Here is a 57,671-nt window from a genome sequence, read left to right as displayed (position 1 = left end):
CCGATCGTCGGCGGGCTGATCCTCACCGCTCTCCCGATCATCCGGCTGACCTCCGCCCTCAGGTTCTTCCGCACTTTCGGAGTGACGACATGAGCAACCGTCCGACGCGCCGCACCATCCTCATCACGGCAGGCGCGACAGGCGCGGCGGCACTCGTCGCGGCCTGCGGCGATTCCGACGACAAAGGCAGCTCGGCCCCGAGCCTCTCCCCCGGCGAGGAGCTGACCACCACGGCCGACGTCCCGGTGGGCGGCGGCACGATCCTCAAGGACGAGAAGGTGGTGGTGACCCAGCCGAAGTCCGGCGAGTTCAAGGCGTTCTCCGCGATCTGCACGCATCAGCGGTGCACGGTCGGCAGTGTCTCTGACGGCACGATCAACTGCCCCTGCCACGGCAGCAAGTTCAACATCACGGACGGCTCGGTGGCCAACCCTCCGGCGACGAAGCCGCTGCCCGAGAAGAAGATCACCGTGGAGGGAAATTCGATCCGCCTGGTGTGATCCGCCCCGTACGCTCCGGGGCATGCACCCCGAGACCCTGGTACGCGACCACACGATCTACGCCTGCGTCATGGGCTCGCGCGCCTTCGGTCTGGCGACGGACGGAAGCGACACCGACCGCCGGGGCGTGTTCCTCGCGCCCACCCCGCTCTTCTGGCGCTTCGACAAGCCGCCGACGCATGTAGAAGGCCCGCTGGAGGAGCAGTTCAGCTGGGAGTTGGAACGCTTCTGCGAGCTGGCCCTGCGCGCCAACCCGAACATCCTGGAGTGCCTGCACTCCCCGCTCGTGGAGTACGCCGACGACATCGGCCGCGAGCTGCTGGCCCTGCGCGAGGCGTTCCTGTCCCGCCATGCCTTCGAGACGTTCACGCGCTACGCGCTGGGTCAGCGCAAGAAGCTGGAGGCGGACGTCCGCGCACACGGTGCCCCGCGCTGGAAGCACGCGATGCACCTGACCCGCCTCCTGATCAGCGCCCGCGACCTGCTCCGCACCGGCCACCTCACGATCGACGTGGGCGACCGGCGCGAGCCGCTGCTCGCGGTCAAGCGCGGCGAGGTCCCCTGGCCGGAGGTCGAGTCCTGGATGACCCGACTGGCGAGCGAGGCCGAGGCGGCCTCCCACCGCAGCCCGCTCCCGACCGAGCCGGACCACCGCCGGGTGGAGGACTTCCTGATACGGGTCCGCCGCACCTCAGCCCTCCAGCCGGCTCCGTACGACGAAGGCGTGCAGGGCGTCGTAGGCGCTCGGGGCGTCGGGCAGCGCTGAGGCGGTCTGCGCCTCGTCCAGCACACTGTGCAGCCGCTCGATGTCGGCCGCCACGCGCGCGTGGTCGACATCGGCGGCCCCGTGCTCCTGCTCGGCCTTCGCCGCGATCAGCTCCGGCAGATAGGCGGGTGCGTCGACCTCCCCGATCAACGTGGGCAGATGCGCCTGCACCTCACCGCTGCGCATCAGATGAACGCCGGTGAGCAGCACCCTGAAGGTGTAGAGCAGCGGCTTGAGTTCGTCGGTCTTCTCGAACAGCCGCCACTGCGTGTTGGCGAACCCCCGGTAGTGATGGGCATGGTGACTGGTGAGGACACCGGGCACGAGTTCGGCCAGCTCCCGGTGAGTGTCCGTGGTGTGTACGACGAGCGGCGAGAGCAGCTGCTCCAGGACATAGCCGTTGCGGCGCAGCATCAGCCGTACGAACTTGCGCAGGTCGTGCGTGACCAGGTCCATCTCGACGCCGTCCCGCACCCACATCCGTGTCCGCGTCTCGTCCGGCTCGCGCAGCCCGACGAGGTCGGCGGTCGGCAGCAGGTGCACACCGCGCAGGTCGACGTCCGAGTCGCGCGACGGGAAGCCGTAGAGATGCGCGCCGGAGACCGTCGCGAACAGCACCGGATCGGGCTGTTCGGCGACGACGGGCGCGAGGTCGATGTCGATGTCCAGGGCGTCGATCATCCGTCAAGCGTCCCAGAGCGCTCCGAGGGTCAGCAGATCCCCCCGGTACTCGATCCGGTCCGCCCACTCCGTCGGCCAGGCGTCGGCCCCGAGCCAGGCGCCCGCGAACGCGCCCGTCAGGCACGCGATCGAGTCCGAGTCCCCGGACGTGCAGGCGGCCCGGCGCAGGGCCGTCAGCGGCTCGTCGACGAACATCAGGAAGCACAACAACCCGGTCGCGAAGGCCTCTTCGGCGATCCAGCCCGCGCCGGTGGCCAGGCACGGGTCGGTCTCGGGCGAGGCCGTGCGTACCGCGTCCTGGAGGCGGCCCAGTATCTCCAGGCACTCGTCCCAGCCGCGCGCGATGAAGTGCTCGGGGGTGGGGTCCTGGCTGCGGGCCCACAGGTCGCCGAGCCAGCGCTGGTGGTAGCGGGAGCGGTTCTCGTAGGCGTACGACCGCAGCAGCCCGACCAGCCCGGTCGGCTCGGCGCCCTGCGCGAGGAGCCGTACGGCGTGTGCGGTCAGGTCGGACGCGGCGAGCGCGGTCGGATGTCCGTGAGTGAGCGCGGACTGCAACTGGGCGGCGCCCGCACGCTGTTCGTCACTCAGGCCGGGGACGAGGCCGATCGGCGCGACGCGCATGTTGGCGCCGCAGCCCTTGGAGTTGATCTGGCTGGCGTCCTGCCAGGGCCGGTCCGGGCGCTCCAGCAGGTCGCAGGCCCTGAGGCAGGTGTTGCCCGGGGCACGGTTGTTCTCGGGTGAGCGATTCCACGCGACGAACTCCGCGCGCACCGGCTCCACCATCGCCTCGGGCCCGAGCACACCCAGATCCGTCGCCGCGCGCAGCCCCTTCCCCAACGCCAGTGTCATCTGGGTGTCGTCGGTGACGATCGCCGGCGTCGGCAGCTCCATCTCGCGCCAGGGCCCGCACTTGGCGAGGATCGACGGGACGTCGTGGAACTCGGTCGGGAAGCCGAGCGCGTCCCCGAGGGCGAGGCCGAGCAGAGAGCCGGTGGCGGCGCGCTTGCGGACGGTGGTCGTGGTCATGTGGGGCGTCCTTCCGGGGTGGGCCGCAGCAGGGGTGGGTGGAGCGCGGTTGCGGTGCCCGCGCGGTAAAGGGCGGCCGGTTTGCCGCGGCCGCCGGTGAGCCGGGCGGCGCCGGGGACGGGTTCGACGAAGCCCGGCGTGGCGAGCACCTTGCGGCGGAAGTTGGGCCGGTCGAGGGCGGTGCCCCACACCGTCTCGTAGACCTGTTGCAGCTCGCCGAGCGTGAACTCGGGAGGGCAGAAGGCGGTGGCGAGACAGGTGTACTCGAGCTTGGCGCCGACGCGTTCATGGGCGTCGGCCAGGATCCGGTCGTGGTCGAAGGCGAGCGGCCCCGCCGTGTCGTACGGCACCCAGCGCGCCTGCGCCGCGTCGCTGCCGCCGTGCGGTTCGGGCGGGTGGGGCAGCAGCGCGGTGAAGGCGACCGTCACGACCCTCATCCGGGGGTCGCGGTCGGGCTCGCTGTAGGTGCGCAGCTGCTCCAGATGCAGCCCGGAGACGTCCGACAGGCCGGTCTCCTCGGCGAGTTCACGCCGGGCGGCCGTCTCCGCCGACTCGTCCGGCTGCACGAAGCCGCCGGGCAGCGCCCAGTGCCCCTTGTACGGCTCCTGCCCGCGCTCGACGAGCAGGACGTGCAGGACACCGTCGCGGAGGGTGAGGACGGCGAGGTCGGCGGTGACGGCGAAGGGTTCGTGCGCGTACTTGTCGTAGTCCATGCGAACCCACCCCCTCAGCAGCCTCAGAAGTCTTAATAGTCATTACGACTATAATGCGGACGGGAGCGCCGCCGCAACCCTCGGCCAAAACACAGCGGCCGGCCCCGGGAGAACCCGGAACCGGCCTGCACGCACGCGTACGGAACTCGCGACTACAGATCGACTTCCTTCATCAGCATCCCGACCTCGGTGTTCGACAGCCGCCGCAGCCAGCCCGACTTCTGGTCGCCGAGGGTGATCGGCCCGAAGGAGGTGCGCACCAGCTTCTCGACGGGGAAGCCCGCCTCCGCCAGCATGCGGCGCACGATGTGCTTGCGGCCCTCGTGCAGGGTGACCTCGACCAGGTAGTTCTTGCCGGTCTGCTCGACGACCCGGAAGTGGTCCGCGCGCGCGTAACCGTCCTCCAGCTGGATGCCGTCCTTGAGCTTCTTGCCCAGGTCGCGCGGGATCGGGCCGACGATGGCCGCGAGGTAGGTCTTCTGGACCCCGTACTTGGGGTGGGTGAGGCGGTGGGCCAGCTCGCCGTGGTTGGTGAGCAGGATGACGCCCTCGGTCTCGGTGTCGAGCCGGCCGACGTGGAAGAGCCGGGTCTCGCGGTTGGTGACGTAGTCGCCGAGGCACTGCCGGCCCTCGGGGTCCTCCATCGTCGAGACGACGCCGGCGGGCTTGTTGAGCGAGAAGAACTGGTACGACTGCGTCGCGACCGTCAGTCCGTCGACCTTGATCTCGTCCTTCTCCGGGTCGACGCGCTTGCCCTGCTCCAGCACGATCTCGCCGTTGACCTCGACCCGCGCCTGCTCGACGAGCTCCTCACAGGCACGCCGAGAGCCGTAACCGGCCCGCGCGAGCACCTTCTGGAGGCGCTCGCCCTCCTGCTCGGCGCCCGGGAAGGTCTTGGGCAGCTTGACGTCCTTCTTGCCCGCGTACCGCTCCCGGTTGCGCTCCTCGGCGCGCGCGTCGTACTCGCGGGAACTCGCCGGTGCCGAACGGCCCCGGCCGGTGCCGCGCTGCTGGCCCTGCTTGGGCCCGCCCTTGGCGCCGCCGCGCGCGGAGGCACCGCGCCCCGACTTCGGGCCGTCCTGGGTGGCGCCGGGGCCTACGTCGTAGCGCCGCTCCTCCGGGCGCGGCTTCTTCGGCCGGCCGCCCGGCTTGTCGTCGCGGTTGTTACCGGCGCCACGGTAGTTACCGCGGCCACCGCTGCTCCCGCCGCGGCCGCCGCTGTTGCCACCACGGCTCCCGCCGTTGTTTCCGCTGCTGTTCCTGCCGCTGCTGCTTCGCATCAAAGTTCCGTCTTGTCGTCTGCGTCCTCGGAATCCGGAGCGTCCGGATCGAACGACGGGACTCCTTCCAGTGTCTCGGCCTCGATCGCCTCCGCCTCCGGGAGGAAGGGCGCGAGCTCCGGGAGCTCGTCCAGGCCGCGCAGGCCCATCCGCTCCAGGAAGTAGTTCGTCGTCCTGTACAGGATCGCACCTGTTTCGGGTTCCGTGCCCGCCTCCTCGACCAGCCCGCGCTGAAGGAGGGTGCGCATGACACCGTCGCAGTTCACTCCGCGCACCGCCGAGACGCGGCTGCGGCTGACCGGCTGGCGGTACGCGACGACCGCGAGCGTCTCCAGGGCGGCCTGCGTGAGGCGGGCCGTCTGCCCGTCCAGCACCAGCCGCTCGACGGCGGCCGCGTACTCGGGACGGGTGTAGAAACGCCAGCCGCCCGCGACGAACCGCAGCTCGAAGCCGCGCCCCTGCACCGCGTACTCGTCGGCCAGCTCCCGCAGGGCGTCGGCGATCTGCCGGCGCGGCCGCTCCAGGAGCTTCGCGAGGCGCTCCTCGGTCGCGGGCTCGTCCACGACCATGAGCATCGCCTCCAGGGCGGGCTTGAGGTCGAGGTCGGCGACCGTGCGCAGCCCGGCCGGAAGTTCGCTGGTGTCCTCACTCACGCCTTCTCCTCCTCCTTGGGCGGCTCGGGCGGCCGGTCGAACTCGTCGGTCACCATCGGCGTCTCGTCCCCGTCCCCACCGGTCCACCGCACGGTGAGTTCCCCGAGGGCGGTCTCCTGGTCGAGGGCCACGGCCTTCTCCCGGTACAGCTCCAGCAGCGCCAGGAACCGGGCTACGACGGTGAGGGTGTCGTCGGTGTCCTCGACGAGGGCGCGGAAGCTGGCCTCGCCGAGCTCCTTCAGCCGCGCGACGACGATCCCGGCCTGCTCCTGCACGCTCACCAGCGGCGCGTGAATGTGATCGACGTAGACCTGCGGCTTGGGCTTGGGCTGCATGGCCTTGACCGCGAGCTTGGCGAATCCTTCCGCCCCGATGCTGATGACGACCTCGGGCAACAGCTCGGCGTGGTGCGGCTCCAGCCCGACGGTCCGCGGATAGCGCCGCGCCTCGTCGTCGAGCCGTCGGCTGAAGATGTCGGCGATCTGCTTGTACGCCCGGTACTGCAGCAGCCGCGCGAACAGCAGGTCCCTGGCCTCCAGCAGCGCGAGGTCGGCCTCGTCCTCCACCTCGGCGGACGGCAGCAGCCGAGCCGCCTTGAGGTCGAGCAGGGTGGCCGCGACCACGAGAAACTCGGTCGTCTCGTCGAGATCCCAGTCCGAGCCCAACGCCCGGATGTGCGCCATGAACTCGTCGGTCACCTTGGACAGAGCGACCTCGGTGACATCGAGCTTGTGCTTGGAGATCAGCTGGAGGAGGAGATCGAAGGGGCCCTCGAAGTTGGAGAGGCGGACCTTGAAGACTCCGTCGTCGGGCTCACCGGGATGCTGGGTTCCGTCTGAATCCTGGGCTTCGCCGGCGTCCTGGGTTCCGCCGGCGTCCTGGGCTTCGCCGGGCGCGGGGTCTTCCGGTTCGACAGCTTGCGGCTCGATCTCGGGCCGGCCGCCGCCGTTGTGGGCAGGCGTTCCGCTGGGGGTCCCCCCAGGCCCTTCAGGCACTGGGTGAGGAACGGGTGGGCACAACGGCCCACCGGCGGAGGTCGAAGTCTCAACCTCAGGCGACGACTCGCTCTCCGCCTCCGCAGGAGGCGAAAGAACCGGCGGAGCGACAGGCGCCGCACCCGGCCCTCGCCCCAACGCACGCCGACGCCCGCCGGAGGCACCGGCGCCGGGGGCGGGAAGGTCGTTCGAGGTCATGGCCCCCGCAGGCTACCGCTACCGCCCGCGAAGCCGTCGTACGAGGATGCTGGCGTCCCCGCGGGTCTCCAGATCGGCGAGGACCACGGCCACCGCCTCGCGGACGATCCGCCCCCGGTCGACGGCCAGCCCGTGCTCACCGCGGAGCACCAGACGCGCGTGCTCCAGATCCATGAGCTCCTCGGCGGAGACGTACACGGTGATCTTCTCGTCGTGCCGCTCGCGACCACTGGGCCGGCGCGAGGCCGTCCGCCCACGCTTGCGCGGCGCTGCGGCAGAGGCGGCGGCACCGGATGCGGCAGACCCGCCGGCGGCGGCAGAACCTTCCTGCACCTCTTGGCGTCGCGCGGAGCGCTCCGCGGCCGCGGCCCGGCTGCGGGACTCACCCGCGTCGACGGACTCCGCGTCGGCCGCCACATGCTCCGCCCCGTCGCCGTCACCGCCCTGCACGGGCACCGACTGCGGCGCGTCCTCGGCCGCGGCGGCGTCGCTCTCCCCCGCGGGGGCCGGCACCCGGGCCTCGCCGTTGGCCGGGCGCCGGGGAGTGGACGGCTGGAGCGCCATACCCCCTGTCGTGCGGAACAGTTCGTCGGCCCCCGGCAGACTCACTCGGCGTGACACCGGGCGAGCACCTCCCTGGCGAGCTGGCGATAGGCGGCGGCACCGACGGAGTTGGAGGCGTACGTGGTGATCGGCTCACCGGCGACCGTGGTCTCCGGGAAGCGGACCGTGCGCCCGATGACCGTGTGGTAGACGTGGTCGTCGAACGCCTCGACGACACGCGCGAGCACCTCACGGCTGTGCACGGTGCGCGAGTCGTACATCGTGGCGAGGATCCCGTCGAGCTCCAGCTCCGGGTTGAGCCGCTCCTGGACCTTCTCGATGGTCTCCGTCAGCAGCGCGACACCTCGCAGGGCGAAGAACTCGCACTCCAGGGGCACGATCACCTTGTGGGCGGCCGTCAGCGCGTTCACCGTGAGCAGACCCAGCGAGGGCTGGCAGTCGATCACGATGAAGTCGTAGTCCGGCAGCAGCGGCTTCAGGGCGCGCTGCAGCGTGGACTCGCGCGCGACCTCGCTCACCAGCTGGACCTCGGCGGCCGACAGGTCGATGTTGCTCGGCAGCAGGTCCATGTTGGGGACCGCCGTCTTCAGGAGCACCTCGTCCGCCGACATGCCCCGCTCCATGAGCAGGTTGTAGACGGTGAGGTCGAGCTCCATCGGATTGACGCCGAGGCCGACCGACAGCGCGCCCTGCGGGTCGAAGTCGACGAGCAGGACCCGGCGTCCGTACTCCGCGAGCGCGGCACCCAGGTTGATGGTCGACGTCGTCTTGCCGACGCCGCCCTTCTGGTTGCACATCGCGATGATCTTCGCGGGACCGTGATCGGTCAGCGGGCCCGGGATCGGGAAGTACGGCAGCGGGCGCCCGGTCGGGCCGATGCGCTCGCGGCGCTGGCGTGCCGCGTCGGGCGCGAGCGTGGCCGCGTACTCGGGATCGGGCTCGTACTCCGCGTCGGGGTCGTAGAAGTGCCCCTCGGGCAGTTCGTCGTAGTCGGCGAAGTGGTTGTGGGGCGCGCCACTTCCGTCGCCGGCCATGGCGTTCACGTGATGGCCATCCATGCTCATGTTTGCTGGCTGAGTCACCCCTGAGGTCAGGTGACCCTGGTGGGCTGCGAAGGTGCGCACCGCGACGGAGCCGACAGCCTCGAATCCCGCGGGACCCTGGCCCCGTACCGGCATTCCTGGTTGACCACCCCCGGGAGAAAATGTCGACTCATTCACAAGTCGTCTTACCTCCTTAGGGACCAGGAAACTTCTAGACAGGTCAGCGTGGCACCATGCCGACGGTTGGCGACTCTATGGCGTGTCGGCGGTTCGCAGCAACACAATCCGCCGGACCGGGCAGATGTGTCGACAATGAAACATCCCGCTGTCAAGGGCGTACGGCCGTCGCACGGCAGGTTTCACCGGTGTACGAATCGGTCGAAGGGTTGCGTTCGAGGCGAGTTGACCGAGAGTCGCAAAGTGACCATACACACATCCGGCCGGACCTTTTCGGGCAAGGTCCGGCCGGGTGCGTTCGGTTGACGACTCGTGTTGACGTATCGCCTTTACCAGAAAGTGACTTAACCGATCGGCTCAGCCGAGCAGCGTTTCGAGCTCCACGTGCTCCAGGTCGTGCGCCTCCGCGACCTCCCGGTAAACCACCTTGCCGTCATGCGTGTTGAGGCCCTTGGCCAGCGCGGCGTCGCGGCGCAGGGCCTCCACCCAGCCGCGGTTGGCCAGTTCGACGATGTACGGCAGCGTGGCGTTGGTCAGCGCGTAGGTGGAGGTGTTGGGCACCGCGCCGGGCATGTTGGCGACGCAGTAGAAGACCGAGTCGTGGACCCGGAAGGTCGGCTCGGCGTGCGTCGTCGGGCGGGAGTCCTCGAAGCAGCCGCCCTGGTCGATCGCGATGTCGACAAGGACACTTCCCGGCTTCATGCGCGAGACCAGCTCGTTGGTGACCAGCTTCGGGGCCTTGGCGCCCGGGATCAGGACGGCGCCGATGACGAGGTCGGCTTCCAGGACGGCCTTCTCGAGCTCGAAGGCGTTGGACATGATCGCCCGCACCTTGGTGCCGAAGACCTTGTCCGCCTCGCGCAGCTTGTTGATGTCGCGGTCGAGCAGCGTGACGTGGAAGCCCATGCCGACGGCGATCTGCGTCGCGTTCCAGCCGGAGACACCGCCTCCGATGACGACGGCCTTCGCGGGCTGGGTGCCGGGGACGCCACCGGGGAGCACGCCACGGCCGCCGGCCGAGCGCATCAGGTGATAGGCGCCGACCTGCGGGGCGAGGCGGCCCGCCACCTCGGACATGGGGGCGAGCAGCGGGAGCGCGCGGCTGGGCAGCTCGACGGTCTCGTAGGCGATCGCCGTGGTGCCGGACTCGATGAGCGCGTCCGTGCACTCCTTGGAGGCGGCCAGGTGCAGGTAGGTGAAGAGCGTCTGGTCCTTGCGGAGGCGGTGGTACTCCTCGGCGATGGGCTCCTTGACCTTCAGCAGCAGGTCGGCGGTGGCCCACACCTCGTCGGCGGTCTGCAGGATGCGGGCGCCTGCGGCGACGTACTCGCTGTCCGGGATCGACGAGCCGACACCGGCGCCCTGCTCGATGACGACCTGGTGGCCGTGGCGCACCAGCTCGTGCACGCCGGCGGGGGTGATGGCCACCCGGAACTCGTTGTTCTTGACCTCGCGGGGGATGCCGACCTTCACGTCGATCACGGTCCTTGGCTCAGAGGGTGTGGGGGCATTGCAAGACATACCCAGGCATGCAGGGCACACCGGGAGACACCGCAGGAGAAGGTGCGGCAGAGCCAGTCTAATGAAGGCGTTCCCGCTGTCTAGCCTTTCATTGCATCAATCTTCGACGGATGTACTGCGGATTTCGCAGGCGTTAGCGTCGTGTTCCGGCTCGAAAGCGTCTTGCCGGGGCTCAGGCTCGGCCGCATCGGACTCCTGAGGCTCCTCCCCCAGCATCCGCTGGGCGGCGCCCCGGTGCAGCTGCGCCGCCGCGGGATCGCCCAGATGCTCCAGGGTGTCGGCGAGCCGCAGGAACAGCGCCGCCTGCAACCGCGTGTCCTCGGCACGCCGCGCCAGCTCCACCGCCTCCCGGCAGGTGCGCAGCGACTCCTCGGGCCGCCCCGCGTACTCCTGGACCCGCGCCAGCTCGCTCAACGCCCGTGCCTGGCCCGCGCCATCGCCGTTCTTGCGGTGCCCGGCGACCGCGGCCCGCCAGTTGCGCAGCGCCTCGCCGTACCGGCCCGCAAAGGTGTGGGCGGCGCCGATACGGCCGTACAGCCGGGCGGCGTCGGCGCGCTCGCCCCGGGCCAGCCGCTGGGCCAGCGCCCGGCCGAACCAGTCGGCGGCCCGGTCGTAGTCCCCGAGCTCCAGGTGGGCGCCGCCTACGGATTCCATCGCGCGGCCGGTCGCATACGGGTCGTTCGCCTCCCGTCCGGCGTCCAGCGCGGCCCGATAGCTCACCAGCGCCGCCTTCGTCCGCCCCGTCCGGGCGTCGAGGTCGCCGAGGTTCAGCAGGGCCGCGGCCTTCTCGCGGGGCAGGTTCCGGCGCTCGGCCACGTCGAGGACCAGGCGGTGGATGCCGTACAGGTCGCCGGCGGCCGCCTGCGTGCCGAAGTGCGCGACCATGGCCCTGACCAGCTGGGACATCAGGCGCCGGGCCAGGGTGTCCAACTCCCCGTCGGCGACCGCGGCGCGGGCCGAGGCCAGCAGGGCGGGCCTGCGGAGCTCGATCCAGTCCGCGGCCGCCCGGGGGTTGGGAAAGCGCAGGGCGCGGGGTGTGTCGAGGAGCTTCTGCCGGGCCTCGGGGTCGTCGGTCTCGGTGATCGCCCGGCAGGACTGCAGCAGCCGTACGGTCCGCTCCAGCATGCGGGCGCGAGCCAGCTGGATCTCGCCGGGGCGGTCCTGGGTCTCGGTGAGGGCCTTGAGGAGGGGGTGCAGGCAGGCCGGGACCTCGTACTGCGGCAGCGGCGAGTCGACGGTGTGCAGCAGGCCGAGGGCGACGAAGTCGTCCAGGGTGGCGCAGGCGCCGTCGACCGAGCAGCCGGCCAGGGCGGAGGCGGTGTGCGGGTCGACCAGGCCGCCCGGCGCGAGGGAGAGCAGCCGCAGTATGCGGGCGGCGGGGCCCGGGAGGGAGGCGTAGACGAGCCGGAAGACCCGGCTGAGCGGTGTGCCCTCCTCGCCCTCGGCGTGCACCTGCTTGGCGAGGTCGGCGACGGCCACCTTGGGGCGGGCGGCGAGCCAGCCACCCGCCAGCAGCAGCGCGGCCGGCTGCCCCTGCAGGACCTCGACGAGGTCCTCGGCGGCCCGTGGGTCCACGGTGATGCGGACCGAGCCGGCGTGCCGGGCCAGCAGCTCCACCGCCGACTTGGTGTCCAGGCCGCCCAGCGTGCAGGGCCGCACACCCGAGATCCCGGTCAGCGGGCCGTGGGAGACGGCCACGACCAGGCACTGCGGGGTGTCCGGCAGCAGGGCGTCGACCTGCTCCGCCTCGGCCGCGTCGTCGAGCAGGAGCAGGACCCGGCGCTCCGCCAGCGCCTCGCGGAGGGTTGCCGTGAGGTCGTCCTCGGCGGCGCCGGGCGGGGTCGGCCGGTCCAGGGCGGTGAGCAGTTCACGGGCGGTGCGCTCGACGGGGACGGGGGCGCCGTCGGGCTCGCTCAGGCGGGCGCGCAGCACGCCGTCGGCGTAACGGTCCGCCACCTGCCGTACCAGTTCCTCGGCGAGCGCGGTGCGGCCCGAGCCGGGGCGGCCTGCGATGAGCAGCACGCGCGCGCGTGGCGCCTTGCGGCCGGAGAGGGTGTCCAGGCCCGCACGCTCGATGTCGGCGCGGAGCTCCTTCAACTCGCGTGTGCGGCCCAGGAATTGGCGCGGACGGGAAGCCTGTGCCGACGCCCGCACGCCGCCTGTGTCCACCGCCTGATCCGTCACGGGCCACGCTCCCGTCCCACCACACGCGCAAGCCCGCCGGGAATCCGGCCAGGGCGTCTCCAGAGCCTAGTTCACGCTCCGCGACGATCCGTGAGCAGCACGGCGGACACATCCCCCGACCGGATCAGCAGATCGTAGGACCGGCACCATCAAACGAGCGTGAGGGCCGCGCCCCTCAAGGGGCGCGGGGCTGTGCCGATATGCGGCTCCGCCGCGTGGGCGCGACCAGCCACAACGAAGCCGCAGCCCGCAGATCACCGCACCCCTACGGCGCATCCGCCCGGCCCTCCCAGCGGAGCGCTCACGCCTCGAACGGCCGCGCCGGCCACTCCGCATCCGCCGACCGCAACCCGTCAAGCCCGCCGGAGGCCCTCGCGGCGACCAGCGACAGCGCGCCCACGACCAGGCAGTTGTTGTGCAACTCGCCCGCGAGCACGGCCCGGACGAGCTCGTCGACCGGCACGCGCGCGTACTCCATGTCGGCCTCCTCGTCCTCCACCTCGAAGCGCTCCCCGTCGGCCTCGGACAGGTTGCGGGCGAGGAAGATCCGTACGGCCTCGTCGCAGCCGCCGGGCGTGGTGTAGACGTCGGTCAGCACCCGCCAGTCCTCGGCCTTGACGTGGGCCTCCTCGTAGAGCTCGCGCTGGGCGGCGTGCAGCGGGTTCTCGCCGGGGACGTCGAGCAGGCCGGCCGGGATCTCCCACAGCTTCTGCCGCACCGGGTGGCGGTACTGCTTGATGACCAGGACGCGGTCCTCGTCGTCGAGGGCGAGGACGGCCACCGAGCCGGGGTGGACCTGGTAGTCGCGGCGTACCACCGAGCCGTCGGGCATGACCACGTCGTCCGTGCGGACGGAGGTCTTGTTGCCCACGAAGGGGGTGTCCGTGGCCCGGATCTCCCACTCCTGCGCGGTGTCCTTGATCGTCATGCCCTGCCCTTCCACACGCTTTCAAAAAGAACCCGCCAAAGAAAACCGGGGTGCGCACCTTTGAAGGTTTGCACCCCGGCCACCGTACAACTGTCGTGCTACTTCGAATTCTTGCCGGCGCCCTCGCCCTGCTGGCGCTCGACGGCTGCCTTCACCAGCCCGGCGAACAGCGGGTGCGGGCGCGTCGGGCGCGAGCGCAGCTCGGGGTGGGCCTGCGTGGCCACCAGGTAGGGGTGGACCTCGCGCGGGTACTCCACGTACTCCACGAGCTTGCCGTCGGGCGACGTGCCGGAGAACAGGATGCCCGCCTTCTTCTCCAGCTCGGCCCGGTAGGCGTTGTTCACCTCGTAGCGGTGACGGTGGCGCTCCTCGACGTACTCCTTGCCGTCGTACACCTCGCGCACGATCGAGCCCTCGGCCAGCTTGGCCGGGTACATGCCGAGGCGCATGGTGCCGCCCATGTCGCCCTCGCCGGCGACGATGTCGAGCTGCTCGGCCATGGTGGAGATGACCGGGTGGGAGGTGGCCGGGTCGAACTCGGTGGAGTTCGCGTCGCCGATGTCGGCGAGGTTGCGGGCCGCCTCGATCACGATGCACTGCAGGCCGAGGCACAGGCCCAGCAGCGGGATCCTGTTCTCGCGGGCGTACTTGATCGCGCCGACCTTGCCGAGCACACCGCGGTCGCCGAAGCCGCCCGGGATGCAGATGCCGTCGACGTCGGCGAGCTGCTGCTTGGCGCCGGCCGGGGTCTTGCAGTCGTCGGACGTGACCCACTTGATCTTCACGCGGGCCTTGTTGGCGAAGCCGCCCGCGCGCAGCGCCTCGGTGACCGAGAGGTAGGCGTCGGGCAGGTCGATGTACTTGCCGACCAGGGCGAGGGTGATCTCGTGGTCGGGGTTGTGGACGCGGTCGAGCAGGTCGTCCCAGGTCGTCCAGTCCACGTCACGGAACGGCAGGTCCAGCTTGCGGACGACGTAGGCGTCCAGGCCCTCGCCGTGCACGGTCTTCGGGATGTCGTAGATCGAGCGGGCGTCGGGGCAGGCGACCACGGCAGCCTCGTCGACGTCGCACATCAGGCTGATCTTCCGCTTGATCGCGGTCGGCACCTCGCGGTCGCAGCGCAGCACGATCGCATCTGGCTGAATACCGATGTTGCGCAGAGCCGCAACCGAGTGCTGGGTCGGCTTCGTCTTCAGCTCTCCCGAGGGGCCGATGTACGGCAGGAGCGAGATGTGGACGACGAAGACGTTGTCACGACCGACCTCGTGCCGGACCTGGCGGACGGTCTCCAGGAACGGCAGCGACTCGATGTCGCCGACCGTGCCGCCGACCTCCGTGATCACCACGTCGACCTCGTCGGTCGCCATGCGGCGGATGCGGTGCTTGATCTCGTTGGTGATGTGCGGGATGACCTGCACGGTGTCGCCCAGGTACTCGCCGCGCCGCTCCTTGGCGATCACGGTGTTGTACACCTGGCCGGTGGTGACGTTCGCCGAGCCGTCCAGGTCGCGGTCGAGGAAGCGCTCGTAGTGGCCGATGTCCAGGTCGGTCTCGGCGCCGTCGTTGGTGACGAACACCTCACCGTGCTGGAAGGGGTTCATCGTGCCAGGGTCGACATTGAGGTACGGGTCCAGCTTCTGCATCACGACGCGCAGGCCCCGCGCCTTGAGCAGCATGCCGAGGCTGGAGGCCGTCAGGCCCTTGCCGAGCGAGGAGGCGACACCCCCGGTGACGAAGATGTGCTTGGTCGTCGTGGCTGCGCTGGATCGAAAAGCAGCGGGCGGCATGGCCAAAGGGGGGCTCCCGTGGTCGCGGTCTGGGGTGCGGTACGGCTGCCTGACCGGAGAGTTCTCCGGGGTCGCCGTCGCTGCGGTTCGGGGGTTTTTCTCCCACCGGTCCACGGGCTACCAGGGTATCAGCGACCGAGAGCGATGGCTTCCGGCCACGCTCCGCACACGAGTCACCACGAACCTGCACAGGCGACTCGGTTTCTCACCCGTTGCTCACCCGTTCGGCCGACCCGGGTTGCCCGGAGCGGCACGCAGATCATCTACGTGCGTCGTATCCTGCTCGGACATTCGCTGCCGAGCCCGGCCGGCAAACACGGCACCACCCCCGCCCGTCACACCCGGAACAACGAGAGCTCGTCAGTTCGTTGAGCAGAGATTGTTGAGAAGAGACTGTCGTTTTGCCTCACGGCCGAGACGACTGCTTTGCTTCACCGCTCAACGACGCATTACAAAACCCACCCCTTGACCGCACTAGCGAGAGCCCCCTTGCCAGAAGGGGGTGACGTGGCCGTTCGACTGGAGATGCACGTGGCCGGGCGCATCGAAGACTACGCACTCATCGGAGACATGCAGACCGCCGCACTGGTCTGCCGGGACGGCACAGTCGACTGGCTGTGCCTGCCCCGCTTCGACTCGCATGCCATCTTCGCCGGCCTGCTGGGCACCGAGGAGCACGGCTTCTGGCGGCTCGGCCCCGCGCACGCCTCCGACGCCGAACCGCCCACCGCGGCCCGGCGCAGCTACCGCGGCGACTCCCTGATCCTGGAGTCCGAGTGGGACACGCCGCGCGGCACGGTCCGGGTGATCGACTTCATGCCCCCGCGTGACGGCGCGCCCCAGCTGATCCGGATCGTGGAGGGCGTGTCGGGACGGGTTCCGATGCGCTCGGCGCTCAGGATGCGCTTCTCGTACGGCCGGATCGTGCCGTGGGTGCACAAGCACGAGGGGCGCACGGTGGCCGTCGCGGGCCCGGACTCGGTGTGGTTCGACACCGACCGCGAGACGTACGGCAAGTCGCTGACGACGTACTCCGACTTCACGGTCGGACCGGGCGACCGCTTCGCGTTCACGATCTCCTGGCAGGCCTCGCACAAGGAGCCGCCGCCGCTGCCGGAGCCGGAGCAGTCGCTGGAGGCGACGGAGGACTTCTGGCGGGAGTGGGTCGAGCACTGCACGTACCACGGGCCCTACCGCGAGGCCGTGGTCCGCTCGCTGATCACGCTGAAGGCGCTGACGTACGCCCCGACCGGCGGCATCGTCGCCGCGCCCACCACCTCCCTGCCGGAGGAGATCGGCGGCGTCCGCAACTGGGACTACCGGTACACCTGGCTGCGGGACGCGGCGATCACCCTGTCCTCGCTGCTGCGCACCGGCTACCGCGACGAGGCCCGTGCCTGGCGCGAGTGGCTGCTGCGGGCAGTCGCGGGCGACCCGGAGAACCTGCAGATCATGTACGGCATCGCGGGCGAGCGTGAGCTCGGCGAGGCCGAGCTGGACTGGCTGCCCGGCTACGAGAACTCCGCCCCGGTCCGGGTCGGCAACGGCGCCGCGCACCAGCTCCAGCTGGACGTGTACGGCGAGGTCACCGAGGCCCTGCACCTGGCCCACATGACCGGCCTGGCCCGCAGCGACTACGCCTCGCTGCTCCAGCTCAAGCTGATCCGCTACCTCGAGGACCACTGGGACCAGCCGGACGAGGGCATCTGGGAGGTGCGCGGTCCGCGCCGGCACTTCGTGCACTCCAAGGTGATGGCCTGGGTCGCCGTCGACCGCACGATCAAGCTCATCGAGTCCGGCGACGCGGACGGCCCGCTGGAGCGCTGGCGCGAGCTGCGCGACGACATCCACCGGGACGTGTGTGAGAAGGGTTACGACAAGGAGCGCAACACCTTCACGCAGTCGTACGGCTCGAAGGAGCTGGACGCCTCCCTGCTGCTGATCCCGCAGATGGGCTTCCTGCCGCCGGACGACAAGCGCGTCATCGGCACCATCGAGGCGATCCAGCGCGAGCTGTCCACGCCGGACGGCTTCATCCTGCGCTATCCGACGCAGGGCGAGGACGAGGGCGTCGACGGCCTGCCCGGTGACGAGGGCGCCTTCCTGGCCTGCTCGTTCTGGATGGCCGACGACCTGGCGATGATCGGCCGCGTCGACGAGGCCCGCAAGCTGTTCGAGAAGCTGCTGTCGCTGCGCAACGACCTCGGTCTGCTGGCCGAGGAGTGGGACCCGCGCCTGCAGCGCCAGGTCGGCAACTTCCCGCAGGCCTTCAGCCACGTCCCGCTGATCGACACCGCCCTGCGGCTGACGGCGTCCGGGGCGTACGGCGGCTGAAGCCCGCCCCTGCGGCTGAACAGGACCGGCGCGGCGCGCCCGCCTAGGCTGGAAGCAAGCGATTGCCCCTTTCAGGAAGGGGGCGGCCATGGCTTCCTCCTCGAAGGCGGGCGCGGCCCTCGTCGCGCTGCGTGAGGATCTCGCCGGGGATGTGTTCGCGCCGGGGGACTTCGGCTACGACGACGCCCGGGGCGTCTTCAACACCATGATCGACCGGCGGCCCGCGGTGATCGCGCAGTGCGTGGACGAGGACGACGTCGTGCGGGCCGTGCGGTTCGGGCGGGAGCTGGACCTCAACATCGCGGTGCGCGGCGGCGGGCACAGCGTCGCGGGCATGGCGCTCAACGACAACGGCCTGGTCGTCGACCTGCGCCACATGCGCGCCGTCACCGTGCACCCGGGGGCCGAGGCGGTACGGGTCGCGGGCGGGGCCACGATGAGCGACCTGGACCGCGCCACCCAGGTGTACGGCCTCGCCACGACCGGCGGCCGGGCGTCGACCACCGGCGTCGGCGGCTTCGTCCTGGGCGGCGGCACCGGCTGGCTGGACCGCTGGTGCGGGCTGGCCGTGGACAATCTGCTCGGTGTGGAACTCGTCACCGCCGACGGCAGCCGGGTCCACGCCAACGCGGACGAGAACCCGGACCTCTTCTGGGCGCTGCACGGCGGCGGCGGCAACTTCGGCATCGCCACTGCGATCACGCTGAAGCTGCACGAGCTGCCCGACTTCGCCATCGCGCTGCTGCTGTACCGGCCGGAGTCGGCACCGGACGCCGTCCGCACCTTCCGCGACGTGATCGAGTCCGGCCCCGACGAGGTGGGCGGCGGCGTCCTGTGGTTCACCGGCCCGCCCGAGGAGTTCGTACCGCCGTCCCTGGTCGGCAGCCTGGTGTGCGCCGCGCTGCTGACGTACGCCGGTGCCGAGCAGGACATGCGCAAGTACGCCGAACCGCTGCTGGCGCTGCCGCACGAGACGGAGATCGTCGGCGCGATGCCGTACGCCGACGTGCAGTGCATGATCGACGATCCGCCCGGTATGCGGCACTACTGGTCGGCGGAGTATCTGACGGGCGCGCCGGACGACTTCGTCGACGTCTACTGCGCGGCCGGGCGGTCCATGCCCGTGCCGACCGGCACCCAGCACGCGCTCCTCCCGCAGGGCGGCGCGATCGCCGCCGGGCCGCACGAGTACCCGGTGCCCTACCGGGACGCGCCCTGGGCGGTGCATCCCTACGGCATGTGGCAGGACCCGGCGGACGACGAGCGGTGCAGGCAGTGGGTCCGGGACGTCCGCGCGGAGGTGCGGCCGTGGAGCACCGGCGCGGTGTACCTGAACTTCATCGGCGACGAGGGCGCGGAGCGTGTGGTGGCCGGTCTGGGCGCCGGGAACACCCGGCGGCTGGCGGAGCTGAAGCGGCGGTGGGACCCGGACAACGTCTTCCGGTTCAACCACAACATCAGGCCGGCCTGAGCGCGGTCACCAGGCTTGCTCGAATGCCGTCAGCGTCCGCTCCCCGCCCGGATCACCCGCCGTCGCCGGGACGAGGGCGATCTCGTCGAGGCCCGCCTCGGCGTACTCCTCGGCACGCGCGCGTACGGCGTCCCAGTCGCCCACAAGACCGACCACGTCCGCCGCCGCGGCGGGCAGCGCCCGGACCAGCGTGCCGGGGTCGGCTCCGGTCCGGGCCAGCTCGACCGCCTCCCCGAACCCTGCCGCCTCGAACATGTCGCTGTAGCCCGGCACCGTCAGATACCCGGCGATGCTCCGCAGGACCTGCGCTAGGGATTCCGGGCCGGGATCGACGGCGGCCGGCAACCAGGCGGCCAGGGTCGGCGGCGACGTACGGCCCGCGCGGTCGGCGGCCGCCTGGAGTTTCGCCCGCAGCACACGGACCTGTTCCGGCGAGACCAGGTCGAGCAGCATCCGGTCGGAGTGGACCGCCGCCGTGGCGATCGCGCGGTCGCCGAAGGCCGCCACGGTGAGCGGGCCGCCGGGAGGCGGGAGGCGGCGCGGGAAGGCGCTGCCGGGGACGATCGGCTCACCGGGCCTGCCGTGCAGGAAGCCGCGCAGGGCTGCCGCCGAGGCCTCCATCGCCGCCGCGGGCCGCACCCGCGGCACCCCGTGCACGCCCTCGACCACCCGCTTGCTGGACGTCCCCAGCGCCACCCCGACCGCCCGCCCGGTGACGGCGGCGACCGAGGCGGCACCCCGCGCGATGCCGAACGGCTCGCGCACCGACACCGCCACGGGACCGGCCGTCAGCGCGACCCGCTCGGTGGCCCGCCCGATCGCCGCGGCGAGGACGAAGGAGTCCCAGGTCGGCCCCTCCCCCGCCCACACCTCGCGGTACCCGGGCCGATCGGCGGACACCGCCACCCGCAACGGCTCCTCGACCGGACTGTCGTCCTCCCGTGCCACGGCAACCACGCTGAAGTCCATGCAGGCGCCGCTACCCCGCCGAGGGCACCCCAACCGGGGTTTCCGTCCGCTCGGCCGAGTCCTCCAGCACGATCCGGCCGATGATGTCGTACCGCTGCGGCCGACGGAGCTTCAGATACCAGCCGAGCCCGAGACGCCGAAGAAGACCAGCCCGACGATCCACGGGATGGCCTTGAAGAACAGCGAGTCGGCCGCCGTACCGGCCGCGGTGTCCAGATTGGTCACCAGCAGCCCCACGACGGCGATCATGCCGATGCCGCCGAGCAGGGGGGCGGTGAGTGTGCGGAACCAGTGGCGGTCCTCGGGGTGGTTTTTGCGGAAGTAGCCGATGACCGCGAAGGAGCACAGGGTCTGCACGATGAGGATCGCCATCGTGCCGAGGATCGCGAGCAGGGTGTACAGGTGGATGTACGGGTCCTGCCCGGTCAGCCAGAAGGCGCCGACGAGCCCGACCGCATGACCGACTGCACGAAGGAGGCGATGTACGGCGACCCGTGCCGGGGGTGCGTGCGGCCGAGCGCGGGATGCGGGAAGCCCTCGCGGCCGATGGCGTACAGATAGCGGGCCGCGCACTGGTGGAAGGCCATCCCACAGGCGAACGACCCGGTGATCAGCAGCCACTGGAAGGCGTCGACCGCCCAGGCGCCGAGGTAGGAGTGCGCCGGGTCGAAGAACAGGTCGAGCGGGCTGGTGCCGGAGGAGATCTCCACGGAGCGCTCGAGTCCGTTGCCCGCGATGGTCATCCAGGACACGTAGATGTAGAAGATCCCGACACCGATCACCGAGATCAGCGTCGCGCGCGGGATGACGCGCTTCGGGTCGCGGGACTCCTCGCCGTACATCGCCGTCGACTCGAAGCCGACCCACGACCAGAAGGCGAAGAACAGACCGAGACCGGCGGAGGCTCCGGTGAAGGCGTTCTCGGGGTTGATGGGCTCCATGGGGATGCCGTCGGGGCCGCCGCCGTTCAGGAGCACGGCCGTGGCGACCACGAACAGCACCGCGATCTCGGCGACCAGCATCACGCCGAGGGCCTTCGCGGTGAGGTTGATGTCGAAGTAGGCCAGGACCGCGGTCACGAGCAGCATGGCGGCGGCGTACAGGATCCAGGGCAGGTCGACGCCGAGCTGGTCGTGGACCGTCGTCTGCGCGAAGTACGAGAAGACTCCGACGATGGACGCCTCGAAGACGATGTACGCCAGCACGGCGAGCATCCCGGACGCCATGCCGGTGATCCGGCCGAGCCCGTGGGAGATGTAGCCGTAGAAGGCGCCGGCGGCGGTGATACGGCGGGCCATGGCGACGTATCCGACGGAGAACACCGTCAGCACGAGCGTCGCGAAGAGGTAGCCGGCGGGCGCGCCCGTACCGTTGCCGAAGCCGACCGCGATGGGCAGGTTGCCGGTCATCGCGGTGATCGGCGCGGCGGTGGCGACCGCCATGAAGACGACGCCCACCAGGCCGACGGAATTCGCCTTGAGCCGGTGAACCTCTCGCTGGGGTGTCTCCGTCATTCCATCCCTCTCAAGGTGCTTCCACAACGAAATCCGAAGCCGACGGCGTCGCTTCCCTTCGGATGCGCCAGTCTGGCGGCGCAGTGATGTACGCCACAACCGACATGGGGTCCCGCAATTCGGCGTGCGGCGCGACGCATTGTCGGGCGCCGGGGGCCGGTGATCGTCTCCGTAACCGTCCGGAGATGTCGTGGAAGCATCCCCGCGGGTAGCGTCCGGCCCATGGACAGCGGTGCGGGCATCGGTACGGGCGGTACGGACAGCGGATTCGACACCCACGGTGCCGGGATCACCGTGCGACGGGCGCTGGAGCTGCCCGGGCTGCGCAGCGGGCTGCCCGAGGTCATCGCGGGCGCCGACCGGCTGGGGCGGACCGTGCGCTGGGTGCACGCGGGCGAGGTGCCCCACATCGCCTCCCTGCTGAAGGGCGGGGAGCTGCTGCTGACCACGGGCTACGGCCTCGGCACCCGTCCGGCCGACCAGCGCGCGTTCGTGCGGACCCTCGCCGAGCGCGGCATCGCGGCCCTCGTCATCGAGCTGGGCCCGCGCTTCCCGCGTCTGCCCGCCGCGCTGGTCGACACGGCACGTACGGCCGGTCTGCCGCTCGTCCAGCTGCACCGCGAGGTGGCTTTCGTGACGGTCACCGAGGAGATCCACACCGAGATCGTCAACGGCCACTACGCGCTGCTGCAACGGGCGGAGGAAGTGCACCGCCGGTGCACGGAAGCACTGCTCGGCGGGGGCGGTGTGCCCCAGGTGCTCGGCATCCTGGCGGACTTCGGCGGCAACCCGGTCTTCCTGGAGACGACGGACGGCCGACTGCTGTACGCCGCCGGGGCCGGCCCCGAGGGCGCGGATCCGTTGCAGGTGTGGGAGGGGCTGCGGGGGCAGCACAAGGACGCGCCGCCGCCCGCCGGGTCGGTGCTGGTGGATGTGCCGGGGGGCGGCCCGGGGACGGGTTCGGTCCGGGCCCGTCTCGCGCTCCTGCCCGTCCGGGGCCCGCTCGCGCCCGTGCACCGGATCGCCGCCGAACGGGCCGCGGGCATCCTGGCCGTGGTGCTGATGCAGGCGCGCCAGGAGGAGGAGCTGGCGGCACGCGGTCGCGGCGACTTCCTGACCGACCTCGCGGAGGGCCGTGTCGCCGCCGAGGACGCCCCGGCACAGGCGCGTGTGCTGGGCTTCAAGCCGGGTGACGGCCCGCTGCTGCCGGTCGTGATGCGGCTGGGGGACGCGCTCTCCCCCGGCGGCGGCTGGGCGGTGCTGGCGCGTGCGGTCGGGGAGGAGCTGGCGTCGGTCGGAGTTCCGGTCCTGCTGGGTGTACGCCCGGTCGAGGGCCGCGTTCCCCTGTTGCTGGGCCTGCGTGCGGAGTCGGAGCGGTCGGCGGTCGCGGACCGGGTCGCGGCGGCGCTGCGGGCGGGCGTGGAGCGGGCCGGGTTCCAGCGGCCGGGCGCGCAGCCCCCGGTCGTGGTCGTCGGGGTCGCGGGCGGCTGGGCGGCGGCCTCGGCGAGCCTGAGGCACGCGGCAGAGACGGCGACGGCGGCGCAGGGCCTGTCCGACCGCCCCTGGTACGACGCCCGGCGCCTGGACATCGACCTGCTGCTGTGGCGGCTGCGCGACCACCCGGACCTCGCGGCCTTCGTGGAGCGCGCGATCGGCCCCCTCCGCGACCACGACAACCGCTCCCGCCCGCCCCTGCTGCCCACCCTGGAGACGTACCTGGCACACGCCGGCCGCAAGGCGGAGACGGCCCGCGAACTGCACCTGAACCGGCAGACGCTCTACAACCGCCTCGCCCGCATCGGCGAGTTGCTCGGCACCGACCTCGACGACCCGCAGACGGTACTGGCGTTGAGCCTGGCGCTGCGGGCGCGAAGGCATGCGGGGTAGAGGGAGGAGAGGGGTAGTGACGCTCCCGGCGCTAGATCATGGGCTGCGGCTGCGTCAACTCGTCGTACACGCTGAGCACTTGGGCGACCGTCTCGTCCTCCGTCGGCCAGGTCGCCGCCTGCCGCATGCCCCGCTCCCTGAGCAGCTCGCGGCGCTCGGGATCACCGAGCAGCCGTACGACGGCGTCGGCGAGTGCCTCCGGGTCGCCGTACGGGACGAGTTCGGCCGCGTCCCCGACGAGCTCCGGCACGCCGCCGACCTCGGTGGCGACGAGCGGCACGCGCGCGTGAAGGGCCTCCTGGGCGAGGACGGACCGTGACTCCCAACTGCTCGGCAGGAGCGCGACGTCGGCGGCGGCGAGCAGCTCGGAGACGTCGTCACGCCGCCCGATGAGCCGTACGGGCAGCGCCTCGTCCTCGATCCGGCGCTGCAGCGCGGCCCGCAGCGCCCCCTCCCCCGCGATCACGACCAACGGCACGGGATCGAGCCGCAGCCACGCGCGCGAGGCGTCCAGCAGGACGTCGTACCCGCGATGCCGCTCCAGCGAGCCGACGGCGATCAGCAACGGGCGCCCGGTGGCCCCGAGTTCGGCCCGGACTTTGGGCCGCAGCCGGTCGGGGTCGTCGTGCTCCGCGGCACGGCCCGGCCCGGGCATCGCGACGGCGGCGAGGCGGGCGTCCCGGGCACCCGTACGGCGGGCGCGGTCCACCAGCGCCGAGGTGGTCCCGAGCACGACGGAGGCGGCCTTGACGACCCGCCGCTCCAGCAGCCGTACGAGATGGGCGCGGGCGCCCTCGGCATGCGCCCGGTCGTGCCAGGTGACGACGAGCGGAGTACGCCGCCCGCTGAGCGCGAGGACGGCACGGAAGGAGGCGTGCAGCCCGTGCGCGTGCACCAGGTCGGCGTCGGCGCACGCGGCCCGCAGGGCGGCCACGGAGGCGGGATCGCTGCTGCGTGGCACGTGTACGTGTTCGGCGCCGGCCCCGGCGAAGTCGTAGGCGTGATCGGCCTCGACGGGGGCGCACACGGTGACCCGCACGCCCCGCGCGACCAGCCCCGAGGCCAGCGATCGCACATGCGCGCTGCTGCCGGCGTTGCCGCCGCCCAGCACCTGCACGGTACGCAGCGACGACTGGCCGTGCGGTGAGTGGCTGCTCACGGGGGTCACGTGGCCGGGGCTCCTGGTTCGGGTCGGGCGGTCACGAAGAAAGTACAGAAGGATCGGGCGGAGGGGGTGTACCGCGAGGATCCCTACGCGTACGACGTGTTTACGCCAAGGATGCCAGGACGTACGGGTGTTCCGGGAACGGCGGGAGGGCGAAGACGGCGCGGACGCCGGGCAACACGGCGGGCCGAGTCACCTGCACGAGTGAGGCGGGGTGGGGGGTGTGGCCGAACATGCGCACGTGGAGCATGCCTCGGCGGCCGGCGTGAAGGCCATCGCACCGAGGCCCCGGACGTCGCCGACGGGCCTCGCTGACGGAGGAGTTGCACAAGGTCCTGGACGCGGCCGTGCGCCACGACAGCGCACGGCCCGCTCCGCCACCGCTCTCGCTACACGTCCGCCCGAGCCGTCGCCAGCAACTCCTCCGCGTGCGCCCGCGCGGTCTCCGAGTCCTCCTGCCCGGCGAGCATCCGGGACAGCTCCCGGACCCGCTCCTCGCCCTCCAGCACCTTCACCCCGGAGCGGGTGACCGACCCGTCGTTGGTCTTCTCGACGAGCAACTGGCGGTCGGCGAAGGCGGCGACCTGCGGCAGGTGGGTCACCACCACGACCTGCGCGGTCTTGGCCAGCCGGGCCAGCCGCCGCCCGATCTCCACGGCCGCCTTGCCACCGACACCGGCGTCGACCTCGTCGAAGAGGTACGTCGGCACGGGATCGGTCCCCGCGAACACGACCTCGACGGCGAGCATCACGCGCGAGAGCTCACCGCCGGACGCGCCCTTGGCGATGGGCCGGGGCGGCGCTCCCGGGTGCGGCGCGAGCAGCAGCTCGACCTCGTCCACACCCGAAGGACCGTAGGCGACCGCACGCCCGCCGACCTCCACACCCTCCGGATCCTCGGTCTGCCGGATGTCGAAGGACACACGCGCGTGCGGCATGGCGAGCGAGGCCAGCTCCGCCGTCACCGCGGCGGCGAACCGCTCGGCGGCGTCCGTGCGCGCATCGGTCAACGCCTGCGCCAGCCCGCCCAGCTCGGCCCGCAGCGCGTCCCGCTCGGCGGTCAGTTCCTCGATCCGCTCGTCGTCGCTGTCCAGCTCGGTCAGCCGCGCCGCGCTCTCCTCGGCCCAGGCGAGCACGGAGGCGACGTTCTCGCCGTACTTCCGCGTGAGCGCGTTCAGCGCGGCCCGCCGCTCCTCGACGGCCGCGAGCCGCAGGGGGTCGGCGTCCAGGTCATCGGCGTACCCCGCCAACTCGCCGGCGACATCGCCCAGCAGGATCCCGATCTCCCCGATCCGCTCCGCCAGCGCGGCCAGCGCGGGATCGTGCGCCCGCACGGCGTCCAGGGCCCGCTGCGCACCGGCCACAAGCGTCGCCGCGTCGATGCCCTCGGGGTCCTCCGGATTACCGGCGAGCGCGGCGTGCGCGGCCGTGGCGGCCGACGACAGCGCCTCCGCGTGACCCAGCCGCTCCGCCTCCTCGGCGAGCTCCACGTCCTCCCCGGCCCGCGGCTCGACACCGGCGATCTCGTCGAGCCCGAACCGCAGCAGGTCGGCTTCCTGAGCCCGCTCACGCGCGCGCGTGACGATCTCGTCGAGCTCGACGGAGACGGCCCGCAGCCGCCGGTACGCCTCGGTGTACTTGGCGAGCGGCACAGCGACGGAATCCCCCGCGTACCGATCGAGCGCCTGCCGCTGCCGGGCCAGCTTCAGCAACCCCTGCTGGTCGGTCTGCCCATGCACGGCCACCAACTCGTCGGCGAGCTCGGCCAGCATCCCCACGGGCACACTGCGCCCACCCAGATGCGCCCGCGACCGCCCCTCGGCGGAAACGGTACGGCTGATCAGCAACGCCCCGTCGTCGAGCTCCGCCCCGGCCTCCTCGACCCGTACGACGACCGGCGCACCCGAAGGCACGGCGATCCGCCCCTCCACGACCGCCTTCTCCGCCCCGATCCGCACGAGCGCCGGGTCCGCCCGCCCACCGAGCAACAGCCCCAGGCTGGTGACCACCATGGTCTTGCCCGCACCCGTCTCACCCGTGACAGCGGTGAACCCCGGCGACAGCTCGACGACAGCGTCGTCGATGACTCCGAGCGACCGTATCCGCATCTCCTCCAACACGGACACGACCTTACGAGGTCGGAGGCGGGGAGTGCGACGGCCCCCGGGTCCGTGATGTGAAGGTGCAGGTGACGAATGGGTATCGGCAGCACATTGTCACCCAGGGGAGTGGATGCCGCTAAGGGGCGCGGGGCTGTATCGATTTGCGGCTCCGCCGCGTGGGCGCGACCAGCCACATACGACCCGCGGCCGCCCGCGAATCCGCAACCACCCCCACAGATGGCTAGTGAGGTGCCCCCCGCCACCCGGACACCGGCAACGCAAACTTCGCCACCAACCGATCAGTGAACGACGCGTGATGCAGCCGAGCCAGCCGCACCGGCACAGCCCCCCGCCGCACCTCGACCCGCGCCCCCGGCGGCAACTCCACAGTCCGCCGCCCGTCACACCACAACACGCCCGGCGGGATATGCGGCAGAACCTCCACCGCCAGCACAGAATCCGGCGACGTCACCAACGGCTTCGCGAACAACGCATGCGCACTGATCGGCACCATCAACAACGCCTCGACCTCAGGCCACACCACAGGCCCACCGGCGGAGAAGGCATACGCCGTCGACCCGGTCGGCGTGGACAGCACAATCCCGTCGCACCCGAACCCCGTCACCGGCCGCCCATCGATCTCCAGCACGACCTCGAGCAGCTTCTCGGCACCGGCCTTCTGCACGGCCGCCTCATTGAGCGCCCAGTCCGTGTGCACGATGTCGCCGTTCTGATGCACGACGACGTCGACGGTCATCCGCTCCTCGACCTCGTACGCCTTGGTCACCACCCGGTCGACAACCTTGTCGAGATCGTCCCGCTCGGCCTCCGCGAGGAACCCGACCCGCCCGAGGTTGACGCCCAGCATCGGCACCCCGGACGCCCGCGCGAACTCGGCGCCCCGCAGCAGCGTCCCGTCACCGCCCAGCACTATCAGCAGCTCGCACCCGTCGAGGCACTGCGCAGTGGCCTCCTTGACCAGCTCCACCTGGTCCGGCAGCGGCAGATCCTCCGCCTCCGCCTCCAGCACCCGCACGCCGATCCCCGACCGCAGCAGTCCCTTGACCACCAGCTCGGCGCTGCGAATGGCCGCGGGCCGCCCCGTGTGGGCGAGCAGAAAGACAGTACGAGCTCGGTTCTGTGTCAACGCGGCCCCTCCGCAACTGCACGGTCAACGTCGGCCGGGTCCAGGGCGGGCGCCCCGGAACGCAGCCACAGAAAGTACTCGACATTCCCGGAGGGACCGGGCAACGGACTGGCCGTGACCCCCTTCACCCCGAGGCCGAGTTCCCACGCCTTCTCGGCCACGCCGCGCACGGCCTCGGCCCGCAGCTGAGGACTGCGGACAACCCCGCCGCTCCCCAGCCGTTCCTTCCCCACCTCGAACTGCGGCTTGACCATCATGACCAGGTCCGCGTCCGGTTTCACGCACCGCACCAGAGCGGGCAGCACCAGTCCGAGCGGGATGAAGGACAGATCCCCCACGACAAGATCCACTGGCTCCCCATCGATCGCTTCGAGCGTCAACTCGCGTACGTTCGTACGGTCCTTGACGGTGACGCGTTCATCACTTTGGAGAGTCCAGGCAAGTTGTCCGTATCCGACGTCGACGGCGACCACATGGGCGGCCCCCGACCGCAGCAGGACGTCGGTGAAACCCCCGGTGGACGCGCCGGCGTCCAGCGCCCGCCGTCCTTCCACCACGAGCCCCTGGGGTACGAAGGCCTCCAGCGCGCCCGCGAGCTTGTGCCCGCCCCGCGACACGTACTCGGGATCGCTGCCGTCGGACGTCACGACGATCGCCGCCGCGGTCTCCACCTGCGTGGCCGGCTTGGTCGCGACGGTCTTGCCGACGGAGACCCGCCCCGCGGCGATCAGCTGGCTGGCGTGCTCGCGCGAGCGCGCCAGCTTCCGGCGGACCAGCTCCGCGTCCAGACGGCGACGTGCGACTCCTGCCACTTTCGGTTCAGCTCCTACTGCCATACGTCGACGGGGGCACCGGAGGTCCCGGGCGGGCGTCGAGCGCGGTGAGCGCGTCGCGCAGCCCCCGGTGTACATCCTCGTACACCTCGATGTGCCCGTCCGTGGCGAGGTGGTCGGTATCGCCCAACCGCTCCAGCTGGGCGTCGACGTCTGAGTTGCCGGTGGGGGTGCGGAGGACGTTCAGCGGGGCGGGGGCGGCGGGGTCGTACTCGGCTTCGCCCGCGAGCTCGGCCGACGCCTCGGCCTCCTCCTCCGGGATCTCCGTCTCCGGAACCGTGTCGCTCATGCCCAGACGCTACCCCGAACCGCTGGGGTACCGTCGATCGCGATGGCCACGATTGAGGAGTGCCGCGCCGCACTCGAAAAGCTCTCGGACAACATGCAGCGCGCCGAGGGGGACGTCCGCACGGCCGCGACCCTGGACCGCTCGGTCAGCTGCCACATCACCGACCTGGACGTCACGTTCGCCGGCCGCATGGCGGGCGGCCGGATCCATGTCCAGGACACACTCCAGGGCCCACCCCGCGAGAAGGCCCAGATCAGACTCAGCATGACCGGCGACGACCTGGTCGCCCTGGTCGACGGCGAACTGCACTTCGCCAAGGCCTGGGGTTCGGGCCGGGTGAAGCTGCACGCGGGCGTACGCGACCTGCTGGTGCTCAGGAAGCTTCTGTAGCCGCGACCTTCTTGGCCTGGTCCTCCTCGACCTGGTCCTTCTTGTCCTGGTCCTTCTTGACCTGCTCCTTCTTGACCTGTTCGCGCGCCTTCCGAGCCGCCGGCACCACCAACGGCGTCCCCGTCTCCGGGTCGTCGATGACCTGGCACCGCAGCCCGAAGGCCTCCTCGACCAGCTCGGCCGTGACGATGTCGTTCGGCGCGCCCTCGGCGATGATCTGCCCGCCGCGCAGGGCGATGAGGTGTGTGGCGTACCGGGCGGCGTGATTGAGGTCGTGCAGCACGGCGACCAGCGTGCGCCCCTGCTCCTCGTGCAGTTCCGCGCACAGGTCGAGGACGTCGATCTGGTGCTGGATGTCGAGGTAGGTCGTCGGCTCGTCGAGCAGCAGCAGCGGCGTCTGCTGCGCGAGCGCCATCGCGATCCACACCCGCTGGCGCTGACCGCCGGACAGTTCGTCGACATAGCGATCCGCGAGTTCGGCGACCCCGGTCTGCTCCATCGACTCCTGGACGACGCGCTCGTCCTCGGTCGACCACTGGCGCAGGATCCCCTGGTGCGGGTACCGGCCGCGGCCCACCAGATCGGCGACGGTGATCCCGTCGGGCGCGATCGACGACTGCGGCAGCAGACCCAGCGTGCGCGCGACCTTCTTCGCCGGCATCGACTGGATGACCTGCCCGTCGAGGAGGACCCGGCCCTGGCTGGGCTTGAGCATCCGCGACAGCGCCCGCAGCAGCGTGGACTTGCCGCACGCGTTCGGGCCGACGATCACGGTGAAGGAGTTGTCGGGTATCTCCACCGACAGCTGCTCGGCGATGACCCGCTGGTCGTAGGCGAGGGTGACGTTGTCGGCGGACAGGCGGTTCACAGTGCTCCTTCGTTGTTCAGCCCGTTGCTCGGCCCGCTGCTGAGGCTCTCTTCGCTGAGGCCCTCTTTGCTGAGGCTCTCTGTGCTGAGGCTGCTGCCGGCGCTCATATACGGCCCGCCTTGCGCTCGGTGACCAGCAGCCAGAGCAGGTACACACCGCCGAGCACGCCCGTGACCACGCCCACGGGCATCTGGTCGGCTCCGAAGACCCGCTGGGAGACCCAGTCGGCGGTGACCAGGAGGGCGGCGCCCATGCACACGGAGGGCAGCAGGTTCGGCCCGGGCGAGCGGGTCAGGCGCCGGGCGAGCTGCGGGGCGGTGAGTGCCACGAAGCTGACGGGTCCGGCGGCGGCGGTGGCGGCCGCCGTGAGCAGCACGGCGGCCAGCATCAGCAGCAGCCGTACGCGTTCGACACGCACTCCCAGGGCGTACGACACGTCGTCGCCCATCTCCATCATCCGCAGCCCGGGCGCGTTGGCGAGGACGAGCGGTACGAGGACGGCGCACAGCGCGAGCAGCGGCCAGACCTGGGCCCAGTCCCGGCCGCTGAGGGAGCCGGTCATCCACACCACCGCGCGGGCCGCGTCGACCAGGTCGGCCTTGGTCAGCAGATAGCCGTTGACCGCCGTCATGATCGCGGACATACCGATACCGACCAGCACCAGTCGATAACCGTGCACGCCCCGCTTCCAGGCGAGCAGATAGATGGCGAACCCGGTCGCGAGTCCGCCCGCCAGTGCGCCGACCGTGACCTGCACGGCGTCCCCGGAGAGCAGGACGATCACCACGAGCGCCCCGGCCGTGGCCCCCTGCCCGAGACCCAGGATGTCCGGGCTGCCCAGCGGATTGCGGGACAGCGCCTGGAACAGCGCACCACCCAGGCCGAGCGAGGCACCGACCAGGAGCCCGACCAGGACCCTGGGCAGCCGCAGCTCGTTGACGATGAACTCCTGCCCCGCGTTCCCGTCGCCGAGCAGCGTCTTGAGCACGTCGCCGGCCGCGATCGGGAAGTCTCCGGTGCCGATCAGCACGACGCTCGCGGCGAGCGCGGCGAGCAGCAACAGGACGACGACGGCCAGCGCCCGGACGTCCAGCCGGACGGAAAGCCCGCCCGGGATCCGCACGGCGCGGTTGGCACGGCTGGTCCGGCTCGCGGACTTCGCTTCGCTCTTCACTGCGCTCTGCGATGCGCTCTTGGCGTCGCTCTTCACTGCGGTCTTCACAGCTGGGCCGTCCTCCGCCGTCGTACGAGAAAGATGAAGACCGGCCCGCCGAGGATCGCGGTGACGATGCCGACCTGAAGCTCCGAGGGCCGGGCGACGATCCGGCCGAGGACGTCGGCGCCGAGCAGCAGCACGGGCGACAGGACGGCCGCGTACGGCAGGATCCAGCGCAGGTCGGGCCCGGTGAAGGACCGTACGATGTGCGGCACCATCAGGCCGACGAACACGATCGGTCCGCAGGCGGCGGTCGCGGCCCCGCACAGCACGGTCGCGGCGAGCATCGACAGCACCCGGGTGCGGTTCAGGTTCGCGCCGAGGGCCTTGGCGGTGTCGTCGCCCATCTCCATGGCGTTCAGCGGCCGGGCGAGGGCGAGCGCGAGGACGGTGCCCGCGAGGAGGAACGGCAGCACCTGGGTGATGGTCGAGTCGGTCGCCGAGGACAGCGAACCGACCGTCCAGAAGCGCATCTTGTTCAGCGCCACGTCATCCGTGATCATCACGGCCTGGAGATAGCCGTAGAGCGCGGCGCTGATCGCCGTACCGGCGAGCGCGAGCCGTACGGGCGTCGCGCCCCGGCTGCCGCCGAGGAACCAGACCATCGCCCCGACCGCGGCCGCGCCGAGGAAGGCGAACCAGACGTAGCCGCTCAGACTCGTGACGCCGAAGAAGGTGATGGCGGTGACGACCGCGGCGGACGCGCCCGCGTTGATGCCGAGCAGACCGGGGTCGGCGAGCGGGTTGCGGGTGAGCGCCTGGAGTACGGCACCGGCGAGACCGAGGGCGGCGCCCGCGAGCAGGCCGAGCACGGTGCGCGAGATCCGGTCCTCGACCACGACGTCGCCGTAGGTCCCCGAGCCCTCGAACAAGCCGTGCCAGACCTCCCCCATGGACAACTGTTTCGCCCCGATCGCGATGCTCGCCATCGCGACGACCACCAGGATCAGGACAGAGACGAGCAGCCCAACGGCACGTAGCGCCCGTCGGGTTGGCGGCGCGGACACGGAGTCCGCGCGCTGTTCGGGAGGACTGTCGACCAACACGCAGTTAGGTTAGCCTACCCTGCTATTCAGCCACGATCCCGCTGCGTACCCGCGCCCGCCTTCTCTCCGACACGGCGCGGCGACTCACACCCCCAGCCGCGCCAACGCCTTCCCCGCTTCCAGCTCGCACACACCTTCACCAGCCGCCGTCCAGGCCGCCGCGCACAACGCCCGCAGCCCGTCCAAGCCCTCACCGTCACCGTCGAGTTCCAGCCGCTCCGCACCGGCGGTGGCCATCCAGCCACCACACCGGAACCCGCCCCCGTCCGCCACGATCTCCGGCTGCCCGGTGAGCAACCCCCGCAGATCCGCGTCGACATAAGTCGGCCGGTGCTGCGGCGGCGCGGCCAGCAACTGCGCGCCGTCGGTCACCCCGGTCAGGACGAGCAGCGAGTCGACGTCCCCGTTGAACGCGCCCTCGATGTCCGTGTCCAGCCGGTCCCCGACCACCAGCGGCCGCTCGGCACCCGTCCGCAGGATCGTCTCCCGGTGCATGGGAGGCAACGGCTTGCCCGCCACCTGCGGCTCGGCACCGGTCGCTATCCGTACGACCTCCACCGCCGCCCCGTTGCCCGGCGCGATCCCCCGCCCGCTCGGAATCGTCAGATCGGTGTTGGACGCGAACCAGGGCACCCCGCGCGCTACGGCGTAAGAGGCCTCCGCGAACCTCCCCCACGGCAACTCGGGCCCGCCGTACCCCTGCACGACCGCCGCCGGATCGTCGTCCGCCGACTCCACCGGCTCCAGCCCGCGCTCCCGCAGCGCCACCCGCAGCCCCTCCCCACCGATCACCAGCACCCGGGCGCCGGCAGGCACCTGCTCACTGATCAGCCGCGCGACCGCCTGCGCCGAGGTGATGACGTCACCCGCGCTCGTGGGTATCCCCAGCTCCGTCAGATGCGCGGCCACGGTGTCCGGCGTCCGCAGGGCGTTGTTCGTGACGTACGCGAGATGCATCCCGCCCGCACGGGCCGTGGCGAGCGACTCCACGGCATGCACGATCGCATGGCCCCCCGCGTACACCACACCGTCGAGGTCGAGCAGCGCCGTGTCGTACGCCTCGCTCAGGGCCTGGCCACTGCCCTCGGGCCTCGTCCTGACGCTCTGGCTCATTCCGCATCGCTCCTCGTTCGACGGCCTTCCCCCCGATCATCCCCCATGCCACTGACACCCGTACGATGCCGGGATGAACTCAGCAGGTCACCCGGAAGCAACGGCGCGCCGAGGCCTCGAACTCACCCCGTTCCGGGGCCTTCGCTACGACCCCGACCGGGTCGGCGGCCTGGCCGCCGTGACATCCCCTCCGTACGACGTCGTCGTCCGCCCCGACGGCCTGCACCACCTCCAGGACGCGGACCCGTACAACATCGTCCGCCTGATCCTCCCCCAGGCCGACACGGCCGACGCCCGCAACGAACAGGCGGCCAAGACCCTGCGCCGCTGGCTCTCCGAAGGCGTCCTGACCGCCGACCCCGAGCCCGGCCTCTACGTCTACGAACAGCACGACGGCGACGGCATGCTGCAGCGCGGCATCATCGGCGCCCTGCGCGTGACGGAGCCGTCGGAGGGCCTGGTCCTGCCGCACGAGGACGTCATGCCCCACGTGGTCGCCGACCGGGCGGCCCTGATGCGCGCCACCTCCGCGAACCTCGAACCCCTCCTCCTGACCTACCGCGGCAACGGCACGGCGGCCGACGCGACCGCCGTCATCGAGCGCACGGTCGAGCGCCCGCCGCTCTTCTCGACCACCACGGAGGACGGCTTCAGCCACCGCCTGTGGTCGATCACCGACCCCACCGACCTGGCCCGCGTCCAGTCCGACCTGACCCGCCACCAGGCCCTGATCGCCGACGGCCACCACCGCTGGGCCACGTATCGCCGTCTACGCGCGGAGCACCCCTCACCCAGCGCCTGGGACTACGGCCTCGTCCTCCTGGTCGACACGGCCCGCTACCCGCTCCGCGTCCGCGCGATCCACCGCCTCCTGCACGGCCTGCCGGTCCCGGACGCCCTGACCGCCCTCGACGGCCTGTTCCGCGTACGCCGCCTCGAAGTCCCCCTGCCCGAGGCCCTGGAGGCCCTGGCCGACGCGGCATGCGCGGGCAACGCCTACCTCCTCGCCGGAGACGGCGCCTTCCACCTCGTCGACCACCCCGACCCGGCCCTCCTCGCCCGCACGGTCCCCACCGACCGCCCGGCCGCCTGGCGCACCCTCGACGCGACAGTCCTGCACGCCACGCTCCTCGCCGAGATCTGGCACATCCCCGAGGACGACCCCACCCGCATCGCCTACATCCACGACACCGCCGCCACCATCGAGAAGGCGGAACGCGACGGCGGTACGGCCGTCCTCATGCACCCCGTCCGCGAGGACGTCGTACGCGACCTCGCCCGCCAGGGCGTCACGATGCCCCGCAAGTCGACGTCGTTCGGCCCGAAACCGGCCTCGGGCCTGGTCCTGCGCGCCCTGGACCTCTGAACGCCGAAGGGCGGGACCCCAGCCCGGGATCCCGCCCTTCACCTCAGACGTCGCTCACTCCTCGCGGCCCTCATCGGTCCCGCCCGGAGCCTGCTTGTCGCCGTTGCCCTCGTTCTCGTTCTCGTTCTCGTTCTCGTCGAAGGCGTCGACGAACTCGACACCGTCCAACTCGGCAAGCCGGTCGGAAGCGTCCGTGCTGCCGTCCTTGTCGGCCTCGACGGCCTTGGCGAACCACTCCCGCGCCTCACCCTGCCGCCCGGCCGCGAGCAGCGCGTCCGCGTACGCGTACCGCAGCCGCGCGGTCCACGGCTGTACGGCGTTGGAGGCGAGCTCGGGGCTCTGCAGCGTCACGATGGCCGCGTCCAGCTGCCCAAGGTCACGTCGGGCGCCGGCCGCGACGAGCCGCATCTCGACCTGCCCGGCCTTGTCCAGCTTGTGCACCTCGGGCGCCCCGGCCATGTCCAGCGCCTTCTCCGGCCGCCCGAGCCCACGCTCGCAGTCGGCCATGACGGGCCACAGCTCCACGCCGCCGGTCATCCGCCGCGCGGCACGGAACTCGGCGAGCGCCTCGGCGTACTTCTGGTTCGCGTACGCCGCGAACCCGGCCGCCTCGCGTACGGCCGCGACGCGCGACGCGAGCCGCAGCGCCACCTTGGAGTACCCGTAGGCACCCTCGGGGTCCTCGTCGATCAGCCGGGCGACCATCACCAGGTTCTTGGCGACATCCTCCGCGAGCCCCTTCGGCAGGCTCTGCAGCTCCTGCCGTACGTCCTTGTCGATCTCGTCGCCCGTGACGTCCTCCGGGATCGGCAGCCGCTTGATCGGCTCGCGGTCCCGATCCCGCTCATCACGGAACCGGCCACCGCCACGCCGGTCGTCACGCCGGTCATCACGGCGGTCGTCCCGCCCACGGAACCCTCCGGGACGCCCACCACGGTCGTCCCGACGGGGCCCACGAGCGCCACGGTCGTCCCCGCCCCGGAAGCCGCCACGATCCCCACGGCTGTCATCACGCCGGAAGCCGCCACGATCCCCACGACTGTCATCACGCCGGAAGCCACCGCGATCCCCACGACTGTCATCACGCCGGAAGCCACCGCGATCCCCGCGGTCCTCACCACGCCGGAAGCCACCGCGATCCCCACGACTGTCATCACGCCGGAAGCCACCGCGATCCCCGCGGTCCTCACCACGCCGGTCGTCACGACGGAGCCCACGGTCACGGTCGCCGCCACGATCCCCACGGCTGTCATCACGCCGGAAGCCACGGTCACGGTCGTCACGCCGGAAGCCACCCCGCTCGCCGTCACGCCGGTCGTCACGCCGGTCGTCACGCCGGTCGTCACGCCGGTCGTCTCGGCGGTCGTCACGCCGGTCGTCACGCCGGTCGTCCCGACGGAAACCACGGTCACGGTCATCGCCCCGACGGTCGTCACGGCGATCGTCACGGCGGTCGTCACGGCGACCGTAGCTGCCACGCTCACCGCGGTCGTCGCGCCGGAAGCCACCACGGTCGTCGTCACGCCGGAACCCACCACGGTCGGCGTCCCGACGCTCTCCGCGGTCGTCGCGACGGTAGGAAGGACGGTCGCCGTCACGCCGGGGCCCACGCTCCCGATCCCGATCGTCCCGACGCGGCCCACCGGACCGGTCATCACGACGGAACGCGGGACGAGGCCCCCGGTCGCCGTCCCGGCGGTCATCGCGGCGGTCGTCCCGACGGTCATCGCGCCGGTCATCGCGGCGATCGTCCCGACGGCCATCACGGCGATCGTCGCGCTGGCCGCCGTAGCCCCCACGACTGTCATCACGCCCGTAACGACCGCGGTCACCACGGTCGTTGTCCCTGTCCCGACGGTCGTTGTCCCGCCGGAAACCGCCCCGGTCCCCGCGGTAACCGCCTCGGTCGCCGCGGTCACCACTGTCCCGTCGCCGCTGGTCGCGCTCCGGTCGATCCTCGGGAGAGTTGGTGGACATGGGTGACTCCTGTCTTCGGTACCGCAAGTCATTCTCGCGCAGCCGGCTACCCGGCGCGCTCCGGAAAAACAAAAAGGACCTCTGGTCCCAGCTTGACGCTGGGACCAGAGGTCCTCCAAATATTGTTCGGCGGCGTCCTACTCTCCCACAGGGTCCCCCCTGCAGTACCATCGGCGCTGTAAGGCTTAGCTTCCGGGTTCGGAATGTAACCGGGCGTTTCCCTCACGCTATAACCACCGAAACCCTAATGGTTTCGAGCGAACAAGCACACTCTTCTGTTGTCTGTTCTACTCAAAAAACCGGCAACGGTCGTTGCCTCAGAACTAACACAGTGGACGCGAGCAACTGAGGACAAGCCCTCGGCCTATTAGTACCGGTCACCTCCACACCTCACGGTGCTTCCAGATCCGGCCTATCAACCCAGTCGTCTACTGGGAGCCTTACCCCATCAAGTGGGTGGGAGTCCTCATCTCGAAGCAGGCTTCCCGCTTAGATGCTTTCAGCGGTTATCCCTCCCGAACGTAGCCAACCAGCCATGCCCTTGGCAGAACAACTGGCACACCAGAGGTTCGTCCGTCCCGGTCCTCTCGTACTAGGGACAGCCCTTCTCAAGACTCCTACGCGCACAGCGGATAGGGACCGAACTGTCTCACGACGTTCTAAACCCAGCTCGCGTACCGCTTTAATGGGCGAACAGCCCAACCCTTGGGACCGACTCCAGCCCCAGGATGCGACGAGCCGACATCGAGGTGCCAAACCATCCCGTCGATATGGACTCTTGGGGAAGATCAGCCTGTTATCCCCGGGGTACCTTTTATCCGTTGAGCGACGGCGCTTCCACAAGCCACCGCCGGATCACTAGTCCCGACTTTCGTCCCTGCTCGACCCGTCGGTCTCACAGTCAAGCTCCCTTGTGCACTTACACTCAACACCTGATTGCCAACCAGGCTGAGGGAACCTTTGGGCGCCTCCGTTACTCTTTAGGAGGCAACCGCCCCAGTTAAACTACCCATCAGACACTGTCCCTGATCCGGATCACGGACCCAGGTTAGACATCCAGCACGACCAGAGTGGTATTTCAACGACGACTCCACGAACACTGGCGTGCCCGCTTCAAAGTCTCCCACCTATCCTACACAAGCCGAACCGAACACCAATATCAAACTGTAGTAAAGGTCCCGGGGTCTTTCCGTCCTGCTGCGCGAAACGAGCATCTTTACTCGTAGTGCAATTTCACCGGGCCTATGGTTGAGACAGTCGAGAAGTCGTTACGCCATTCGTGCAGGTCGGAACTTACCCGACAAGGAATTTCGCTACCTTAGGATGGTTATAGTTACCACCGCCGTTTACTGGCGCTTAAGTTCTCAGCTTCGCCACCCCGAAGAGTGACTAACCGGTCCCCTTAACGTTCCAGCACCGGGCAGGCGTCAGTCCGTATACATCGCCTTACGGCTTCGCACGGACCTGTGTTTTTAGTAAACAGTCGCTTCTCGCTGGTCTCTGCGGCCACCCCCAGCTCAGAGTGCAAGACTCATCACCAGGCGTGGCCCCCCTTCTCCCGAAGTTACGGGGGCATTTTGCCGAGTTCCTTAACCATAGTTCACCCGAACGCCTCGGTATTCTCTACCTGACCACCTGAGTCGGTTTAGGGTACGGGCCGCCATGAAACTCGCTAGAGGCTTTTCTCGACAGCATAGGATCATCCACTTCACCACAATCGGCTCGGCATCAGGTCTCAGCCACAAGTGCAACGGATTTACCTATCGCACGGCCTACACCCTTACCCCGGGACAACCACCGCCCGGGATGGACTACCTTCCTGCGTCACCCCATCACTCACCTACTACCAGATAGGTTCGTCGGCTCCACCACTCCCCTTTGCCCGAAGGCTCCAGGGCGGCTTCACGGACTTAGCATCACTGGATTCAATGTTTGACGCTTCACAGCGGGTACCGGAATATCAACCGGTTATCCATCGACTACGCCTGTCGGCCTCGCCTTAGGTCCCGACTTACCCTGGGCAGATCAGCTTGACCCAGGAACCCTTAGTCAATCGGCGCACACGTTTCTCACGTGTGTATCGCTACTCATGCCTGCATTCTCACTCGTCAACCGTCCACAACTACCTTCCGGTGCTGCTTCACCCGGCAGACGACGCTCCCCTACCCATCCACACAGGCGTTGGCCCTATTGTGTGAATGACACGACTTCGGCGGTACGCTTGAGCCCCGCTACATTGTCGGCGCGGAATCACTAGACCAGTGAGCTATTACGCACTCTTTCAAGGGTGGCTGCTTCTAAGCCAACCTCCTGGTTGTCTCTGCGACTCCACATCCTTTCCCACTTAGCGTACGCTTAGGGGCCTTAGTCGATGCTCTGGGCTGTTTCCCTCTCGACCATGGAGCTTATCCCCCACAGTCTCACTGCCGCGCTCTCACTTACCGGCATTCGGAGTTTGGCTAAGGTCAGTAACCCGGTAGGGCCCATCGCCTATCCAGTGCTCTACCTCCGGCAAGAAACACACGACGCTGCACCTAAATGCATTTCGGGGAGAACCAGCTATCACGGAGTTTGATTGGCCTTTCACCCCTAACCACAGGTCATCCCCCAGGTTTTCAACCCTGGTGGGTTCGGTCCTCCACGAAGTCTTACCTCCGCTTCAACCTGCCCATGGCTAGATCACTCCGCTTCGGGTCTTGAGCGCGCTACTAAAACGCCCTATTCGGACTCGCTTTCGCTACGGCTTCCCCACACGGGTTAACCTCGCAACACACCGCAAACTCGCAGGCTCATTCTTCAAAAGGCACGCAGTCACGAGAAACAAGCAAGCTTGCTTCCGACGCTCCCACGGCTTGTAGGCACACGGTTTCAGGTACTATTTCACTCCCCTCCCGGGGTACTTTTCACCATTCCCTCACGGTACTATCCGCTATCGGTCACCAGGGAATATTTAGGCTTAGCGGGTGGTCCCGCCAGATTCACACGGGATTTCTCGGGCCCCGTGCTACTTGGGTGTCTCTCAAACGAGCCGCTGATGTTTCGACTACGGGGGTCTTACCCTCTACGCCGGACCTTTCGCATGTCCTTCGCCTACATCAACGGTTTCTAACTCGTCCTGTTGCCGGCAGACAACAGAAGAGAGATCCCACAACCCCGCATACGCAACCCCTGCCGGGTCTCACACGTATACGGTTTAGCCTCATCCAGTTTCGCTCGCCACTACTCCCGGAATCACGGTTGTTTTCTCTTCCTGCGGGTACTGAGATGTTTCACTTCCCCGCGTTCCCTCCACATACCCTATGTGTTCAGGTATGGGTGACAGCCCATGACGACTGCCGGGTTTCCCCATTCGGAAACCCCCGGATCAAAGCCTGGTTGACGACTCCCCGGGGACTATCGTGGCCTCCCACGTCCTTCATCGGTTCCTGGTGCCAAGGCATCCACCGTGCGCCCTTAAAAACTTGGCCACAGATGCTCGCGTCCACTGTGCAGTTCTCAAACAACGACCAGCCACCCATCACCCCCAACCAAAGGCTGGAGTGCACTGGGGCCGGCATCACGAAGGAAATCATTCCCTCAGATACCCAACAGCGTGCCCGGCCAGCTCCCGTCCGAAGATCATGCGTTCCACACTCTTGCGAGCAGTACTAGCAGCCTCCGACCCGTGAACCCGGCCGAATAATCAACGTTCCACCCATGAGCAACCAGCATCAGACACTCGCTGATGTACTGGCCTCTGAACCAGGCAAGCCCGGTTAAGAAGTGCTCCTTAGAAAGGAGGTGATCCAGCCGCACCTTCCGGTACGGCTACCTTGTTACGACTTCGTCCCAATCGCCAGTCCCACCTTCGACAGCTCCCTCCCCACAAGGGGGTTGGGCCACCGGCTTCGGGTGTTACCGACTTTCGTGACGTGACGGGCGGTGTGTACAAGGCCCGGGAACGTATTCACCGCAGCAATGCTGATCTGCGATTACTAGCAACTCCGACTTCATGGGGTCGAGTTGCAGACCCCAATCCGAACTGAGACAGGCTTTTTGAGATTCGCTCCACCTCGCGGTATCGCAGCTCATTGTACCTGCCATTGTAGCACGTGTGCAGCCCAAGACATAAGGGGCATGATGACTTGACGTCGTCCCCACCTTCCTCCGAGTTGACCCCGGCGGTCTCCTGTGAGTCCCCATCACCCCGAAGGGCATGCTGGCAACACAGGACAAGGGTTGCGCTCGTTGCGGGACTTAACCCAACATCTCACGACACGAGCTGACGACAGCCATGCACCACCTGTACACCGACCACAAGGGGGCGACCATCTCTGGCCGTTTCCGGTGTATGTCAAGCCTTGGTAAGGTTCTTCGCGTTGCGTCGAATTAAGCCACATGCTCCGCTGCTTGTGCGGGCCCCCGTCAATTCCTTTGAGTTTTAGCCTTGCGGCCGTACTCCCCAGGCGGGGAACTTAATGCGTTAGCTGCGGCACCGACGACGTGGAATGTCGCCAACACCTAGTTCCCACCGTTTACGGCGTGGACTACCAGGGTATCTAATCCTGTTCGCTCCCCACGCTTTCGCTCCTCAGCGTCAGTAATGGCCCAGAGATCCGCCTTCGCCACCGGTGTTCCTCCTGATATCTGCGCATTTCACCGCTACACCAGGAATTCCGATCTCCCCTACCACACTCTAGCTAGCCCGTATCGAATGCAGACCCGGGGTTAAGCCCCGGGCTTTCACACCCGACGTGACAAGCCGCCTACGAGCTCTTTACGCCCAATAATTCCGGACAACGCTTGCGCCCTACGTATTACCGCGGCTGCTGGCACGTAGTTAGCCGGCGCTTCTTCTGCAGGTACCGTCACTTTCGCTTCTTCCCTGCTGAAAGAGGTTTACAACCCGAAGGCCGTCATCCCTCACGCGGCGTCGCTGCATCAGGCTTTCGCCCATTGTGCAATATTCCCCACTGCTGCCTCCCGTAGGAGTCTGGGCCGTGTCTCAGTCCCAGTGTGGCCGGTCGCCCTCTCAGGCCGGCTACCCGTCGTCGCCTTGGTGAGCCATTACCTCACCAACAAGCTGATAGGCCGCGGGCTCATCCTGCACCGCCGGAGCTTTACACCATCAAGGATGCCCAAGACGGTCATATCCGGTATTAGACCCCGTTTCCAGGGCTTGTCCCAGAGTGCAGGGCAGATTGCCCACGTGTTACTCACCCGTTCGCCACTAATCCCCACCGAAGTGGTTCATCGTTCGACTTGCATGTGTTAAGCACGCCGCCAGCGTTCGTCCTGAGCCAGGATCAAACTCTCCGTGAATGTTTTCCCGTAATCGGGACGACACCACGAGAGCGGAACAGTCAGGCGGAATAAGCCCGACCGTTCACAGCGTCCTCGCTGTGTTTTTTCAAAGGAACCTCGCCCCGACCGTGATGGCCGGAGACGGGGTATCAACATATCTGGCGTTGATTTTTGGCACGCTGTTGAGTTCTCAAGGAACGGACGCTTCCTTTGTACTCACCCTCTCGGGCTTTCCTCCGGGCGCTTCCCTTCGGTCTTGCGTTTCCGACTCTATCAGATCCTTTTCCGATCCGATTCCCTGTCGGGAGGGATTGCCGCGAGGCTCTGGGCTTTCGCCCGTCGGCCTTTCGACATTCACTACGTTAGCCGATTCCCCCGCCCGATTCATAATCGGGGTTTCTGCGGATCCGAATTCAGGCATGCGGACACACCGAATTCGACCCCGCTGTGGGGTGTTGCCAGGTAGTGGGTTGGCCGCTCCGGCTGCTGACTTCGCAGTACCCGGTTCAGCGGCTCGGGCCACGTTACGCCCCTCCCCTAGGCGCGTCAACTTCGGCGGCGCCTCGGGACATGCGCCCGATATGGGCTCACCGTCGGGTCGTTGGCGACCCAGTAGCGCCAGGGGTGGACGTCCCCGTTGCCGCCGTCGCCTGCCACGCCGGTGCGTGGGCCGTTCCGTACCTGGTCGGAGGGGGCGGGGGCGCCGGCAAGGATCCTCAGCGGTGTCTCGCCGGAGGCGCACGCGTCTGTGCCGTCCAGGGCTCGGTCCACGTCCAGGGCGGTGGCCAGGCGGGCCGGGCCTTTGGCCAGTTCCATGTCGTTGCGGGCCGAGAGTCGACGTTTGCGAGCGAGTTCGGCGCCCTCGACGATCTCGCCTGCGCGGAGCAATACCGCGCTCGCCTGGCCGTCGGGGCCGCACACCAGGTTCATGCAGTGCCACATGCCGTAGGTGAAGTAGACGTAGACGTGTCCGGGAGGACCGAACATCACGTCGTTGCGGGGCGTGCGGCCGCGATAGGCGTGGGAGCCGGGGTCGTTCGGGCCGTCGTAGGCCTCGACCTCCGTGAGGCGGAGGGTGATCGGACCGTCGGGGGTCGTGCGTACCAGGAGGCGGCCCAGGAGGTCGGGGGCGACTTCCAGGACGGGTCGGTCGAAGAAGTTCCTGGGGAGGGGCGTACGGTCGGGGGTCACGATCATGCCGTCCGAGGGTAGTGCAGACGGGTGGTCGCAACGGGGTGGTCAGGGGGCGTTCGCCTTGCCAGGGTGGGGCGCGGAACCGGCCACGGCCGGATCGCGTTTGTAGGGATCAAGGATCCACTCTGAAAAGAGGAGAGTCATGGCGTTCAAGAAGCTGCTCGCGAGCCTGGGGGCCGGCGGGGCTTCGGTCGAGACGGTGCTGACGGAAGTCAACGTCGTCCCGGGCGGTGTCGTCCAGGGTGAGGTGCGGATTCAGGGCGGGTCCGTGAAGCAGGACATCGAGGGCCTGTCCGTGGGCCTGCAGGCGCGGGTCGAGGTCGAGGGCCAGGACTCGGAGTACAAGCAGGACATCGAGTTCACGAAGATGCCGCTGGGTGGTGCCTTCGAGCTGCAGGCCCAGGCCGTGCACGCGGTGCCCTTCGGGCTGGAGATCCCGTGGGAGACGCCGATCACCACGATCGACGGTCAGACGCTGCGCGGCATGAACATCGGTGTGACGACGGAGCTGTCGATCGCGCGGGCCGTGGACTCCACCGACCTGGACCCGATCAACGTGCACCCGCTGCCCGCGCAGAAGGCGATTCTCGACGCCTTCATCCAGCTGGGCTTCCGCTTCAAGAACGCGGACATGGAGCGCGGCCACATCCGGGGTACGCGGCAGAAGCTGCCGTTCTACCAGGAGATCGAGTTCTTCCCGCCGCAGCAGTACCGCGGTATCAACCAGGTCGAGTTGAGCTTCGTCGCGGACGAGCACACGATGGACGTCGTCCTCGAGATGGACAAGAAGCCGGGGCTGTTCAGCGCGGGCAGCGACACCTTCCGGTCGTTCCAGGTGGGGCTGAACGACTTCCAGGGGACCGACTGGGCGGCGTATCTCAACCAGTGGCTGTCCGAGGTCGGCAGCAAGCGCAACTGGTCCTAGGCTCGGAACCGCTGATTCCACTGTTTCGTCAGGAGGTACCGAAGTGACCGAGCTCAAGAGGCGGCCGCTGCCCCACGACTTCCATCCGCCCGTGCCGTCCTTCACGGTCACGAGCGAGGACGTCGAGTCCGGCGGGACCCTCAAGGACGCTCAGGTCTACGCGGCCGGCAACACCTCGCCGCAGCTGCGCTGGGAGGGCTTCCCGGCCGAGACCAAGAGCTTCGCCGTGACCTGCTACGACCCCGATGCCCCTACGGGGAGCGGGTTCTGGCACTGGGTCGTCTTCGACATCCCGGCCTCGGTGACCGAGTTGCCGGCGGGGGCGGGCAGCGGCAAGTTCGAGGGGCTGCCGGAGGGTGCCGTACAGGCGCGGAACGACTACGGGTCGAAGGACTTCGGTGGTGCCGCGCCGCCGGCCGGGGACGGGCCGCACCGCTATGTGTTCACGGTGTACGCCGTGGACCAGGAGAAGCTCGGACCGGACGAGGACGCCAGCCCGGCCGTCGTCGGGTTCAACCTGCGGTTCCACGCGATCGCGCGTGCCCATGTGATCGGTGAGTACGAGGTGCCCGCCGAAGCCTGACGTTCATGGAACGTTTGCCCGCCCCTGGTCTTGGAAGTGATCAGGGGCGGGCATTTTTTATTTCGTTGTCCATCTCGGCGTGCCCGGCCAGAGTTGATCCCAGCCCGCCAGGGGGTGGGCAGGTGCGCACGGGAGGTGGGCTGCAATGCGGGACACGCTGGTACTGAACGCGAGCTTCGAGCCGCTGTCTACGGTGACGTTGAACCGAGCCATCGTTCTGGTGCTTCAGGACAAGGCCGTCGTCGAGCAGGCCCATCCCGAACTGCGGATGCGTGGAGCCGCGGTCGACATACCGGCGCCCCGGGTGATCCGGCTCTGCAGGTACGTACGGGTGCCGTTCCGAAGACAAGCGCCGTGGTCGAGGCGGGGTGTTCTGGTGCGGGACAGGCACCGGTGCGCGTACTGCGGGCGCAGGGCCACGACCGTGGACCATGTGGTGCCGCGGTCTCAGGGTGGGCAGGACACGTGGCTGAATACGGTCGCCTCGTGTGCGGAGGACAATCATCGGAAGGCTGATCGGACGCCTGAGCAGGCGGGTATGCCGCTGTTGAGGGAGCCGTTCGAGCCGACGCCGGCTGATGCGATGTTGCTGGCGCTGGGGGCCGAGGACTTTGAGGCGCTGCCGGACTGGCTGGCTCGGGACGCTGCCTGACTCTTCGCCGTGGGCTCCTAGGTTGTTCGTTGGCTGCGGGTTGTTTGTAGCTGGTCGCGCAGTTCCCCGCGCCCCTAAAGGCATTGGGGCCCGCCTTCGTGAAGAAGGCGGGCCCCATTTTCGTGCGACTGTCCCGGTGTCAGTCGATCTGCGGCTTCTCTCGGCGTTCCGTGCCTGTGCCGCTGTTGCCGGAGGCTCCGTTGCCTCCCGAACCGCCGCCGAAGCCGCCCAGGTTGCCCATGGCGCCGGAGAGGCCCTTGAGGGCGTCGCCGATTTCGCTGGGGACGATCCAGAGCTTGTTGGCGTCGCCTTCGGCGATCTTCGGGAGCATCTGGAGGTACTGGTAGGAGAGGAGCTTCTGGTCGGGGTCGCCCGCGTGGATGGCTTCGAAGACCGTGCGGACCGCCTGGGCTTCGCCTTCCGCGCGTAGGGCGGCGGCCTTGGCCTCACCTTCGGCGCGGAGGATCTGGGACTGCTTCTCACCTTCGGCGGTGAGGATGGCGGCCTGGCGCGTACCTTCGGCGGTGAGGATCGCGGCGCGCTTGTCGCGGTCGGCACGCATCTGCTTCTCCATCGAGTCCTGGATGGAGGTGGGGGGTTCGATCGCCTTGAGTTCCACGCGGTTGACTCGGATGCCCCACTTGCCCGTTGCCTCGTCGAGGACGCCGCGCAGGGCCGCGTTGATCTCCTCGCGGGAGGTCAGGGTCCGTTCGAGGTCCATGCCGCCGATGATGTTACGGAGTGTGGTGACCGTCAGCTGCTCGATCGCCTGGATGTAGCTGGCGACTTCGTAGGTGGCGGCGCGGGCGTCGGTCACCTGGTAGTAGATGACCGTGTCGATGTTCACGACCAGGTTGTCCTGGGTGATCACCGGCTGCGGCGGGAACGGTACGACCTGTTCGCGCAGGTCGATGCGGTTGCGGATGGTGTCGATGAACGGGACCACGATGTTGAGGCCCGCGTTGAGTGTCCGCGTGTAACGGCCGAAGCGTTCGACGATGGCCGCACTCGCCTGTGGGATGACCTGAATCGTCTTGATCAGGGCGATGAAGACCAACACCACCAGAATGATCAAGACGATGATGACCGGTTCCATCGTCGTTTCCCCGTACCCCTTCTCCGCTGCGGCAACTTTGGCAGATCTTACGGTTGTTGAAGATCTTGCTGGTCGAGTCTGACAGACCGTCGCGTGGCCCGTGGCGCGTTCGCGCCACTTACGTCGTGCGAGGTCACATGACGATCGCCGTGGCCCCCTCGATGTCCACGACGTCCACTTCCTGGCCTACTTCGTAGGCGCGGTCGGTGTCGAGGGAGCGTGCCGACCAGACCTCTCCGGCGAGCTTGATCCGGCCGCCGGAGGCGTCGACCCGCTCCAGTACGACGGCCTGTTTGCCCTTCAACGCCTCGATGCCGGTGGCGAGTTGGGGTCGCTGTGCGCGATGTCGGTTCGCGATGGGCCGTACGACGGCGATGAGTGCGGTCGAGATGAGGACGAAGGACACGACCTGGACGACGGCGTCACCGCCGAAGACGCCGGCGACCACCGCGGCCGCGACGGCACCCACCGCCAGCATGCCGAGTTCGGGCATCGCCGTGATCACGAGCCCGATGCCGAGCGCTGCCGCGCCGATCAACCACCAAACCCACGCGTCGATTTCCACATGGTCATGGTAGGGCTGCGGGCCCTGTCGCGGACAGGGCGCCGATCAGTTTGAAGGGGCTTCTTACCGGGGTTTCGCGGGGTGAAGGGCCGGGTCAGGACAGGGGGAGGCCCTGTGCCGTCCAGCGGTCGCCAACCTGTTCGACGATGAGGGGGAGGCCGAAGCAGAGGGAGAGGTTGCGGGAGGTGAGTTCGAGTTCCATGGGGCCGGCGGCGAGGACCTTGCCCTGGCGGATCATCAGGACGTGGGTGAAGCCCGGGGGGATCTCCTCGACGTGGTGGGTGACCATCAGCATCGAGGGGGCGATCGGGTCGCGGGCGAGGCGGCCGAGGCGGCGGACGAGGTCCTCGCGGCCGCCGAGGTCGAGGCCGGCGGCGGGCTCGTCGAGGAGGAGCAGCTCGGGGTCGGCCATCAGGGCGCGGCTGATGAGGGTGCGCTTGCGCTCGCCCTCGGAGAGGGTGCCGAACTTCCTGTCGAGGTACTCGCTCATGCCGAGGCGGTCGAGGAACGCGCGGGCGCGCTGCTCGTCGATCTCCTCGTAGTCCTCGTTCCAGGTGGCGGTCATGCCGTACGCGGCGGTCAGCACTGTCTGCAGGACGGTCTGGCGCTTGGGCAGCTTCTCGGTCATGGCGATGCCGGCCATGCCGATGCGCGGGCGCAGCTCGAAGACGTCGGTGCCGGGCCGGCCGAGGGTCTCGCCGAGGATGGAGACCGATCCCTGGGTGGGGTAGAGGTAGCTGGACGCGAGGTTCAGGAGCGTGGTCTTGCCGGCGCCGTTGGGGCCGAGGATGACCCAGCGCTCGCCCTCCTTGACCGACCAGGAGACCTGGTCCACCAGAGCCCGGCCCTCGCGGACCACGGATACGTCCTGAAGCTCCAGAACATCGCTCATGAGCGCGTTGTCTCCCCTTGCAGTGTGACCGGTCTCGGCGTCTCGGTGGTCGCGTGCGCCTGTGGGCGCAGCCCTCAAGGAAATCTACGCCACCGGTCGGGCGCTTCATTCCATCGGTCCTGTCCTTAGGGTGGGGGCATGCTCTCGGAACCACGTTCAGGACGCCTTGCCACTTGGGGAAATGCCCTTTTGTCCGGACTTGTCTCGCCGGATGACGCTGTGCTCGAGATCGTCGGGGACGATGCCGTGCACCGGGTGGAGGGGCTGCCTGGTGAGTCGGCGCCCGTCGGGCTCACGCTGGCGCTGGGGCGGCTGCGGGCGCTCGGGGTGAGCGGGCTGCGGGTCGCGCTGCCCGCGCCGGGGCATCCGCTGGGGCTGAGCGGGCCGCCGGAGTTCAATGCGCGGGCGTTGGATGCCGAGGAGGCGGTGATCTGTCACGGCTCCGCGTGGGGGTTGGTGCCCGAGGTGTACGAGGCCGGGCCCGACGGTGATGTACATGTCGAGGTCGTCTGGCATGTGCTGCCCGTGCGGGAGGCGCCGCCTGCGGATGTGCCGTCGCTGGGTGAGGCCGAGCGGGAGCTGGCCGAGGCCTTGCGGGATGCGACGGAGGTGTTGGCGCGGCTGGACGTGGCCGGGTCGGGGCCGGTGGCCGAGGCGGCGATCGATGCGTATCGGGCTCGGGCCGAGCGGGGGCGAGAGGTGTTGGCGCCGGGGTATCCGCCGCGGGCGGTGCGGGTGCTGGAGCTTGCGCAGCGGGTGGGGTTGTTGGTTTCGCTGGCGTATGAGAACGGGCACGGGGGTGCGGTCAGCTCCGCCGAGATGGGGGCGCGGGCTGAGGCGTTGCGGCCGGTGGAGCGGGTTGCCCGGCGGGCGCAGGTCGCTGCGTACAACTCCGTTGTGGAGGAGCGGGAGCGGGGCGTGAGGTGAGCGTCGGGTGTGCTGGTGGGCGGCGCTGTGATGGGTCGCGCAACTCGGCGCGACGAGGTGCCGCCTGCGCCCACCCGTGCCGCCCCAGCGGCACGACTGCCCGCAGGCTGAGCGAGCCTCGACAAACAGACCGGCCTCCCGGGAAACCCGGGAGGCCGGAGGTCACTGCTCGCTTCGGGGTGGTCGTCAGCGGTTGACGGCCAGGTTGTCGAAGGCGGGGTTCAGCAGGCCGACGACGTTCACGGTGTTGCCCGACACGTTGGCCGGGATGTGGACCGGGGCCTGGACCAGGTTGCCCGAGCCGATGCCCGGGGAGCCCACGGCCTTGCCGTCGGCGTGCGCGCCGCTGGTGGCGGAGGCCATACCGGCCCCGGCGGCCAGCAGGCCACCCGCCACCATCGTCACGGCCGCTGCCTTCTTCAGGTTCTTCACTTCTGAGTCCTCCTTGCGATTGCCGCGGCAGTCGCCGCAGCACGCACTGGAAAACGGCGGAGACGCCCGGAGGATGCGCCATCTGGGGGACATTCCCACGACGGTATGAATCTCAGTCCGGAGCGGAACCCTCCGTATTGCCGTCCGTCACGTCCTGCGGAGAGCGTTTCAGCCGGTCACGCCATGGCGTACGGCCCACAGCGCGGCCTGGGTGCGGTCCGCCAGGTCGAGCTTCATCAGGATGTTCGAGACGTGTGTCTTGACGGTCTTCTCCGACAGGACCAGGGCTCTGGCTATCTCCCGGTTCGAGCGGCCGTCGGCGATCAGGCCGAGGACCTCGCGCTCGCGTTCCGTCAGGGAACCGGCCCTCCCCTGCCCCGAGTTGGCCTCCTCCTGGGACAGCAGGGCGCCCGCGACCTCGGGTTGGAGCAGGATGTGGCCGGCGTGGACCGAGCGGATGGCTCCGGCGAGGGCATCCGGGTCCACGTCCTTGTAGACGTACCCGGCGGCGCCCGCGCGCAGGGCCGGGATCACCGTGCGCTGTTCGGTGAAGCTGGTGACGATCAGCACACGCGCGGGGTTGTCGAGTTCGCGGAGCTTGCGCAGGGCGTCGACGCCGTCCATGCCCGGCATCTTGACGTCCATGAGGACCACGTCCGGCTTCAGTTCCTGCGCGCGGGCCACACCCTCGGCGCCGTCGGCGGCCTCGCCCACGACCTCGATGTCGTCCTGCACTTCGAGGAAGGTGCGCAGGCCCCGGCGGACCACCTGGTGGTCGTCGACGAGCAGCACCTTGATTGCGTCAGCCACCGGGGACCTCCATCTCGATCGTGGTGCCCTTGCCGGGCGCCGATTCCACGGTCAGCGTGCCGCCGACGCCGCTCGTCCGGTCCCGCATGGAGACCAGGCCGAGGTGGCGGCCGGCTCGGCGTATCGCCTTCGGGTCGAAGCCGCTGCCGTTGTCCGTGACCCGCAGGACGGCTCCGCTGCCACGCCGGTCCAGTGTCACGTCGACGTGCTCGGCTCCGGAGTGCCGCAGGGCGTTGTGCAGGGCCTCCTGGGCGACGCGCAGTACGGCCTCCTCCTGGGCGGCGGGCAGGGCCTTCACGCCACGGCCGGCGAAGGTCACGCGCGCGGTGTGGGCGCGGTCGAGGACCTGGATCTGGGTGCGCAGGGTGGCGACGAGGCCGTCCTCGTCGAGGGCGGCGGGGCGCAACTCGACGACCGCGGCGCGCAGTTCGTCGGTGGCCTCGGCGGCGAGCGCGGCCACCTGGTGCAGTTCGCCCTTGGCGCGGCACGGGTCGCGGTCGATCAGGGCTGCGGCGGCCTGGGCCGTCAGGCGCAGGGAGAACAGCTTCTGGCTGACCGCGTCGTGCAGTTCGTGGGCGAGGCGGGAGCGTTCCTCGGCGATGGTCAGCTCGCGGCTGCGTTCGTAGAGGCGGGCGTTGGTGAGGGCGATCGCGGCGTGCTGGGCGAGGATGCCGAGGAGGTCCTCGTCCTCCTCCGTGAAGCCGCACCCTCCCTCCGGCTTCGGACAGTTCTTGTTGGCCAGGAACAGCGCGCCGATGACCTCGTCGCCGTCGCGGATCGGCAGGCCGAGGAAGTCGGACATGTCGGGGTGGGCCGACGGCCAGCCCTCGAAGCGGGAGTCCTTGCGGACGTCGGCGAGGCGCTCGACCTCGGCCTCCCGGAGCATCGCGGCGAGGATGCCGTGCTGGCGCGGGAGGGGCCCGATGGCCTTCCACTGCTCGTCGCTGACGCCGTCGACCACGAACTGGGCGAAGCCGCCATGGTCGTCCGGGACGCCGAGCGCGGCGTACTGCGCGTCGAGCAGCTCGCGGGCCGAGGCGACGATCGTCTTGAGGACGTCGCGCACCTCGAGATGCCTGCTCATGGCCAGCAACGCGGAGCTCACCGCGGCGAGGCCGGACCTGGGGCCTTGACTCATGCCCTCACGGTACCGGCGGGGTATGACAGGCGGATCGGACCTGTGACGGCAGCCGACTGGGGCGGCGGTCCTAGTCCTCTGGTCCCGGGTTCCGGGTCGTAGGGCGAACGGCCCCGGGTGCGCGGCGTAGGACGAAGGGCCCCGCGGCTTTGCGGCCCGCGTCCGAGGCGGGGCGGGTCTGCCGGTTCCTACGTTGAGGACACCGCCGACCGAGGCGGCCTGGGACGAGGGGACGGTTGTCATGCCGGTAGGGATCATCACGGGGGCATCGAAGGGGCTGGGGCGGGCGCTCGCCGAGGGGCTGGCCTCGCGCGGCTGGGATCTGGTGCTCGACGCCAGGACCCCTGAGGTGCTCCATGAGACGGCGGCCGGGCTTCAGGCGTACGGCACGCGCGTGACGGCGGTGCCGGGGGATGTCACGGACGCCGGGCACAGGGCCGAGCTGGTGGCGGCCGCATGGCGGCTGGGCGGCGTCGACCTGCTGGTCAGCAACGCCAGCGCACTGGGCGCCGAGCCACTGGTACGGCTGGACGAGCTGCCCCTGGAGGGGCTGCGGAGGGCGCTGGAGGTGAACGTCGTCGCCGCGCTGGGCCTGGCCCAGGAGGCGCTGCCGCTGCTGCGGGCGTCCGGAACGGGCGCGGTGATCACCGTCAGCTCGGACGCGGCCGTCGAGGCGTACGAGACATGGGGCGGGTACGGGGCCTCGAAGGCCGCCCTGGACCATCTCGCGGCGGTGCTCGGCGAGGAGGAGCCGGGGCTGCGGGTGTGGGCGGTCGATCCCGGGGACATGGCCACGGACCTGTACGCGTCGGCCGTACCGGACGACGACGATCCACGGCCGACGCCGGCCGGTGTGGTGCCGGCCTTCCTGCGGCTGCTGGACGAGCGTCCCGCGAGCGGCCGCTACGCGGCTCCGTCTCTGTTGGAGGGACGGCGATGACGCTGGCGGTGCAGGTGCCGGAGGAGCTGTCGGCCCGGGTGCCGGCCGAGCAGCGTGGGCCGGGGCTGGACCGGGATGCCGTACGGCTGCTGGTGTCGCGTGGGACCGAGGTGTCGCACCACGCGTTCGGCGAGCTGCCGCGGCTGCTGCGGGCCGGGGATCTCCTGGTCGTCAACACGTCGGAGACGCTGGCCGCCGCCGTGGACGGGCGGATCGGGGACGCGCGCGTGGTGGTGCACTTCTCCACGCGCGGGGACGACGGGCGGTGGGCGGTCGAGCTGCGGGATCCCGACGAGCGGGGCACCACGCGCGCGCGTGCGGGCGGGCCCGCGGGGGCTGAGGTGCGGTTGCCGGGTGGGCTGCGGCTGGTGCTGGAGGAGCCGCTGAGCGCGGGGAGCGAGCGGCTGTGGTGGGCGCGGGTCGCCGGGCCCCAGGAGGCCGGCACAGGGAGGACCAGCCCCCAGGACACAGGAGTCCTGGGGCTGATGCGGGAGCACGGGCGGCCGATTCGTTACTCCTATACGGAGCGGGACCAGCCGTTGTCCGTCTACCAGACGGTGTTCGCGCTGCCGTCGGCCGACGGGGCGGGCAGCGCGGAGATGCCGAGCGCGGCGCGGCCCTTCACGCTGCGGATGGTGACGGAGCTGGTGAGCCGGGGTGTGCAGTTCGCGCCGATCACGCTGCACACCGGGGTGGCCTCCGCGGAGGCGCACGAGCCGCCGTATCCGGAGCGGTTCGCGGTACCGGAGGCGTCGGCTCGGCTGATCAACGCGGCGAAGGCGGGAGGCGGGCGGATCGTCGCCATCGGGACCACGGCCGTGCGGGCCGTGGAGTCGGCGGCGGGCGCCGACGGGGTCGTACGCGCGCGTGCAGGGTGGACGGATCTCGTCGTCACCCCGGAGCGCGGGGTGCGGGTGGTGGACGGGCTGCTGACCGGGCTGCACGAGCCGGAGGCCTCGCATCTGCTGATGCTGGAGGCGGTCGCCGGGCGGGCGCCGATCGACCGCAGCTACGAGGAGGCGCTGCGCGGGCTCTACCTGTGGCACGAGTTCGGCGACGTGCACCTCATCCTCCCCGAGGAGAGCCCTCACTCAGAGCATTGCGCCAGCAACTCCTGGTGAGACTGTTACGGGGCCGATGTGAGCCCGCACATAGGGCGCACGTCACGTACGAAAGTCCGTAGTAGGTAACGACATCCCTTTTGAGCGGGGCAGACAGTCCCTTCTGTCCTGATTTGCCCTTCACGGGTCCACTATCGAGGATCGTACGTCACACCTTTGCCAGGCAATTTTGCGGCCGCTAAGAATGGCTGCCGTCGCTCAACGCCGCGGGTTCCGCCCGCGGCGTTTGTGCAGGAAGCACCCGTGTCCCCCGTCGGACAGCGAGCGACCTCCGCGCTATTCGAAGAGGTCCATCTGCCATGCTCAAGAACACCAACAACCGCGGTCTCAGTCGTGCGCTGAACAAGCGGCACAAGATCGCGATCGCCGGTGTCGCCACGCTCGGCGCCGCCGCCCTGGCCTTCTCGGCCGTTCCCGGCAACGCGGGGACGACCACGGCCGAGGCCCCCGCGGGCCAGGTGGCGTACAGCAGTGAGCAGATAAAGGACGTCAAGGGCAGCGTCACCGACCAGCTCGCCGGCGACAAGGTGAAGGCCGAGGAGATGTCGGCCAAGCACAAGGCCGCCGTGGCCGCCGCCAAGCACCGGGCCGCGGTGGCCCACGACAAGCACATGGCCGCCGAAGCCGCCGCCAAGAAGAGGGCCGCCGAGGCTGCCGCCAAGAAGAAGGCCGAGGCCGCGCGCAAGGCGAAGGAGGCCGCCAGCCGGTCCACCGAGCGGGTCCAGGTCAAGCCGGTCGCCGCCAAGACCTACGCCAACAACCTCGACGGCTGGATCCGCGAGGCCCTGGACATCATGAAGAAGCACGACATCCCGGGCACCTACAACGGCCTCTACCGCAACATCATGCGGGAGTCCTTGGGCAACCCGAACGCGATCAACAACTGGGACATCAACGCCCAGAACGGCGTTCCGTCGATCGGTCTGCTGCAGGTCATCAAGCCGACCTTCGACGCGTACCACGTCCCGGGCACGGCCTTCAGCCAGTACGACCCGGTCGCCAACCTCACCGCCGCCGCCAACTACGCGGCCGACCGGTACGGCTCGATCGACAACGTCAACAGCGCGTACTGACCGAGGTAGGCGCGGGCCTCTGCTCCGTACGCCGAAGGGCGGCACCCTCCTGACCGGGTGCCGCCCTTCGGGCCTCGTACGACACGGACCAGTCGTACGACAGCGGCTACTTGCGCATGACCTCGGGCTCGTGCCGGCGCAGGAAGCGGGCCACGAAGATGCCGCAGATCACGCCGAGGACGATCAGGGCGAGCATGTCCATGGTCCAGGCGCCGACGGTGTGCTCCCACAGCGGGTCGTTGCTCTCGCCGTTGTCGGGCGGGCTGATCTTGTTGAAGTCGAGCGTGGCACCCGCGGCACCCACCGCCCAGCGCGACGGCATCAGGTACGAGAACTGGTTGACGCCGATCGAGCCGTTGAGGGCGAACAGGCAGCCCGTGAAGACGACCTGGATGATCGCGAACATGACCAGCAGCGGCATCGTCTTCTCGGCGGTCTTCACCAGCGCCGAGATGATCAGGCCGAACATCATCGAGGTGAAGCCCAGCGCCATGATCGGCAGGGAGAGCTCCAGGAGCGTCAGATTGCCGAGGACCAGGCCCTCCTCGGGGATCTCCCGGCTGGCGAAGCCGATCACGCCCACCATCAGGCCCTGCAGCACGGTGATCATGCCGAGCACGAACACCTTGGACATCAGGTACGCGGAGCGGGACAGGCCGGTGGCGCGCTCCCGCTCGTAGATGACGCGTTCCTTGATCAGCTCACGCACGGAGTTCGCGGCGCCGGCGAAGCAGGCACCGACCGCGAGGATCAGCAGAACGGTGGTGGCCGTGCCGTTCGGGATGATCCGGCCGGTCTGCGGGTTGGCCGGGTTGGGCAGCAGGTCCTTGCCCGAGTCGATGAGCAGGCTCACCGCGCCGAGGACGCCCGGCAGGATCACCATCAGGGCCAGGAACCCCTTGTCGGAGGCGATCACCGAGACATAGCGGCGCACCAGGGTCAGGAACTGGGACAGCCAGCCCTGGGGCTTCGGCGGCTTCATCGCCTGCATCGGCGGCATCTGTACGGACTGTGGTGCGACGGCGTCGATGTCCGCGGCGTACATCTGGTAGTGCTGCGAGCCCTTCCAGCGTCCCGCCCAGTCGTAGTCGCGGTAGTTCTCGAAGGCGGAGAAGACGTCGGCCCAGGTGTCGTAGCCGAAGAAGTTCAGCGCCTCCTCGGGCGGGCCGAAGTAGGCGACCGCGCCGCCCGGGGCCATCACCAGGAGCTTGTCGCACAGCGCCAGCTCGGCCACGGAGTGGGTGACGACGAGGACGGTACGGCCGTCGTCGGCGAGGCCGCGCAGCAGTTGCATGACATCGCGGTCCATGCCCGGGTCGAGGCCCGACGTGGGCTCGTCGAGGAAGATCAGCGACGGCTTGGTGAGCAGCTCCAGGGCCACCGAGACGCGCTTGCGCTGGCCGCCGGAGAGGGAGGTGACCTTCTTCTCCTTGTGGATGTCCAGCTTCAGCTCGCGCAGCACCTCGTCGATGCGCGCCTCGCGCTCCTTGGCCGTGGTGTCGGCGGGGAAGCGGAGCTTGGCCGCGTACTTGAGGGCCTTCTTGACGGTCAGCTCCTTGTGCAGGATGTCGTCCTGCGGGACCAGACCGATGCGCTGGCGCAGCTCAGCGAACTGCTTGTACAGGTTCCGGTTGTCGTAGAGGACGTCGCCCTGGTTGGCGGGGCGGTAGCCGGTGAGCGCCTTGAGCAGGGTGGACTTGCCCGAGCCGGACGGGCCGATGACCGCGATGAGCGACTTCTCGGGGACGCCGAAGGAGACGTCCTTGAGGATCTGCTTGCCGCCGTCGACCGTGACGGTCAGGTGGCGCGCGGAGAAGGAGACCTCACCGGTGTCGACGAACTCCTCGAGGCGGTCGCCGACGATGCGGAACGTGGAGTGACCGACACCGACGATGTCCGCCGGGCCGAGCATCGCCGAGCCGCCCTTGGCGATCGGCTGGCCGTTGACGTACGTGCCGTTGTGGGAGCCGAGGTCGCGGATCTCCATGCGGCCGTCGGGCGTCGAGTGGAACTCGGCGTGGTGGCGGGAGACCTGCAGGTCGGAGACGACCAGCTCGTTCTCCAGGGCACGGCCGATGCGCATGACACGGCCGACGGAGAACTGGTGGAACGTGGTGGGGCTGCGGTCGCCGTAGACCGGCGGCGCCCCCGCGCCACCACCGGGGCCCTGCTGCTGCGGGACCTTCGCGACGGACTGCGGCTGTTGTTGCTGCGGCTGCTGCCAGCCCGCCTGCGGGGCCTGCTGGTACGGAGTCTGCTGGGCCGGTGCCTGCTGGGGAGCCGGTGCCTGCTGGGCCCAGCCCGCCTGCGCGCCCTGCGCGGCGTACGGCTGCTGCTGCGGCTGGGCCTGCGGCGAGGCGACGGCGGCCGCGGTGCCGGAGAGGCTCAGGTGCGGTCCGTCGGTCGCGTTGCCCAGGTGCACGGCCGAGCCGGGGCCGATCTCCAGCTGGTGGATCCGCTGGCCGTGCACGAACGTGCCGTTGGTGCTGCCGTTGTCCTCGATGACCCAACTACGGCCGCTCCAGCTGATGGTGGCGTGCCGCCAGGACACCCTGGCGTCGTCGAACACTATGTCGCCCTGCGGATCGCGTCCGAGGTTGTAGGACCTGGACGGATCGAGCGTCCAGGTCCGTCCGTTGAATTCCAGTACGAGTTCCGGCACTCCATGCCCCACTGAGTAGTCCCCCGAGTTACCCCCAACACAGGGAGTCTAGGGATGTCGAACATCGTCAGGAACTATTTCAGGCTCCGCCCCCTGACCGAAAGTCGGGCCTTGTGAGGAGCACGCCCGCGCGCTTCGACTGGTTCCGTTGACGGGGTTGAAATCAGTCCGGAAAGTGGTAATCCAGGCGAGGGGGACATGCGCGGCGAACAGCCGCCGCGCCGCGGATCGGGGGGTCTGCCATGAGCGCGTCCACGAACGTCGAGTCCGCGAGGCACGGCACACGGCTGCCGTGGGGAGACATCCTGCTGTCCGCGATCGCCTCCGTGAGCTGGGCGTTGATCGGAATGGCGGGCACGGCGGCACTCGGTCTGCGTCTGCTGGAGGCGGACGCGGCGGGCTCTTTGGGCCCGATGACGGCGGCGGCGGTGGCCCTTGGGGCGGGTGGTTCCGTCACGCCGTCCGGTGATGTGTCCGCTTTCGGGCTGACGGGCGCGGAGGCGGCGACCGCCATCGAGATCACGCCACTGGGAGTGAGCCTGGTCGGCGCGGTGCTGCTGTCGTGGTTCTTCCTACGGTCCTTGCGGGGCGCGGGAGTTGTGATCGCGCCGGCCGAACTCCTCGCGCGCGCGGGCGCGGTGGTGGCGCTGTTCGTGGCGATGCTGGGCGGGCTGG

The 57,671-nt window shown here is 69.5% G+C and carries 47 protein-coding genes, 3 rRNA genes and 2 pseudogenes (2 of these 52 only partly in view); 16 read left to right on the top strand and 36 right to left on the bottom strand.

From position 1 onward, the window contains the following. The 3 genes and pseudogenes from QQM39_RS36065 to QQM39_RS36055 all read left to right on the top strand — a co-directional run. Positions 1-93, top strand: a pseudogene (locus QQM39_RS36065) (DUF6529 family protein) (its annotated part extends 117 nt beyond the left edge of the window); the annotation flags it as partial. After that, entirely contained in the window at positions 90-500 is a 411-nt protein-coding gene (locus QQM39_RS36060; protein WP_302001773.1) for a Rieske (2Fe-2S) protein, read from the top strand. The pseudogene QQM39_RS36065 and the gene QQM39_RS36060, both read left to right, overlap by 4 nt. A 22-nt stretch (positions 501-522) precedes the next feature. Next, positions 523-1,266 (top strand): nucleotidyltransferase domain-containing protein, encoded by a 744-nt coding sequence (locus tag QQM39_RS36055; RefSeq protein ID WP_302001772.1) that lies wholly within the window; start codon positions 523-525, stop codon positions 1,264-1,266. Here QQM39_RS36055 and QQM39_RS36050 read toward each other — a convergent pair. The 12 genes from QQM39_RS36050 to QQM39_RS35995 form a co-directional block, all read right to left on the bottom strand. Continuing rightward, positions 1,192-1,947 (bottom strand): nucleotidyltransferase domain-containing protein, encoded by a 756-nt coding sequence (locus QQM39_RS36050; RefSeq protein ID WP_302001771.1) that lies wholly within the window; start codon positions 1,945-1,947, stop codon positions 1,192-1,194. The two genes, QQM39_RS36055 and QQM39_RS36050, sit on opposite strands and share 75 nt — an antisense overlap. Before the next feature lie 3 nt (positions 1,948-1,950). Further along, positions 1,951-2,973, bottom strand: a complete 1,023-nt coding sequence (locus tag QQM39_RS36045; protein ID WP_302001770.1) for an ADP-ribosylglycohydrolase family protein — start codon at positions 2,971-2,973, stop codon at positions 1,951-1,953. After that, positions 2,970-3,686: an NUDIX domain-containing protein gene (locus QQM39_RS36040; protein WP_302001769.1), complete on the bottom strand. Its 717-nt coding sequence runs from the start codon at positions 3,684-3,686 to the stop codon at positions 2,970-2,972. The genes QQM39_RS36045 and QQM39_RS36040 overlap by 4 nt, the downstream gene beginning before the upstream one ends. A 152-nt stretch (positions 3,687-3,838) precedes the next feature. Next, positions 3,839-4,966 carry a pseudouridine synthase gene (locus QQM39_RS36035; protein WP_302001768.1) on the bottom strand — a complete coding sequence of 376 codons (1,128 nt, stop codon included), beginning with the start codon at positions 4,964-4,966 and terminating at the stop codon, positions 3,839-3,841. Then, on the bottom strand, positions 4,966-5,619 hold the full coding sequence (gene scpB / locus QQM39_RS36030) for an SMC-Scp complex subunit ScpB (RefSeq protein ID WP_302001767.1): 654 nt from the start codon (positions 5,617-5,619) through the stop codon (positions 4,966-4,968). Before scpB ends, QQM39_RS36035 begins: the two co-directional genes overlap by 1 nt. Next, positions 5,616-6,812 (bottom strand): segregation/condensation protein A, encoded by a 1,197-nt coding sequence (locus QQM39_RS36025; protein ID WP_302001766.1) that lies wholly within the window; start codon positions 6,810-6,812, stop codon positions 5,616-5,618. The genes scpB and QQM39_RS36025 overlap by 4 nt, the downstream gene beginning before the upstream one ends. An 18-nt stretch (positions 6,813-6,830) precedes the next feature. Further along, positions 6,831-7,433, bottom strand: coding sequence for a hypothetical protein (locus QQM39_RS36020; RefSeq protein WP_302001765.1), 603 nt, complete (start codon positions 7,431-7,433; stop codon positions 6,831-6,833). Further along, the gene (locus tag QQM39_RS36015; protein ID WP_079052605.1) at positions 7,418-8,554 is read right to left on the bottom strand and encodes a ParA family protein; all 1,137 of its coding nucleotides are present in this window, start codon (positions 8,552-8,554) and stop codon (positions 7,418-7,420) included. The genes QQM39_RS36020 and QQM39_RS36015 overlap by 16 nt, the downstream gene beginning before the upstream one ends. A gap of 399 nt (positions 8,555-8,953) precedes the next feature. Continuing rightward, positions 8,954-10,069, bottom strand: coding sequence for an alanine dehydrogenase (gene ald, locus QQM39_RS36010; RefSeq protein WP_302003852.1), 1,116 nt, complete (start codon positions 10,067-10,069; stop codon positions 8,954-8,956). A 144-nt stretch (positions 10,070-10,213) separates the two neighbouring features. After that, positions 10,214-12,301 (bottom strand): tetratricopeptide repeat protein, encoded by a 2,088-nt coding sequence (locus QQM39_RS36005; RefSeq protein ID WP_302001764.1) that lies wholly within the window; start codon positions 12,299-12,301, stop codon positions 10,214-10,216. A 301-nt stretch (positions 12,302-12,602) separates the two neighbouring features. Next, the gene (locus QQM39_RS36000) at positions 12,603-13,229 is read right to left on the bottom strand and encodes an NUDIX hydrolase (RefSeq protein WP_302001763.1); all 627 of its coding nucleotides are present in this window, start codon (positions 13,227-13,229) and stop codon (positions 12,603-12,605) included. Positions 13,230-13,327: 98 nt separating this feature from the next. Further along, the gene (locus QQM39_RS35995) at positions 13,328-15,016 is read right to left on the bottom strand and encodes a CTP synthase (RefSeq protein ID WP_302001762.1); all 1,689 of its coding nucleotides are present in this window, start codon (positions 15,014-15,016) and stop codon (positions 13,328-13,330) included. 531 nt (positions 15,017-15,547) lie between these two features. Between QQM39_RS35995 and QQM39_RS35990 the strand changes: the two genes are divergently transcribed. Further along, positions 15,548-17,350 (top strand): glycoside hydrolase family 15 protein, encoded by a 1,803-nt coding sequence (locus tag QQM39_RS35990; RefSeq protein ID WP_302003850.1) that lies wholly within the window; start codon positions 15,548-15,550, stop codon positions 17,348-17,350. Between the two features lie 88 nt (positions 17,351-17,438). After that, on the top strand, positions 17,439-18,821 hold the full coding sequence (locus tag QQM39_RS35985) for an FAD-binding oxidoreductase (protein WP_302001761.1): 1,383 nt from the start codon (positions 17,439-17,441) through the stop codon (positions 18,819-18,821). A gap of 6 nt (positions 18,822-18,827) precedes the next feature. Here the strand turns inward: QQM39_RS35985 and QQM39_RS35980 are convergent, their stop codons facing one another. Together QQM39_RS35980 and QQM39_RS35975 are read right to left on the bottom strand one after the other, a co-directional pair. Next, a complete protein-coding gene (locus tag QQM39_RS35980) occupies positions 18,828-19,790 on the bottom strand; it encodes an LLM class F420-dependent oxidoreductase (protein WP_302001760.1) in 963 nt (320 codons plus the stop codon). A gap of 10 nt (positions 19,791-19,800) precedes the next feature. Next, a pseudogene (locus tag QQM39_RS35975) lies at positions 19,801-21,304 on the bottom strand (APC family permease). 222 nt (positions 21,305-21,526) lie between these two features. Here QQM39_RS35975 and QQM39_RS35970 point away from each other — a divergent pair. Then, positions 21,527-23,191, top strand: a complete 1,665-nt coding sequence (locus QQM39_RS35970) for a PucR family transcriptional regulator (RefSeq protein WP_302001759.1) — start codon at positions 21,527-21,529, stop codon at positions 23,189-23,191. Between the two features lie 31 nt (positions 23,192-23,222). Here QQM39_RS35970 and QQM39_RS35965 read toward each other — a convergent pair whose 3' ends face one another. The 5 genes from QQM39_RS35965 to QQM39_RS35945 form a co-directional block, all read right to left on the bottom strand. Beyond that, positions 23,223-24,359: a glycosyltransferase family 4 protein gene (locus tag QQM39_RS35965; protein ID WP_302001758.1), complete on the bottom strand. Its 1,137-nt coding sequence runs from the start codon at positions 24,357-24,359 to the stop codon at positions 23,223-23,225. A 386-nt stretch (positions 24,360-24,745) separates the two neighbouring features. Further along, a complete protein-coding gene (recN, locus tag QQM39_RS35960) occupies positions 24,746-26,464 on the bottom strand; it encodes a DNA repair protein RecN (protein ID WP_302003849.1) in 1,719 nt (572 codons plus the stop codon). A 235-nt stretch (positions 26,465-26,699) separates the two neighbouring features. Further along, positions 26,700-27,605, bottom strand: a complete 906-nt coding sequence (locus QQM39_RS35955) for an NAD kinase (protein ID WP_302001756.1) — start codon at positions 27,603-27,605, stop codon at positions 26,700-26,702. Further along, the gene (locus tag QQM39_RS35950) at positions 27,602-28,417 is read right to left on the bottom strand and encodes a TlyA family RNA methyltransferase (protein WP_302001755.1); all 816 of its coding nucleotides are present in this window, start codon (positions 28,415-28,417) and stop codon (positions 27,602-27,604) included. The genes QQM39_RS35955 and QQM39_RS35950 overlap by 4 nt, the downstream gene beginning before the upstream one ends. Positions 28,418-28,424: 7 nt before the next feature. Beyond that, positions 28,425-28,727, bottom strand: coding sequence for a hypothetical protein (locus QQM39_RS35945; RefSeq protein ID WP_302001754.1), 303 nt, complete (start codon positions 28,725-28,727; stop codon positions 28,425-28,427). Positions 28,728-28,769: 42 nt separating this feature from the next. Here QQM39_RS35945 and QQM39_RS35940 point away from each other — a divergent pair, with 42 nt between their 5' ends. Beyond that, positions 28,770-29,117, top strand: a complete 348-nt coding sequence (locus tag QQM39_RS35940; protein WP_302001753.1) for a sterol-binding protein — start codon at positions 28,770-28,772, stop codon at positions 29,115-29,117. On the opposite strand, the gene QQM39_RS35935 is transcribed toward QQM39_RS35940, so the two are convergent. The 4 genes from QQM39_RS35935 to QQM39_RS35920 form a co-directional block, all read right to left on the bottom strand. After that, positions 29,101-29,985, bottom strand: a complete 885-nt coding sequence (locus QQM39_RS35935) for an ABC transporter ATP-binding protein (RefSeq protein ID WP_302001752.1) — start codon at positions 29,983-29,985, stop codon at positions 29,101-29,103. The genes QQM39_RS35940 and QQM39_RS35935 overlap by 17 nt on opposite strands. 103 nt (positions 29,986-30,088) lie before the next feature. Continuing rightward, positions 30,089-31,159 carry an iron chelate uptake ABC transporter family permease subunit gene (locus tag QQM39_RS35930; protein WP_302003848.1) on the bottom strand — a complete coding sequence of 357 codons (1,071 nt, stop codon included), beginning with the start codon at positions 31,157-31,159 and terminating at the stop codon, positions 30,089-30,091. 44 nt (positions 31,160-31,203) lie between these two features. Further along, positions 31,204-32,247: an iron ABC transporter permease gene (locus QQM39_RS35925; RefSeq protein ID WP_302001751.1), complete on the bottom strand. Its 1,044-nt coding sequence runs from the start codon at positions 32,245-32,247 to the stop codon at positions 31,204-31,206. 84 nt (positions 32,248-32,331) lie between these two features. Then, complete coding sequence (locus QQM39_RS35920; protein ID WP_302001750.1) at positions 32,332-33,360, bottom strand: HAD hydrolase-like protein; 1,029 nt, start codon at positions 33,358-33,360, stop codon at positions 32,332-32,334. Positions 33,361-33,433: 73 nt separating this feature from the next. Here QQM39_RS35920 and QQM39_RS35915 point away from each other — a divergent pair, with 73 nt between their 5' ends. Next, complete coding sequence (locus QQM39_RS35915) at positions 33,434-34,726, top strand: DUF1015 domain-containing protein (protein WP_302001749.1); 1,293 nt, start codon at positions 33,434-33,436, stop codon at positions 34,724-34,726. 54 nt (positions 34,727-34,780) lie between these two features. On the opposite strand, the gene QQM39_RS35910 is transcribed toward QQM39_RS35915, so the two are convergent. From QQM39_RS35910 to QQM39_RS35885, 6 genes are all read right to left on the bottom strand, one after another. Continuing rightward, positions 34,781-35,539 carry a hypothetical protein gene (locus QQM39_RS35910; RefSeq protein WP_302003847.1) on the bottom strand — a complete coding sequence of 253 codons (759 nt, stop codon included), beginning with the start codon at positions 35,537-35,539 and terminating at the stop codon, positions 34,781-34,783. Continuing rightward, a complete protein-coding gene (locus tag QQM39_RS35905) occupies positions 35,431-36,645 on the bottom strand; it encodes a hypothetical protein (protein ID WP_302003956.1) in 1,215 nt (404 codons plus the stop codon). Before QQM39_RS35905 ends, QQM39_RS35910 begins: the two co-directional genes overlap by 109 nt. A gap of 182 nt (positions 36,646-36,827) precedes the next feature. Further along, positions 36,828-36,944: ribosomal RNA gene (gene rrf, locus QQM39_RS35900) — 5S ribosomal RNA — on the bottom strand. A gap of 106 nt (positions 36,945-37,050) precedes the next feature. After that, a 23S ribosomal RNA gene (locus QQM39_RS35895) occupies positions 37,051-40,170 on the bottom strand. A 306-nt stretch (positions 40,171-40,476) separates the two neighbouring features. Then, positions 40,477-42,004: ribosomal RNA gene (locus QQM39_RS35890) — 16S ribosomal RNA — on the bottom strand. Together the 16S, 23S and 5S rRNA genes form the textbook arrangement of a ribosomal RNA operon. 528 nt (positions 42,005-42,532) lie before the next feature. Continuing rightward, positions 42,533-43,183 carry a DNA-3-methyladenine glycosylase gene (locus QQM39_RS35885; RefSeq protein WP_302001748.1) on the bottom strand — a complete coding sequence of 217 codons (651 nt, stop codon included), beginning with the start codon at positions 43,181-43,183 and terminating at the stop codon, positions 42,533-42,535. A 139-nt stretch (positions 43,184-43,322) separates the two neighbouring features. Here QQM39_RS35885 and QQM39_RS35880 point away from each other — a divergent pair, with 139 nt between their 5' ends. The 3 genes from QQM39_RS35880 (at position 43,323) to QQM39_RS35870 (ending at position 45,340) form a co-directional block, all read left to right on the top strand. Beyond that, on the top strand, positions 43,323-44,105 hold the full coding sequence (locus QQM39_RS35880) for a sporulation protein (RefSeq protein ID WP_302001747.1): 783 nt from the start codon (positions 43,323-43,325) through the stop codon (positions 44,103-44,105). Between the two features lie 43 nt (positions 44,106-44,148). Then, positions 44,149-44,688 (top strand): YbhB/YbcL family Raf kinase inhibitor-like protein, encoded by a 540-nt coding sequence (locus QQM39_RS35875; RefSeq protein WP_302001746.1) that lies wholly within the window; start codon positions 44,149-44,151, stop codon positions 44,686-44,688. Positions 44,689-44,833: 145 nt separating this feature from the next. Then, a complete protein-coding gene (locus tag QQM39_RS35870; RefSeq protein ID WP_302001744.1) occupies positions 44,834-45,340 on the top strand; it encodes an HNH endonuclease in 507 nt (168 codons plus the stop codon). Between the two features lie 139 nt (positions 45,341-45,479). On the opposite strand, the gene QQM39_RS35865 is transcribed toward QQM39_RS35870, so the two are convergent. From QQM39_RS35865 to QQM39_RS35855, 3 genes are all read right to left on the bottom strand, one after another. Then, positions 45,480-46,436 carry an SPFH domain-containing protein gene (locus QQM39_RS35865; RefSeq protein WP_302001743.1) on the bottom strand — a complete coding sequence of 319 codons (957 nt, stop codon included), beginning with the start codon at positions 46,434-46,436 and terminating at the stop codon, positions 45,480-45,482. A gap of 133 nt (positions 46,437-46,569) precedes the next feature. Then, positions 46,570-47,001 carry an NfeD family protein gene (locus QQM39_RS35860; protein WP_302001741.1) on the bottom strand — a complete coding sequence of 144 codons (432 nt, stop codon included), beginning with the start codon at positions 46,999-47,001 and terminating at the stop codon, positions 46,570-46,572. Between the two features lie 94 nt (positions 47,002-47,095). Next, positions 47,096-47,893 carry an ABC transporter ATP-binding protein gene (locus tag QQM39_RS35855; protein ID WP_302001740.1) on the bottom strand — a complete coding sequence of 266 codons (798 nt, stop codon included), beginning with the start codon at positions 47,891-47,893 and terminating at the stop codon, positions 47,096-47,098. 138 nt (positions 47,894-48,031) lie between these two features. On the opposite strand from QQM39_RS35855, the gene QQM39_RS35850 reads away from it, so the two are divergent. Continuing rightward, entirely contained in the window at positions 48,032-48,820 is a 789-nt protein-coding gene (locus QQM39_RS35850) for a hypothetical protein (RefSeq protein WP_302001739.1), read from the top strand. A 186-nt stretch (positions 48,821-49,006) separates the two neighbouring features. Here the strand turns inward: QQM39_RS35850 and QQM39_RS35845 are convergent, their stop codons facing one another. From QQM39_RS35845 to QQM39_RS35835, 3 genes are all read right to left on the bottom strand, one after another. Beyond that, positions 49,007-49,252, bottom strand: a complete 246-nt coding sequence (locus QQM39_RS35845) for a chaplin (RefSeq protein ID WP_302001738.1) — start codon at positions 49,250-49,252, stop codon at positions 49,007-49,009. 168 nt (positions 49,253-49,420) lie between these two features. Then, positions 49,421-50,062, bottom strand: coding sequence for a response regulator transcription factor (locus QQM39_RS35840; protein ID WP_302001736.1), 642 nt, complete (start codon positions 50,060-50,062; stop codon positions 49,421-49,423). Continuing rightward, on the bottom strand, positions 50,055-51,200 hold the full coding sequence (locus QQM39_RS35835; RefSeq protein ID WP_302001735.1) for a GAF domain-containing sensor histidine kinase: 1,146 nt from the start codon (positions 51,198-51,200) through the stop codon (positions 50,055-50,057). Before QQM39_RS35835 ends, QQM39_RS35840 begins: the two co-directional genes overlap by 8 nt. A gap of 241 nt (positions 51,201-51,441) precedes the next feature. On the opposite strand from QQM39_RS35835, the gene QQM39_RS35830 reads away from it, so the two are divergent. The 3 genes from QQM39_RS35830 (at position 51,442) to QQM39_RS35820 (ending at position 54,334) form a co-directional block, all read left to right on the top strand. Next, a complete protein-coding gene (locus tag QQM39_RS35830; RefSeq protein ID WP_302001734.1) occupies positions 51,442-52,140 on the top strand; it encodes an SDR family oxidoreductase in 699 nt (232 codons plus the stop codon). Beyond that, complete coding sequence (locus QQM39_RS35825) at positions 52,137-53,261, top strand: S-adenosylmethionine:tRNA ribosyltransferase-isomerase (protein WP_302001733.1); 1,125 nt, start codon at positions 52,137-52,139, stop codon at positions 53,259-53,261. The genes QQM39_RS35830 and QQM39_RS35825 overlap by 4 nt, the downstream gene beginning before the upstream one ends. A gap of 299 nt (positions 53,262-53,560) precedes the next feature. Beyond that, a complete protein-coding gene (locus QQM39_RS35820) occupies positions 53,561-54,334 on the top strand; it encodes a transglycosylase SLT domain-containing protein (RefSeq protein WP_302001732.1) in 774 nt (257 codons plus the stop codon). Positions 54,335-54,440: 106 nt separating this feature from the next. On the opposite strand, the gene QQM39_RS35815 is transcribed toward QQM39_RS35820, so the two are convergent. After that, the gene (locus tag QQM39_RS35815; protein WP_302001731.1) at positions 54,441-56,996 is read right to left on the bottom strand and encodes an FHA domain-containing protein; all 2,556 of its coding nucleotides are present in this window, start codon (positions 56,994-56,996) and stop codon (positions 54,441-54,443) included. A 242-nt stretch (positions 56,997-57,238) separates the two neighbouring features. Here QQM39_RS35815 and QQM39_RS35810 point away from each other — a divergent pair, with 242 nt between their 5' ends. Beyond that, positions 57,239-57,671 carry the start of a streptophobe family protein gene (locus tag QQM39_RS35810; protein ID WP_302001730.1) on the top strand. 1,661 nt of this gene lie beyond the right edge of the window, so the window shows 433 of its 2,094 coding nt (coding positions 1-433); it begins with the start codon at positions 57,239-57,241; the stop codon falls past the right edge of the window.

The organism is Streptomyces sp. DT2A-34, assembly GCF_030499515.1.
Taxonomy (GTDB): Bacteria; Actinomycetota; Actinomycetes; order Streptomycetales; family Streptomycetaceae; genus Streptomyces.
The sequence above is the reverse complement of the archived record's forward strand: the minus strand, read 5'-3'. Positions and strand labels throughout refer to the sequence as shown.

Coding starts and splice junctions, on each gene's coding strand:
- QQM39_RS36060 (WP_302001773.1), top strand. CDS start 90: ATGAGCAACCGTCCGACGCGCCGCACCATCCTCATCACGGCAGGCGCG.
- QQM39_RS35855 (WP_302001740.1), bottom strand. CDS start 47,893: ATGAGCGATGTTCTGGAGCTTCAGGACGTATCCGTGGTCCGCGAGGGC.
- QQM39_RS35970 (WP_302001759.1), top strand. CDS start 21,527: ATGGACAGCGGTGCGGGCATCGGTACGGGCGGTACGGACAGCGGATTC.
- QQM39_RS35820 (WP_302001732.1), top strand. CDS start 53,561: ATGCTCAAGAACACCAACAACCGCGGTCTCAGTCGTGCGCTGAACAAG.
- QQM39_RS35835 (WP_302001735.1), bottom strand. CDS start 51,200: ATGAGTCAAGGCCCCAGGTCCGGCCTCGCCGCGGTGAGCTCCGCGTTG.
- QQM39_RS35980 (WP_302001760.1), bottom strand. CDS start 19,790: ATGGACTTCAGCGTGGTTGCCGTGGCACGGGAGGACGACAGTCCGGTC.
- QQM39_RS35940 (WP_302001753.1), top strand. CDS start 28,770: ATGGCCACGATTGAGGAGTGCCGCGCCGCACTCGAAAAGCTCTCGGAC.
- QQM39_RS35830 (WP_302001734.1), top strand. CDS start 51,442: ATGCCGGTAGGGATCATCACGGGGGCATCGAAGGGGCTGGGGCGGGCG.
- QQM39_RS36055 (WP_302001772.1), top strand. CDS start 523: ATGCACCCCGAGACCCTGGTACGCGACCACACGATCTACGCCTGCGTC.
- QQM39_RS36050 (WP_302001771.1), bottom strand. CDS start 1,947: ATGATCGACGCCCTGGACATCGACATCGACCTCGCGCCCGTCGTCGCC.
- QQM39_RS36015 (WP_079052605.1), bottom strand. CDS start 8,554: ATGCCGGTACGGGGCCAGGGTCCCGCGGGATTCGAGGCTGTCGGCTCC.
- QQM39_RS35825 (WP_302001733.1), top strand. CDS start 52,137: ATGACGCTGGCGGTGCAGGTGCCGGAGGAGCTGTCGGCCCGGGTGCCG.
- QQM39_RS35885 (WP_302001748.1), bottom strand. CDS start 43,183: ATGATCGTGACCCCCGACCGTACGCCCCTCCCCAGGAACTTCTTCGAC.
- QQM39_RS36000 (WP_302001763.1), bottom strand. CDS start 13,229: ATGACGATCAAGGACACCGCGCAGGAGTGGGAGATCCGGGCCACGGAC.
- QQM39_RS35865 (WP_302001743.1), bottom strand. CDS start 46,436: ATGGAACCGGTCATCATCGTCTTGATCATTCTGGTGGTGTTGGTCTTC.
- QQM39_RS35870 (WP_302001744.1), top strand. CDS start 44,834: ATGCGGGACACGCTGGTACTGAACGCGAGCTTCGAGCCGCTGTCTACG.
- QQM39_RS35995 (WP_302001762.1), bottom strand. CDS start 15,016: ATGCCGCCCGCTGCTTTTCGATCCAGCGCAGCCACGACGACCAAGCAC.
- QQM39_RS35915 (WP_302001749.1), top strand. CDS start 33,434: ATGAACTCAGCAGGTCACCCGGAAGCAACGGCGCGCCGAGGCCTCGAA.
- QQM39_RS35880 (WP_302001747.1), top strand. CDS start 43,323: ATGGCGTTCAAGAAGCTGCTCGCGAGCCTGGGGGCCGGCGGGGCTTCG.
- recN (WP_302003849.1), bottom strand. CDS start 26,464: ATGCGGATACGGTCGCTCGGAGTCATCGACGACGCTGTCGTCGAGCTG.
- QQM39_RS36035 (WP_302001768.1), bottom strand. CDS start 4,966: ATGCGAAGCAGCAGCGGCAGGAACAGCAGCGGAAACAACGGCGGGAGC.
- QQM39_RS36025 (WP_302001766.1), bottom strand. CDS start 6,812: ATGACCTCGAACGACCTTCCCGCCCCCGGCGCCGGTGCCTCCGGCGGG.
- QQM39_RS36040 (WP_302001769.1), bottom strand. CDS start 3,686: ATGGACTACGACAAGTACGCGCACGAACCCTTCGCCGTCACCGCCGAC.
- QQM39_RS35945 (WP_302001754.1), bottom strand. CDS start 28,727: ATGAGCGACACGGTTCCGGAGACGGAGATCCCGGAGGAGGAGGCCGAG.
- QQM39_RS35920 (WP_302001750.1), bottom strand. CDS start 33,360: ATGAGCCAGAGCGTCAGGACGAGGCCCGAGGGCAGTGGCCAGGCCCTG.
- QQM39_RS35850 (WP_302001739.1), top strand. CDS start 48,032: ATGCTCTCGGAACCACGTTCAGGACGCCTTGCCACTTGGGGAAATGCC.
- QQM39_RS35985 (WP_302001761.1), top strand. CDS start 17,439: ATGGCTTCCTCCTCGAAGGCGGGCGCGGCCCTCGTCGCGCTGCGTGAG.
- QQM39_RS36045 (WP_302001770.1), bottom strand. CDS start 2,973: ATGACCACGACCACCGTCCGCAAGCGCGCCGCCACCGGCTCTCTGCTC.